This window comes from Streptomyces sp. SolWspMP-5a-2, assembly GCF_900091845.1.
GTDB lineage: Bacteria > Actinomycetota > Actinomycetes > Streptomycetales > Streptomycetaceae > Streptomyces > Streptomyces doudnae.
On sequence record NZ_FMCI01000041.1, the window covers coordinates 1 to 57671 of the forward strand.

Annotated in this window: 38 protein-coding genes and 1 pseudogene (1 of these 39 running past the window's edge); 18 read left to right on the forward strand and 21 right to left on the reverse strand. The window is 74.8% G+C overall.

Annotated elements, in window-relative coordinates; all coding sequences use genetic code 11:
- The coding region (locus GA0115242_RS02740) for a TerD family protein (RefSeq protein WP_141721468.1) at positions 1-569 on the reverse strand (569 nt) is incomplete at its 3' end.
- A 299-nt stretch (positions 570-868) separates the two neighbouring features.
- On the opposite strand from GA0115242_RS02740, the gene GA0115242_RS02745 reads away from it, so the two are divergent.
- The 4 genes from GA0115242_RS02745 (at position 869) to GA0115242_RS02760 (ending at position 5538) form a co-directional block, all read left to right on the forward strand.
- Entirely contained in the window at positions 869-1297 is a 429-nt protein-coding gene (locus GA0115242_RS02745) for a DUF6643 family protein (protein ID WP_093824091.1), read from the forward strand.
- Positions 1298-1342: 45 nt separating this feature from the next.
- Positions 1343-2257 carry an MOSC domain-containing protein gene (locus GA0115242_RS02750; protein WP_093824093.1) on the forward strand — a complete coding sequence of 305 codons (915 nt, stop codon included), beginning with the start codon at positions 1343-1345 and terminating at the stop codon, positions 2255-2257.
- 131 nt (positions 2258-2388) lie between these two features.
- Entirely contained in the window at positions 2389-2994 is a 606-nt protein-coding gene (locus GA0115242_RS02755; RefSeq protein WP_093824095.1) for an Rv1733c family protein, read from the forward strand.
- Between the two features lie 108 nt (positions 2995-3102).
- Complete coding sequence (locus GA0115242_RS02760; protein ID WP_107461333.1) at positions 3103-5538, forward strand: right-handed parallel beta-helix repeat-containing protein; 2436 nt, start codon at positions 3103-3105, stop codon at positions 5536-5538.
- Here the strand turns inward: GA0115242_RS02760 and GA0115242_RS02765 are convergent.
- Positions 5508-8315, reverse strand: a complete 2808-nt coding sequence (locus GA0115242_RS02765; RefSeq protein WP_256089359.1) for a hypothetical protein — start codon at positions 8313-8315, stop codon at positions 5508-5510. The two genes, GA0115242_RS02760 and GA0115242_RS02765, sit on opposite strands and share 31 nt — an antisense overlap.
- Before the next feature lie 286 nt (positions 8316-8601).
- Between GA0115242_RS02765 and GA0115242_RS02770 the strand changes: the two genes are divergently transcribed.
- Both GA0115242_RS02770 and GA0115242_RS02775 read left to right on the forward strand, forming a co-directional pair.
- On the forward strand, positions 8602-9438 hold the full coding sequence (locus tag GA0115242_RS02770; RefSeq protein WP_093824099.1) for a DeoR/GlpR family DNA-binding transcription regulator: 837 nt from the start codon (positions 8602-8604) through the stop codon (positions 9436-9438).
- Positions 9439-9503: 65 nt separating this feature from the next.
- Positions 9504-9983 carry an SRPBCC family protein gene (locus tag GA0115242_RS02775; protein WP_093824101.1) on the forward strand — a complete coding sequence of 160 codons (480 nt, stop codon included), beginning with the start codon at positions 9504-9506 and terminating at the stop codon, positions 9981-9983.
- Positions 9984-10216: 233 nt separating this feature from the next.
- Here GA0115242_RS02775 and GA0115242_RS02780 read toward each other — a convergent pair whose 3' ends face one another.
- Entirely contained in the window at positions 10217-11341 is a 1125-nt protein-coding gene (locus GA0115242_RS02780; RefSeq protein WP_093824103.1) for a PLP-dependent cysteine synthase family protein, read from the reverse strand.
- Positions 11342-11674: 333 nt separating this feature from the next.
- Between GA0115242_RS02780 and GA0115242_RS02785 the strand changes: the two genes are divergently transcribed.
- Together GA0115242_RS02785 and GA0115242_RS02790 are read left to right on the forward strand one after the other, a co-directional pair.
- The gene (locus GA0115242_RS02785) at positions 11675-12001 is read left to right on the forward strand and encodes a hypothetical protein (RefSeq protein ID WP_093824106.1); all 327 of its coding nucleotides are present in this window, start codon (positions 11675-11677) and stop codon (positions 11999-12001) included.
- Positions 12002-12277: 276 nt separating this feature from the next.
- The gene (locus GA0115242_RS02790) at positions 12278-12760 is read left to right on the forward strand and encodes an ATP-binding protein (protein WP_093824108.1); all 483 of its coding nucleotides are present in this window, start codon (positions 12278-12280) and stop codon (positions 12758-12760) included.
- 52 nt (positions 12761-12812) lie between these two features.
- On the opposite strand, the gene GA0115242_RS02795 is transcribed toward GA0115242_RS02790, so the two are convergent.
- Genes GA0115242_RS02795 through GA0115242_RS02805 form a run of 3 tightly spaced genes read right to left on the reverse strand, consistent with a single transcriptional unit; the run spans position 12813 to position 15228 of the window.
- Positions 12813-13268: an RpiB/LacA/LacB family sugar-phosphate isomerase gene (locus tag GA0115242_RS02795; protein WP_093824110.1), complete on the reverse strand. Its 456-nt coding sequence runs from the start codon at positions 13266-13268 to the stop codon at positions 12813-12815.
- A 23-nt stretch (positions 13269-13291) separates the two neighbouring features.
- On the reverse strand, positions 13292-14530 hold the full coding sequence (locus GA0115242_RS02800) for an ROK family protein (RefSeq protein ID WP_093824112.1): 1239 nt from the start codon (positions 14528-14530) through the stop codon (positions 13292-13294).
- The gene (locus GA0115242_RS02805) at positions 14527-15228 is read right to left on the reverse strand and encodes an alpha-ketoglutarate-dependent dioxygenase AlkB family protein (RefSeq protein WP_093824114.1); all 702 of its coding nucleotides are present in this window, start codon (positions 15226-15228) and stop codon (positions 14527-14529) included. Before GA0115242_RS02805 ends, GA0115242_RS02800 begins: the two co-directional genes overlap by 4 nt.
- Before the next feature lie 55 nt (positions 15229-15283).
- Here GA0115242_RS02805 and GA0115242_RS02810 point away from each other — a divergent pair, with 55 nt between their 5' ends.
- Complete coding sequence (locus tag GA0115242_RS02810) at positions 15284-16432, forward strand: methyltransferase (RefSeq protein WP_093824116.1); 1149 nt, start codon at positions 15284-15286, stop codon at positions 16430-16432.
- Between the two features lie 54 nt (positions 16433-16486).
- Here GA0115242_RS02810 and GA0115242_RS02815 read toward each other — a convergent pair whose 3' ends face one another.
- The gene (locus GA0115242_RS02815) at positions 16487-17344 is read right to left on the reverse strand and encodes a class II fructose-bisphosphate aldolase (protein ID WP_093824118.1); all 858 of its coding nucleotides are present in this window, start codon (positions 17342-17344) and stop codon (positions 16487-16489) included.
- Between the two features lie 26 nt (positions 17345-17370).
- Positions 17371-18252 (reverse strand): SIS domain-containing protein, encoded by an 882-nt coding sequence (locus GA0115242_RS02820; protein WP_093824120.1) that lies wholly within the window; start codon positions 18250-18252, stop codon positions 17371-17373.
- A 125-nt stretch (positions 18253-18377) separates the two neighbouring features.
- Here GA0115242_RS02820 and GA0115242_RS02825 point away from each other — a divergent pair, with 125 nt between their 5' ends.
- From GA0115242_RS02825 to GA0115242_RS02840, 4 genes are all read left to right on the forward strand, one after another.
- Positions 18378-19157: a DeoR/GlpR family DNA-binding transcription regulator gene (locus GA0115242_RS02825; RefSeq protein ID WP_093824122.1), complete on the forward strand. Its 780-nt coding sequence runs from the start codon at positions 18378-18380 to the stop codon at positions 19155-19157.
- A gap of 123 nt (positions 19158-19280) precedes the next feature.
- Positions 19281-21119, forward strand: a complete 1839-nt coding sequence (locus tag GA0115242_RS02830; RefSeq protein ID WP_093824124.1) for a glycoside hydrolase family 15 protein — start codon at positions 19281-19283, stop codon at positions 21117-21119.
- Between the two features lie 54 nt (positions 21120-21173).
- Positions 21174-22682, forward strand: coding sequence for an amidohydrolase (locus tag GA0115242_RS02835; RefSeq protein WP_093824126.1), 1509 nt, complete (start codon positions 21174-21176; stop codon positions 22680-22682).
- 196 nt (positions 22683-22878) lie between these two features.
- On the forward strand, positions 22879-24729 hold the full coding sequence (locus GA0115242_RS02840; RefSeq protein ID WP_141721464.1) for an isochorismatase family protein: 1851 nt from the start codon (positions 22879-22881) through the stop codon (positions 24727-24729).
- Positions 24730-24760: 31 nt separating this feature from the next.
- On the opposite strand, the gene GA0115242_RS02845 is transcribed toward GA0115242_RS02840, so the two are convergent.
- Positions 24761-26086: a lysine N(6)-hydroxylase/L-ornithine N(5)-oxygenase family protein gene (locus tag GA0115242_RS02845; protein WP_093824130.1), complete on the reverse strand. Its 1326-nt coding sequence runs from the start codon at positions 26084-26086 to the stop codon at positions 24761-24763.
- A gap of 82 nt (positions 26087-26168) precedes the next feature.
- Here GA0115242_RS02845 and GA0115242_RS02850 point away from each other — a divergent pair, with 82 nt between their 5' ends.
- Positions 26169-27122: a methionyl-tRNA formyltransferase gene (locus GA0115242_RS02850; RefSeq protein WP_093824132.1), complete on the forward strand. Its 954-nt coding sequence runs from the start codon at positions 26169-26171 to the stop codon at positions 27120-27122.
- Between the two features lie 181 nt (positions 27123-27303).
- On the forward strand, positions 27304-28320 hold the full coding sequence (locus tag GA0115242_RS02855; RefSeq protein WP_093824134.1) for an iron-siderophore ABC transporter substrate-binding protein: 1017 nt from the start codon (positions 27304-27306) through the stop codon (positions 28318-28320).
- Between the two features lie 69 nt (positions 28321-28389).
- Here GA0115242_RS02855 and GA0115242_RS02860 read toward each other — a convergent pair whose 3' ends face one another.
- From GA0115242_RS02860 to GA0115242_RS02900, 10 genes and pseudogenes are all read right to left on the reverse strand, one after another.
- The gene (locus tag GA0115242_RS02860) at positions 28390-31545 is read right to left on the reverse strand and encodes a non-ribosomal peptide synthetase (protein ID WP_237548703.1); all 3156 of its coding nucleotides are present in this window, start codon (positions 31543-31545) and stop codon (positions 28390-28392) included.
- A 152-nt stretch (positions 31546-31697) separates the two neighbouring features.
- Positions 31698-31850 (reverse strand): annotated as a pseudogene (locus tag GA0115242_RS41440) (phosphopantetheine-binding protein); the annotation flags it as partial.
- Between the two features lie 172 nt (positions 31851-32022).
- Positions 32023-40020: a non-ribosomal peptide synthetase gene (locus tag GA0115242_RS02865; RefSeq protein WP_093824136.1), complete on the reverse strand. Its 7998-nt coding sequence runs from the start codon at positions 40018-40020 to the stop codon at positions 32023-32025.
- 13 nt (positions 40021-40033) lie between these two features.
- Complete coding sequence (locus tag GA0115242_RS02870) at positions 40034-44521, reverse strand: amino acid adenylation domain-containing protein (RefSeq protein WP_237548710.1); 4488 nt, start codon at positions 44519-44521, stop codon at positions 40034-40036.
- Entirely contained in the window at positions 44518-47685 is a 3168-nt protein-coding gene (locus tag GA0115242_RS02875) for an amino acid adenylation domain-containing protein (protein WP_256089360.1), read from the reverse strand. Before GA0115242_RS02875 ends, GA0115242_RS02870 begins: the two co-directional genes overlap by 4 nt.
- Positions 47682-47900, reverse strand: a complete 219-nt coding sequence (locus GA0115242_RS02880; protein ID WP_093824138.1) for an MbtH family protein — start codon at positions 47898-47900, stop codon at positions 47682-47684. The genes GA0115242_RS02875 and GA0115242_RS02880 overlap by 4 nt, the downstream gene beginning before the upstream one ends.
- Positions 47901-47903: 3 nt before the next feature.
- Positions 47904-48365, reverse strand: a complete 462-nt coding sequence (panD, locus tag GA0115242_RS02885; RefSeq protein WP_093824140.1) for an aspartate 1-decarboxylase — start codon at positions 48363-48365, stop codon at positions 47904-47906.
- 41 nt (positions 48366-48406) lie between these two features.
- Positions 48407-49219 carry an alpha/beta fold hydrolase gene (locus tag GA0115242_RS02890; RefSeq protein WP_093824142.1) on the reverse strand — a complete coding sequence of 271 codons (813 nt, stop codon included), beginning with the start codon at positions 49217-49219 and terminating at the stop codon, positions 48407-48409.
- 27 nt (positions 49220-49246) lie between these two features.
- Positions 49247-50539 (reverse strand): enterobactin transporter EntS, encoded by a 1293-nt coding sequence (gene entS, locus GA0115242_RS02895; protein ID WP_093824144.1) that lies wholly within the window; start codon positions 50537-50539, stop codon positions 49247-49249.
- A 10-nt stretch (positions 50540-50549) separates the two neighbouring features.
- A complete protein-coding gene (locus tag GA0115242_RS02900) occupies positions 50550-51845 on the reverse strand; it encodes a salicylate synthase (RefSeq protein ID WP_237548715.1) in 1296 nt (431 codons plus the stop codon).
- A 299-nt stretch (positions 51846-52144) separates the two neighbouring features.
- Here GA0115242_RS02900 and GA0115242_RS02905 point away from each other — a divergent pair, with 299 nt between their 5' ends.
- Genes GA0115242_RS02905 through GA0115242_RS02915 form a run of 3 tightly spaced genes read left to right on the forward strand, consistent with a single transcriptional unit; the run spans position 52145 to position 55882 of the window.
- Positions 52145-53776 carry a (2,3-dihydroxybenzoyl)adenylate synthase gene (locus tag GA0115242_RS02905; protein ID WP_093824147.1) on the forward strand — a complete coding sequence of 544 codons (1632 nt, stop codon included), beginning with the start codon at positions 52145-52147 and terminating at the stop codon, positions 53774-53776.
- On the forward strand, positions 53766-54824 hold the full coding sequence (locus GA0115242_RS02910) for a FecCD family ABC transporter permease (protein WP_093824149.1): 1059 nt from the start codon (positions 53766-53768) through the stop codon (positions 54822-54824). Before GA0115242_RS02905 ends, GA0115242_RS02910 begins: the two co-directional genes overlap by 11 nt.
- A complete protein-coding gene (locus GA0115242_RS02915) occupies positions 54821-55882 on the forward strand; it encodes a FecCD family ABC transporter permease (RefSeq protein ID WP_093824151.1) in 1062 nt (353 codons plus the stop codon). Before GA0115242_RS02910 ends, GA0115242_RS02915 begins: the two co-directional genes overlap by 4 nt.
- A 6-nt stretch (positions 55883-55888) precedes the next feature.
- Here GA0115242_RS02915 and GA0115242_RS02920 read toward each other — a convergent pair whose 3' ends face one another.
- The gene (locus GA0115242_RS02920; protein ID WP_093824153.1) at positions 55889-56872 is read right to left on the reverse strand and encodes an alpha/beta fold hydrolase; all 984 of its coding nucleotides are present in this window, start codon (positions 56870-56872) and stop codon (positions 55889-55891) included.
- Positions 56873-57042: 170 nt separating this feature from the next.
- A protein-coding gene (locus GA0115242_RS02925) for a GNAT family N-acetyltransferase (protein ID WP_093824154.1) crosses the window boundary here: on the reverse strand, positions 57043-57671 show its 3' portion. Its footprint extends 487 nt past the window's final position; 629 of the gene's 1116 nt are visible here — the last part of the coding sequence; its start codon lies beyond the right edge, outside the window; the stop codon is at positions 57043-57045.

Below are 57671 nucleotides of genomic sequence, written 5' to 3' on the forward strand. Positions count from 1 at the left end.
GCCGGGGCGTTGGTGGCGGCGGGGGGCCAGGAGGCGGGAGTCGCCGTGTGCTGCGGCTCGTCCACCGTGATGCCGTAATCGGTGGCGAGTCCCTCCAGGCCGGTGCTGTAGCCCTGGCCGACGGCACGGAATTTCCAGGCGCCCTGGCGACGGTAGAACTCACCGAGCAGGAAGGCGGTTTCGACCGTGGCGCCCGCGCTGTCGAACCGGGCGACCGCGGCGCCCTGGGCGTCGGTGACCTCGATGTAGAGACCGGGGACGCTGCCGAAGGTCCCGCCGTCGGCCGAGGCCACCAGGACGATCTTCTCGACCGAGGGCTCCACGCGCGCGAGGTCGACGAGGAGGGTGTCGGTGACGGACCCGCCGCCGTCCCGCTTGCCCTCGTGGCGGACCGCGCCCGAGGTGTGGGCGGGCTGGTTGTAGAAGACGAAGTCGCCGTCCGACCGGACCTTCCCGCCCACGAGGAGCAGGGCCGACGCGTCCGCGTCGGGCACCCCGGGACCCGACCGCCAGCCCAGTTCGACGCGGAGCGCCGTCGTCGGCACCGGCGTGTTCTGCCCCTTCGACATGGTCATCGTTCGCCCCCATCACGTGTCACCGCGCCGGGCCGTCTCCCGGCAGCCGTTCGGTTTCTGCCACGTTCCAACCTATTCTCCAGGACGGAGAAGTCCCATGAGGGGCACAGGGAGATCGGCGGCCAACCTCCGGTAACCCGTTGGGAACTCGGCCTTTACACGATCCGAACGTGGCCCCACGCCCCTTTTTGGCAAGTTCGCTCGCATTGGGGATACGCGACTACCCCGATCATGGAAAACAACTCTCTTATCGGTCTCCCCAACCAGCACATCGTGGGCTTAACTTATGTGCCATGACCTCCCCCCGCTCCACTTATGGCGGCGGCTACTACTCCGCCTCCTTCCCGGACACTCCGATCTACGACCGGCTCGTGGCCGAGCGGGGCACCCCGCAGATCGCTCCGATCCGGGTCCCCGCGGCCTACGACATCCCGAGCAGCCACCTGCCCGCGCTGCCGTCGGCCCTGCCCGCGCTCCCCGCGGGACCGTCCCAGCCCGTCTACGGCTACCCCCAGTCGGCCCAGCCCGCCCCGCTCCAGCAGGCCCCGGCGGCGTACATCCCGCAACAGGCCGCGCCGCGTGGGTACCCCGGCCAGCAGCAGCCCCAGCCGCAGCGTCCGATGCCCTCCGGGTACGAGGCGATGCGTCCCGCCGCTCCCCGGCCCGCTCCGGCGCAGTACCAGGACCCGTACAACAACCAGCAGCAGTACCGCGGTTACTGAGCCGCGCCGCCGCGGACCGGCGGGGCGGCCTGGCACGATGACGTCATGGGGACAGCACGGCTGACGTCGATCCACGTCCACCCGGTCAAGTCGCTGCGGGGCCTCGCCCCGCGGGAGGCCGGGGTGGAGCCCTGGGGGCTGGCCGGAGACCGCCGCTGGGCGCTGATCGACGACAAGGGGAGGGTCGTCACACAGCGTCAGTGCCCGCGCCTGGCACGTGCCGCCGCCGCGCTCCTGCCCGGTGACGGCGTCCGGCTGTCCGCCCCCGGCCTGCCCGACGTGGAGGCCCGCGTCCCGGGACGGGGCCCCACCGTCACGGTGCAGATCTTCGGTGACACGGTCACCGCGGTCCCCGCGCGGGAGAGCGCCGCGCACGCCTGGGCCCGCCGCTGGCTCGGCGCCGACGTCCGTCTGGTGCACCTGGACGACCCGGCCGTGCGCAGACCCGTCGACCCCGCCTACGCGCTGCCGGGCGAGACCGTCTCCTTCGCCGACGGATACCCCCTGCTGCTGACCGCCACCGCCTCCCTCGACGCCCTCAACTCCCTTGTCGCGCAGGGCGATCACCCCGGCGAGGGGCCGCTGCCGATGGACCGCTTCCGGCCGAACGTGGTGGTCGGGGGCACCGGCGCCTGGGCCGAGGACGGCTGGGAGCGGCTGGCGATCGGCGAGGTCGTCTTCCGGGTCGCCAAGCGCTGCGGGCGGTGCGTGGTGACCACCACCGACCAGCGCACCGGCGAGCGCGGCCGGGAACCGCTGCGCACCCTGGGCAGGCACCGGTCGATCGGCGGCAGGCTGGTCTTCGGGCAGAACCTGGTGCCGCTGACCCGCGGCACGGTCCGGGTCGGCGATCCGGTGACCGTCCTCGCCGCGGGCACCCCACCGGCACGGAGCACGGACCGGGACAGCGCGCCGGGAGCGGGAACCGGCGCCGGGGTGCGGCGCGTTGGGAAGGGGTGAGGGGGGACGCGCGGGCACACCGGGACGGGTGGGGCCCCGGCCCGGGTGATCTCGCTCTCTCTTTGCGCGCTCGGTACCGTCCCCGGCCGCCTGAGGGGTTATCACGGAGAGCGGAAAGGGGGCGCGAGACGGTGCGAGCGATAGGCGGGCTCCGGCGCTGGCGGCACAACCCGCTGCGCCGTGCGACCGATCTGGCCGAGGCGTGGCTGGCGCTGACGTCCCTGCTGCTGATCCTGCTGGTCGCGCCGGTGATCGGCTCGATCGTCGGCGGGCTGGCCCAGGACACCCTCCAGCGCTCCGTCCGGGACCAGAACAGGACCCGCCACCTGGTGACGGCGACGGTGGTCCGCAAGCTGTCCCGCACCCCGCTGGACACCGACCCCGAGACGTCCTCGACACAGGACCTGCGCAGCCGGGTGATCGCCGACTGGACCGCCCCCGACGGCTCGTTCCACCACGGCCCGGTCCTCGTCGCGGGCCGGTCCGCCGCCCCGGGCGACCGGTTCGCGCTGTGGACGGACGCGCACGGCGCCACCGTGCCCCGACCGCTCGACGCGGCGACCGCCACCACTCACGCCGTCCTGGCCGGCGTCGGGGCGGCGCTGCTGACCGCGGGCGCGGTCGAGGCGGCCAGGCGGCTGCTCCTGTGGCGCATGGTCCGCCGCAGACACGCCCGTTGGGACCAGGAGTGGGAGCAGGCGGGTCCCGACTGGGGCAGGACGGGCGCCGGCAGCTGACGGCTCACGGCTCTGGTCAACCCACCGCCCGCGCGCACGCTACGGTGGACCGGCCGACACGCGTTCGGCATCGACCCGCGTACGACGAGGTGGGGGCAGAGCAGCGCCATGGCACAGGGCACGGTCCAGGTGACGCACACCGGTACATCGCGGTGGCGGCGCCGCACGGGTGAGTACGCGTCGCTCGCCGCCGCCCTGGAGGCCGCGGCCGAGGGGGACGTCCTCACCGTCGCACCCGGCACCTACCGGGAGAACCTCGTCGTGGAGCGGGCGGTGACGCTGCGCGGGCCCGAGGGCGCCCCCGGCTCCGTCCGGATCGCCCCGCCGGACGGCGTGCCGCTGACCGTGCGCGCCTCCGCCGTGGTCCAGGACCTGCACGTGGAGGGACAGGACTCGGCGGCCCCCGCCCTGCTCGTCGAGGAGGGCGCCCCGGAGCTGACGGACGTCCGCGTCGTCACCCGCTCCGCCGCCGGGATCGAGGTGCGCGGCGGCGCCCGGCCGACCGTGCGGCGGTGCACCGTCGACAACCCGGCCGGGGTCGGGATCGCCGTACTGGACGGCGGCGGCGGGGTGTTCGAGGAGTGCGAGGTCGTCGCGGCGGGCCAGTCCGGGGTCGCGGTGCGCGGCGGCGGGCACCCGCGCCTCGACCGCTGCCGCATCCACCACACCTCGGGCGCGGGCCTGACGGCGACCGGCGAGAACTCCGCGCTGGAGGCGGTCGGTTGCGAGATCTACGAGGTGCGGGGCAGCGGGGTGCAGATCACCGCACGCGCCACCGCGCACCTCACGGACTGCGCGGTGCACCGCACCACGGCCGACGGCATCACCCTCGACACCGACGCGGTGCTGACGCTGGCCGACTGCCGCATCCACGACATCCCGGAGAACGCGGTGGACCTGCGTTCCCGCTCGGTCCTCACCCTGACCCGCACCACGGTCAGGCAGTTCGGGCGCAACGGCCTGTCGGTGTGGGACCCGGGCACCCGGGTGGACGCCAACCAGTGCGAGATCTTCGACAGCACCGGCGACTACCCCGCCGTGTGGGTCAGCGACGGCGCGACCGTCGTCCTCGACTCCTGCCGGGTGCACGACGTCCCGGACGCCCTGTTCGTGCTCGACCGCGGCTCCCGGGCGGACGTCGTCGACAGCGATCTCTCGCAGGTGCGCAACACGGCGGTGTCGGTGAGCGACGGCGCGACCGCGCAGCTCGACGACTGCCGGATCAGGGACGCGGCGACCGGCGCCTGGTTCCGCGACCACGGCAGCGGCGGCACCCTCAACAACTGCACGCTGGACGGCACCCAGACCGGCGTGATCGTCACCAAGGGCGCCGACCCGACCATCGAGCGGTGCACGGTCGACTCCCCCGCCGAGGCCGGTTTCTACGTGTCGGCGGGCGGGCGCGGCACCTTCCTGCACTGCCGGGTGACGGGCAGCGGCGGCTACGGCTTCCACGTGATAGACGGCTGCCGGACGACCCTGCGCAGATGCCGCACCGAGCGCTGCTCGCGCGGCGGTTACGAGTTCGCGGACATCGGTCCCGACGCGGCGCCCGGCACCGGCCCCGACGTGGAGGACTGCACCAGCGACGAGAGCGGCGGGGTCCGTCCGCCCGCGCCGGATCCGGTGCCGCAGACCGCCGTCCAGTCCCCCGGGCTGCTGGGCGCGATCCCCGGGCAGCGCACCGCCGAGCAGCCGGTACCGGTCGCCGTCGAGGAGCCCGCGCAGCCCGCGCGCACCTCCACGGCCGTCCTCGGCGAACTCGACGCGCTGGTCGGCCTGGACAGCGTCAAGCGCGAGGTGCGGGCGCTGACCGACATGATCGAGGTGGGCAGGCGGCGCCAGCAGGCGGGCCTCAAGGCGGCCTCCGTCAAACGGCACCTGGTCTTCACCGGCTCCCCCGGCACCGGCAAGACGACGGTGGCGCGGCTCTACGGCGAGATCCTGCGCTCCCTCGGCGTGCTGGAGAAGGGGCACCTCGTCGAGGTGTCCCGGGTCGACCTGGTCGGTGAGCACATCGGCTCGACGGCGATCCGCACCCAGGAGGCGTTCGACCGGGCGCGCGGCGGGGTCCTGTTCATCGACGAGGCGTACGCGCTGTCGCCCGAGGACTCCGGGCGGGACTTCGGCAAGGAGGCCATCGACACCCTGGTGAAGCTGATGGAGGACCACCGGGACGCGGTCGTGGTCATCGTCGCGGGGTACACGGCCGAGATGGAGCGGTTCCTGTCGGTCAACCCCGGTGTGGCGTCCCGTTTCTCACGGACCATCACCTTCAGCGACTACGGCCCGCAGGAGCTGCTGAGGATCGTGGAGCAGCAGGCGGAGGAGAACGAGTACCGTCTGGCGGCCGGTGCGTCGGAGGCGCTCGTGACGTACTTCGCGGACCTCCCGAAGGGCCCGGCGTTCGGCAACGGCCGTACCGCGCGGCAGACGTTCGAGGCGATGGTGGAGCGGCACGCGAGCCGGGTCGCCCAGTTGCCCGAGCCGAGCACCGACGACCTGACGCTGCTCTACGGCGAGGATCTGCCCGAGTCGGTCTGAGCCGGGGCGGGTTCCTCGGGGCGGGGGCCGGGCAGCGCGGGGGCGAGCCGGGCCAGCAGCCGGGCGCGTTCCTCCGCGAACGCCGGGTCGGCCTGGTAGTCGGAGTGGCCGAGGATCGGCGCGGGCAGCGGGTGCGTGGCGGTGCGGCCGTAGGAGAGCGGGTCCTTCAGCGGGGGCCGGTCGACCTCGGGGCCGCAGTCGCCGGGGAGCCTCACCGGGCCGCCGATGGGGTCGGTGAGCCGGTAGAGGTTGCGCCAGCAGTCGACGTCCCGGTGCAGGGCGCCGAGCGCGTCCGGCCCGAAGTGGGCGGGGAACCAGCGGCCGTAGAGGCGTTCGAGCGGGCAGCCGTAGGTGAGCAGGGCGATCCGGGCACGGACCTGCGCGGGCAGTTGCCAGGCCGCGGCGGCGGCGAGGACGCTGCCCTGCGAGTGCCCGGAGAGGACGAGGCGGCCGCCGGTGGCGCGGGTCCAGGTGGCGATCCGCCAGGTCAGGTCGGGGACGGCGCGTTCCGCGTAGCAGGGCGGCGCGAAGGGGTGGGCGGCGCGCGGCCAGAAGGTGCCGACGTCCCAGAGGATGCCGATGGTGCGCCGGGCGGCGGCGTCCTTGTAGGCGCGCCTGCCCCAGGTGACGAACAGTATGAAGCCGAAGCCGATGAGCCAGGACCCGAGCGCCTGGGAGGTCTGGGCGGCGCCGTGCACGAGGGCGACGGTGGGGCGGGCGGCGGCGTCGGGGGTCCGCCCGGTGGTGAAGGCGCCGACCAGGGCGCCCGCGCCGAGCAGCAGGGTGGTCGCGGAGGTGGCGCCGACCAGGAGCGGGGCCCGGTCGGTGAGGGTGGCGATGGCACGGGTGGTGGCGATGCGGTGGGTGCGGGCCGGGTCCTCGGGCTCGCCCGGGTGGTCCAGGGCGACGGTGACGAGTTCGGCGCGGCGCAGGCGCCAGGCACGCCGGGCGAGATGGCCGCAGATCGCGAGGACGACGACGAGCAGGGCCGGGATGATGGACGCCTGCCAGGTGAGCAGGACGGGCGGGCCGGGGATGGAGCTGCCGGTGCCGTCCAGCCAGTCGGAGACGCGCTGGCAGACCCCGCCGGACATCACGCCGCCGAGGGCGCAGGAGAGCATCGCGACGGCGGGCCCGCCGAGGCCGCGCAGGGCGGAGCGGCGGTCGGGCCGGGTGGCGTGCAGCGTGCGGGCGGCCACCGCGAGGGCCACGACCAGCGCGCCCTGGCCGAGCGCGAGGGTGCCGAAGGCGGTGCCGCCGGGGAGCCGCCCGTCCGACTGCCAGCCGGGGCGGGACCATCCGGCGTGCAGGGCGGCGAGGAGCAGCAGGGCGAGCGCGGCCAGCGGCAGCCGCCGCACCAGGTGGGCGTCGAGGTGGCGGTCGAGACGGTTCTCGCTGCGGCCCCTGCGGCACACCACCCCGATCACGACGAGGGCCGCGGCCAGGTGTCCTGCGGCCAGCAGCAGTCCCAGGGTGCCGAGGACGGCGGAGCCGCCGGGGGCGCGGTCGTGGCTGAGGGCGGGGGCGGTGAGCGCGGCGGCGACGGTGAGCAGCCCGGCCGCGGTGTGGGCGGCGCGCAGCCGGGCGACGAGGCGGCGGCCGTACCAGAATCCGGGGCGGTCGAGGGCGGTGTGGTCGGTGTCCTCGTCGGGCTCGGGTCGGCGGTCGAGGGGCTGCTGGGACTCGTAGGCGTTCCAGGTGCGGCGGGAGAGGTACCACAGAAGCCAGGTGAGCGCGGCGGGGACGGTGGCGGCGAGGGCGAGCCTGCGTCCCGGGCTGCTCCACCAGCCGTCGTGCGAGGCGGCCGGGGAGAGGAAGCCCAGCCAGGTGTGCCGGGCGGCGCAGGCGTCGGTGCCCGCGCACTGCCAGGCGGTGAGGTCGAGGGCGACCTCGCAGGCGGCGGCGACCAGCAGCACGGTGAGGGTCAGGCCGGTGAGCCGGACGAGGAGCCCGTAGCAGCGGACGGTGCGGCGGCGGCCACGGGAGGCGGGGCGCATCCAGTGGGCGAGGTTGACGACCATGAACGGCAGCAGGAACAGCCAGAGGGCGCGGGCGCCGTTGCCGGAGGTGAGGTTGCACCAGACGTACGCCTCGGGGACCGCCCGGACGGGCCCGGCGGCACGGCGCCCGGCGGCTCCGTCACCGGTGCCGCGGGTCGGGCGCGCGGGGGTCGGGACGGCGCGCCCGGCACGGTCCGAGACGGCGCCCTCGCCCGGGGCGATGCCCTCGCCCGGGGCGATGCCCTCGCCCGGGGCGATACCGTCGTCCGGGGCGATGCCCTGGTCCGAGACCGTGCCTTTGTGCGGGGCGATGCCCGCGTCCGGCCCGGTGGTCCCGCCGGCCTCCCGGGAGCGGTCGTCCGGAGCGGGGACGATCCCGACCGGCGACGCGTCGCCGCCGTCCGCCGGGGTGCCGATCGGGTCCGGCGACGCGCCGTGCCCGTCCGTTCGGCCGCTCCCGGGAGGCCGGCGCCGCCCGTCCCCGTCCGTCCGGGCGCCCCCGGTGTGGCGGTGTCCGGGGTCCCTCCGGGCGTTGCCCGTGGTACGGCTCTCGGGGTGCCGCGGTCCGTCGTTCCCTGCCGGGGTGCCGCCGGGTACCGGGGGTCCGGGCGTGTCCTCGGCGTCGACGTCCTCCGCGCGCCGGAAGACGGCCGCCGTGTCGTCGCCGGTGATCCGCACCGTGCGGGGGTCGTCGAGCATCTTCTCGGGTGTGGTGCCGCCGACTCCGTGGACCAGGAGTTCCAGGGCGGTGCCGGTGGGTTCGTTGGCCCGTTCCACTGTCCGCGCTTCCGTAGTGGCCTGCCGTCCGTCTGATGCCGTGCGGGCCCAGGATCGCCCCTGGGGCGGGTGCGCACAGCACCCGTCACCGAATCTCCCCGATCCGGGTGACACGGGAGGAACGGGTGGGCCGGGAGTGACGCGGGGTGCCGGTGGTGGGGGGCGCCGGGCCGGTCGTCCCGTGCGAGGATGGGGCGTCCGCGCACTGGGGGCGGGAGAACGCCCTTGTCGGAGTGGGTGCGCCGGGCGTGTCGGACGGCTTGAGGCGAAAGGAACCGGAGCGTACGTGAGTGAGAATCAGAACCTCCTCGCGGAGCAGCGGCGAGCCCTGATCCTGGACGAGGTCCGGCGCAGGGGTGGGGTCCGGGTCAACGAGTTGACGCGGAAGCTCGGTGTCTCGGACATGACGGTCCGCCGCGACCTTGACGCGCTGGCCCGGCAGGGCGTGCTGGAGAAGGTGCACGGCGGCGCGGTCCCGGTCGTCGAGGCGAGCACGCACGAGCCCGGTTTCGAGGCGAAGTCGGGGCTCGAACTGACGGCCAAGGAGGACATCGCGCGGGCGGCGGCCGCACTGGTCGCGCCGGGGAGCGCGATCGCGCTGTCGGGCGGCACGACGACGTTCGCGCTGGCGCACCAGGTGCTGGACGTCCCCGATCTCACCGTCGTCACCAACTCGGTGCGGGTGGCCGACGTGTTCCACGCGGCGCAGCGGGTCGCGGGCCCCCGGCCGGGCGCGGCCACGGTGGTGCTGACCGGCGGGGTGCGGACGCCGTCGGACTCGCTGGTGGGTCCGGTGGCCGACCAGGCGATCGGGACGCTCCACTTCGACACGCTCTTCCTCGGGGTGCACGGCATATCGGTCGAGGCGGGTCTGTCGACGCCGAATCTGGCGGAGGCCGAGACCAACCGGCGGCTGGTGCAGTCGGCACGCCGGGTCGTGGTGGTCGCCGATCACACCAAGTGGGGTGTGGTGGGCCTGAGTTCGTTCGCCGCGCTGGAGCAGGTCGACACCCTGGTGACGGACTCCGGTCTCGCGGAGGACGACCGCGCGGAGATCGCCGAGCATCTGCGGGTGGTGGTGGCGGGCCGCGAGGAGAGCGGGTCCGCCGGGGCAGACAGCTGACGCCCTGTCAGCTAGGGTGTCCCCCGCTTCCCCAACCGCCCTGTCGCGTCAAGGGGGTTCGGCCCATGGTCCACCGACTCCGCCCGGTCGGGATCGACTTCGTCGAGACCGCGCCCGTCCGCCTGGTGTTCGCGCGGGAGATCGCCGCCGCTCCCGGCCCCGTCTTCCACGCGCTCGCCGAGGACGTGCCGGGCTGGCGGTCGTGGTTCGCGGCCGTGACGCTGGCCCGCTCCCTGGACGACGGCGCCCGGCGCGAGATCCGGCTGCGCGGCGGCACCCGGCTGGAGGAGACGGTGCTGACGGCGAAGGCGTCGGAGCTGTACGTGTACCGCGCCGACGCGACCAACATCCCGGGCGCGCGGGCCCTCGTCGAGGAGTGGCGGCTCACCCCGGCGGGCGGGGGCACGCGGGTGCGGTGGACGTTCGCGGCGGCCGGTACGGCGCCGTTCCGGCTGGCGGTGCGGTCGGGGCGGGCGGGCATGGGCCGGGCGTTCCGGCAGGCGGTCACCACCCTGGACGAACGGCTGACCGGGCGGAACGCCTGACCGGAGCGGTCACCCCTCTGGGCGGGTGGCTGACCGGGGCGGTCGGCACCTTGGGTGGCCGGCTGACCGGGGCGGGCCGTTGCTCAGGCGGAGCGACCGACGGGCCCGACGAGCCCCAACGGCCGTCCGCCATCGGCCGTCCGCCGTCCGCCATCGGCCATCCGCCTCCCGCCTCCCGCCTCCCGCCTCCCGCGAGTGCGTCCCCTCCCCGTCCGGTCCTCCCCGCGCGCGGGTCAGGACGGCCAGACGCCCGTCTTCAGGAGGGACTCGATCGCCGCCGCGTAGGGCGCGATGTCCAGGCCCTGGGCGGTGAGCCAGTCGTCCGAGTAGTACTTGTCCAGGTAGCGGTCGCCCGGGTCGCACAGCAGCGTGACGACGCTCCCCTGCCGCCCCTCCGCCACCATCTCGGCGACGATCTTCAGGGCGCTCCACAGCCCGGTGCCGGTGGAGCCGCCCGCCTTGCGGCCGATGGCCCGCTCCAGGGCGCGGACGGCGGCGACGCTCGCCGCGTCGGGCACCTTCATCATGCGGTCGATCGCGCCGGGCACGAAGCTCGGTTCCATGCGCGGCCGTCCGATGCCCTCGATGCGGGAGCCGCTGTCGCAGGTGACGTCCGGGTCGCCGCTGGTCCAGCCTTCGTAGAAACAGGAGTTCTCGGGGTCGGCGACGCAGATGCGGGTGTCGCGCAGGGTGTAGTGGACGTACCGGGCGAGGGTCGCCGAGGTGCCTCCGGTCCCGGCGGTGGCGACGATCCAGGCGGGCTCCGGGAACCGCTCCAACTCCAGCTGGCGGAAGATGGATTCGGCGATGTTGTTGTTGCCGCGCCAGTCCGTGGCCCGCTCCGCGTAGGTGAACTGGTCCATGTAGTGGCCGCCGGTCTCCACCGCGAGGCGGGCGGACTCCTCGTACATGCGCCGTGAGTCGTCCACGAAGTGGCAGCGGCCGCCGTGGAACTCGATCAGGCGGCACTTCTCGCGGCTGGTGGTGCGGGGCATGACGGCGATGAACGGGACGCCGACGAGCTTCGCGAAGTACGCCTCGGAGACGGCCGTCGAGCCGCTGGACGCCTCGATGACGGGGCGGTCCGGCCGGATCCAGCCGTTGCACAGGCCGTAGAGGAACAGCGAGCGGGCCAGCCGGTGCTTGAGGCTGCCGGTGGGGTGGGTCGACTCGTCCTTGAGGTAGAGGTCGATGCCCCACCGCTCGGGCAGCGGGAACCACAGCAGGTGGGTGTCGGCGGAGCGGTTGGCGTCGGCCTGCACCTTGCGGACGGCCTCTTTCAGCCAGTCACGGTAGGCGGTGTCACTGCGGTCGACGTCCAGGGTCGCGCCGGTCCTGGGCTGCTGGGTGGTGCTCACGGCGGTGCTCCTCACGGTGGCTGCCGACAGCGTCCCGCGCGGCCGACAGCTCGATGATAGGCACCACTCGCACGCTTCTCACCTGCATAAACACACCTTTGGGGGGCTCAAAGGGGCGCCTGGGCGCAGGGCCGGGCACGGCAGGGGACACGGGTCGGCCGCCGTGCCCCCGCCCGATGAGTGTGCGCGGCGGGCGCGTACTGGTGCGCGGGGCCGGGGAGGGGGAGACTGCACACCGGACGGTGACGCACACTGGATCACACAACGAGCCGTACCGCGGCCCGCAGGGATCGGGCCGGGGGCGGCGGCGGAGCGCGCGAGGGGGCGGAGTACATGGCTGAGCCTGAGTTCACGGCGACGGGTGTGCGCATAGAGCAGCGGCTGCGGTCGCTGACCCGGGCCGGGCAGGTACGGATCAACGACGGCAGGCTGGAGCTGCTCACCAGCTACGGCAGCGAGATCGACAGCGCGCCGGTGCAGGCGGTGCGGGCGTCGAAGCCCTGGTTCGCGTCCGACGGCCGGGCGCTCGCGGACCTCAACGGCAAGCGGTACCTGCTGACCCTGGGCGACCACGATCCGGCCCCCGGGCAGCCGGGTCCGCCCGCCGCGGGACGGTTCATCGAGGCCGTGCGCAGGGCCGCGGGGCGCCGCCGGGGCTGACCGGCGCCGGCCGTGCGCGCGAGGTGACCGGAGGGGCGCGAGTTGCGCGAGCGCGCCCCCTGCGTCACGCTGATCTCACGTAACTCTGGGTCCACCGGCGATCACGCTGCGAACCAGCCCGCCGGGCAACAAGCGGGCGGCCATGGCCAGAGCCTCCTGCCGCATCCGCACTCCGTGTACCTCCGGATCTCTGAAGTCGTTCTCCGGATCGCATCAAGTCGGGGAGTCGCAGCCGTGAGTCACTCAAGCAGACACTGCGCGGTACAGCTTCAAGCCATGCCGCCGCGGATCGGTCAGGTCCGCAGAATCGTATCGGCCCAGTTGCGCTACTGGCATCTGGATCCCCTCATCGACCGCGCCGCGCTCGGCGTCACCGAGCTGCTGACCAACGTCCACCGGCACGCGGCGCCGGACAAGTCGTGCACCGTGGAGATCGAGCTGATGCTGGGCAGGCTCACCGTCTCCGTGCGCGACCACGACCCCCGTCTCCCCGAGATGCGGGACGTGGACCCGTCCGCCACCAGCGGGCGCGGGCTCGCCATGGTGGCCGCCGTCAGCGAGAGCTGGGGCGTGCGCCCGGACGGCCCGTCGGGCAAGGTCGTCTGGTTCACGCTGCCGACCTCGGCGCCGATGGCCCCGCCCGCCCGCGCCGTGCGGCGGCGCGCCGAGACACCGGCCCACCGGTTCGCGGACCTCGACCACGCGCTCGACGGGCGCAGGTCAGGACATGCTCCCGCCCGGTCGGCCGTTGCCGGCTGACCGGGCGGTGACGTCCTTCCTGGCCGGGGCGTGACGGCGGCCGCGGCGGGGTTCAGCCGGTGGCGCGCGCTTCGTCCGCGCGGCGGATGCGTGCCACGTTCGCCACCGTGGAGTCCTTCTGGCTGGGTTCGCCCTCGAACCAGGCGTCGAGGATCTCGGTCAGCAGCGCCTCGGACGTCAGCCGCAGACTGAGCGCCAGCACGTTCGCGTCGTTCCAGCGACGGGCGCCGCCCGCCGTGTACGCGTCCGTGCACAGGGCCGCCCGCACCCCGGGGACCTTGTTGGCGGCGATCGAGGCGCCGGTGCCGGTCCAGCAGCACACGACCGCCTGGTCGGCGCGGCCCTCGGCGACGTCCCGGGCCGCCGTCTGCGTGCAGACGGCCCACGCGGGGTCGTCGCCGGGCAGCAGCGCGCCGTAGGCGGTGACGTCGTGGCCCCGCTCGCGCAACGCGTCGACGAGCGCGCGGGCCACGGTTTTGTCCATGTCGGAAGAGACGGAGATCCGCATGGCACCGAGCCTACCCGGCGGGCTCAGGCCAGCGCCTCCAGCGGGTCGTCGAGCACCGGCTGCCACGCCAACTCGGCAGCTCCGACAAGGCTGTTGTGGTCGAGGGTGCAGGCGACGAGCGGGACGCCGCCGCTCTGCCCCCAGAGGCTTCTCTCCGCGACGACCGCGCGCAGCCGCTCGGGGTCGGCCTCCAGGAGAGTGCGGTGCAGACCGCCGAGGATGATGCGGTCGGGGTTGAGGATGTTGACGAGTCCGGCGAGGCCCAGGCCGAGCCGGTCGATGAGGGTCTCGGCGGCGGCGCGCACGCGGGCGTCGTCGTACTGGTCGCGGATCAGCTCCTGGGCGTGCCGGAGCAGGGACATCTCGGGGCCGGGCGCCCGGCCCGCCGCGGTGAGCAGGGCCAGCGGGTCGGTCTCGACGTCCAGACAGCCGCGGCTGCCGCAGTGGCAGGGGCGCCCCTCGGGGTTGACGGCGAGGTGTCCGACCTCCAGGGCCAGCCCCGAACTCCCCGTGTGCAGACGGCCGTCCAGCACCAGCGCGCCGCCGACGCCGCGGTGTCCGGTGGCCACGCAGAGCAGGTCGCGGGCGCCCCGGCCCGCGCCGTGCCGGTGTTCGGCGAGCGCCATCAGGTTGATGTCGTTGGCGGCGAAGGCGGGTCCGGTGATGCCCGCCGCGCGGACGCACTCGGCGAAGACGCGCCGCACCGGAGCGCCCGCCGCCCAGGCGAGGTGCAGCGGGTTGAGGGCGAGGCCGTCCGGTTCGGCGACCGCCGACGGCACGGCGAGCCCGGCGCCGACACAGCGCAGGCCGGTGGCGCGCAGCAGTTCGGCGCCGGTCTCCACGACGGAGCCGAGGACCTTCGCCGGGTCGGCGTCGACGGTCTCGCAGCCCGGGGCGGTCGCGACGATCCGGCCGCCGAGGCCGACCAGCGCGGCCCGGAAGCCGTCGGCGTGCACCTGGGCGGCGAGGGCGACGGGGCCGTCGTCGGCGATGGAGAGCCGGTGCGAGGGTCTGCCCTGGGAACCGGCGGCGGCGCCGGGGCGGGCGTCGACCCGGATCAGCCCGAGCGCCTCCAGTTCGGCGGCGACCGCGCCCGCCGTCGCCCGGGTCACGCCGAGTTCGGCGGTGAGCACGGCGCGGGTGGGCGCACGTCCGGTGTGCACCAGCTCCAGCGCGGGTCCGAGCGCGCCGCGCCCCCGGTCCAACCGCGTTCTGGAAGTGGTCCCGTCCCCCGCCGTCCGGGGGTGCGCGTTGCCGGTCATGAGGGCGAGTCTCCCATGATCCGTGCGGCGGGCGGCCACTCCCCGGGCCCCAGGCCGCTGACCCGCAGGGTGACGTTGAGGCGTCCGGCCAGGCCGAGTTGCGGGGGCGCGGTGCCCTGGAGGACGCGGGGGACGCCGTGGTGCGCGAGGCGGGCGGGGCCGCCGAAGACGAACAGGTCGCCGCTGCGCAGTTCGACGTCGGTGTAGGGCCTGGCGCGGGTCGCGGTGTTGCCGAAGCGGAAGACGCAGGTGTCGCCGAGGCTGAGGGAGACCACGGGCGCCGTCGAGCGTTCGTCGGCGTCGCGGTGCATGCCCATGCGGGCGTCGCCGTCGTAGAAGTTGATCAGCGCGATGTCGTAGGCGGGGAGCGGGTCGGCGGGCGGGCCGAGCGCGTCGGCGACCGCCCGCCGGGCGAGCGCGTCGAGCCACGTGGGGAACGGTTTGACGGGGGTCCGGTCACCGTCGGTGGCGGTGCGGGCGTAGCCGTAGGGGTACCAGTGCCAGCCGAGGCAGACCTGCCGGGCGGTCATCGTGCCGCCGCCCGGGGTGCGCACGGTGCGCAAGCCGGCCGGTGGGCGGGCCCACTCGCGGCAGGCGGCGAGGAGTTCCCGCTGCCGCGCCTCGTCCAGCCAGTCCGGGACGTGGACCGCGCCCGGCGCGACCTGCGCGCGGTCCCGGGGAAACAGCTCGGCGTCCATCACTCCATCCTGCCCGAACGGTCCTGAGCTGGGGCTCCGCTAGCCTTGACGCACGATGAACGACCGTATGACGACGCCATGGGGCGAGGAGCCGGGTCTGACCCGCTTCCCCGAGGACCCGCGTGACCGGCTGCGCGCCTGGGACGCCTCCGACGAGTACCTGCTCGGCCACCTCGCGGACGGTGAGGTTCCGCTGACCGGGACGGTCGTGGTGGTCGGGGACCGCTGGGGCGCCCTGGTCACCGCGCTGGCCGCGCACGAGCCGGTGCAGATCACCGATTCCCATCTCACCCAGGAGGCGACCCGGGCGAACCTGGCGCGGGCCGGGGTGCCGGCCGGCACGGTGCGGCTGCTGACCACGCAGGACGAGCCGCCCGAGCGGGTGGACGTGCTGCTGGTGCGGGTGCCCAAGAGCCTGGCGCTGCTGGAGGACCAGCTGCGGCGGCTGGCGCCCGCGGTGCACGCGGGCACGGTGGTCGTCGGCGCCGGGATGGTGAAGGAGATCCACACCTCGACGCTGCGCCTCTTCGAGCGGATCATCGGCCCGACCCGCACCTCCCTCGCGGTGCGCAAGGCGCGGCTGATCTTCTGCACGCCGGACCCGGAGCTGGCGCGGGCGGCGAGCCCCTGGCCGTACCGGTACGCGCTGCCGGACGGGATCGGGCCGGTCTCCGGGCATCCGGTCGTCAACCACGCCGGGGTGTTCTGCGCCGACCGTCTCGACGTCGGCACCCGGTTCTTCCTGCGCCACCTGCCGACCGGCCGGACCGGCCGCCGGTTCGTGGACCTGGGCTGCGGCAACGGTGTGGTCGGTACGGCGGTGGCGCTGGCCGACCCGTCGGCCGAGGTGCTGTTCGTCGACGAGTCGTTCCAGGCGGTGGCGTCGGCGGAGGCCACGTACCGGGCCAACGGGGTGCCGGGGCACGCGGAGTTCCGGGTCGGGGACGGGCTGACGGGGGTGCCGGACGGCACGGTCGACGTCGTCCTGAACAACCCGCCGTTCCACTCGCACCAGGCCACCACGGACGCGACGGCGTGGCGGATGTTCACCGGGGCGCGGCGGGTGCTGCGGCCCGGGGGCGAGCTGTGGGTGGTCGGCAACCGGCACCTGGGCTACCACCTGAAGCTGCGCACCCTCTTCGGCCGGTGCGAACTCGTCGCCGGGGACCGGAAGTTCGTGGTGCTGAAGGCGGTCAAGCGGTAGCCGTCCGGGCGACGGCGGCTCAGGCGGTGGCCGTTCGGGCGGTGGCGGGTGCCGTCACGTCGCGGCGCGGAGCAGGTCGGTGATGCGCCGTGCCGTCTCCGTCATCGCCTCCCGTCCGGCGCCTAGGTAGCCGCGCGGGTCGACGGCGTCCGGGCGGTCGGCGAGGAGGTCGCGGACGGCGGCGGTCATCGCCACGTTGAGGGCGGTGCCGACGTTGACCTTGGTGATCCCGCCGCCGACGGCCGCGGTGAGTTCGTCGTCGGGGACACCCGAGGAGCCGTGCAGGACGAGGGGGACGTCCAGGGCGGCGGCCAGGCGTGCGATCAGGTCGTGGTCGAGGGCGGCGGTGCGGGTGGTCATGGCGTGGCTGCTGCCGACGGCGACCGCGAGGGCGTCCACCCCGGACTCCGCGACGAACTCCCGTGCCTCGTCGGGGTCGGTGCGGGCGCCGGGCGTGTGGGCGTCCAGGGCGGGCTGGCCGTCCTTGCCGCCGACCTGCCCCAACTCGGCCTCGATCCACAGGCCGTGGGCGTGCGCCCAGTCGGCGGCGGCGCGGGTCGCGGCGAGGTTGTCGGCGTAGGGCAGGTGTGCGGCGTCGTACATGACGGAGCTGAACCCGGCCTCGGGGGCGCGGCGCAGCAGGTCGTCGCTCTGGACGTGGTCCAGGTGCAACGCGACCTCGACGGCGGCCTGTTCGGCGACGGCGGTGGCGGCGCGGGCGAGCGGCAGGAGCCGTCCGCGGTGGAACTTGACGGCGTTCTCGCTGACTTGCAGGACGACCGGCGCTCCGGCGGCCTCGGCGCCCGCGACGACGGCCTCGACGTGTTCGAGCGTGATGACGTTGAAGGCGGGGACCGCGACGCGGCCGGCTGCGGCGCGGGCGACCAGGTCGCCGGTGGTGGCGAGGGGCACGGCTGTCTCCTTTCCGGGGCGGCGGGTCAGGGGGCGAGGATCACCGAGCGGGTGAGGTGGCGGGGCCGGTCGGGGTCGAGGCCCTTGGCGGCGGCGACGGCGACGGCGAGGCGCTGGGCGCGGACGAGTTCGGCGAGCGGGTCGAGGCCGGAGGGCACCCACAGCGCGCCGGTGGCGGCGACCTGGGCGGCGAGTCCCTCGGGGGCGTCGCCGAACATCCAGGTCGCGGTGCCGGTGGTGGAGATGCTGATGGGGCCGTGGCGGTACTCCATCGCCGGGTAGGTCTCGGTCCAGGCGAGCGCCGCCTCGCGCATCTTGAGACCGGCCTCGTTGGCGAGGCCCACGGTCCAGCCCGCGCCGAGGAAGGAGAACTGGGCGCACTCGACGAGGCCGTCGGGCAGCGGGGTGCCGAGGGCGGTGCGGGCGTCGGCGACGACGGCGTCCGTGTGCAGTCCGAGGTGGGCGCGGAGCAGGGTGAGCGCGGTGGTGGCGAACCGGGTCTGGACGACGGAGCGTTCGTCGGCGAAGTCGAGGACGACGAGGTCGTCGGCGGCGTCCATGACGGGGGTGTGCGGGTCGGCGGTGACCGCGGTGGTGCGGGTGCCGCCCTTCAGCCCGGCGAGCAGGTCGAGGACCTCGGTGGTGGTGCCGGAGCGGGTGAGGGCCACGACCCGGTCGTAGGCGCGGGAGCGCGGGAACTCGGAGGCGGCGAAGGCGTCCGTCTCGCCCTGGCCCGACGCCTCGCGCAGGGCGGCGGCCGACTGCGCCATGAAGTACGAGGTGCCGCAGCCGACGATCGCGACCCGCTCCCCCGGTGCCGGGAGCGCCGCGCGGTGGTCCGCGGCCAGCTCGGCGGCGCGGGTCCAGCACTCGGGCTGGCTGATGAGTTCGTCCTCGACATGGGTCATGGCGTGCCCCTCCCTGAAGGATGCTTGTTCTTGCAAGATACAGCCCTCTTTCGAGCAGAATCAAACATCCAGGTGAAGAGTGGGTGCGCTAGGGTCGCCGGGAGGGCGAGGATCGGAGGGTGCGGATGTCGCGTGACGCCCGCTGGAACACGCTGCTGGAGCTGCTCGTGGAGCGCGGCCGGCTGGACGTCGAGGAGGCGGCCGCCGAGCTGGGGGTCTCCGCCGCGACCATCCGCCGCGACCTCGACCAGCTCGCCGAGCAGCAGATGCTGGTGCGCACCCGGGGCGGCGCCGTGGTGCACGGGGTGTCCTACGAGCTGCCGCTGCGCTACAAGACCGCCCGGCACGCCTCCGAGAAGCAGCGGATCGCCAAGGCCGTCGCGGACCTCGTGGTCCCCGGCGAGACCGTCGGGCTGACCGGCGGCACCACCACCACGGAGGTGGCGCGGGCCCTGGCCACCCGCGGTGACCTGGGCTCCGGCGCCCCGGCGCTGACCGTCGTCACCAACGCGCTCAACATCGCGAACGAGCTGGCGGTGCGGCCCCAGTTCAAGATCGTGGTGACCGGCGGGGTGGCGCGTGCGCAGTCCTACGAGCTGATCGGCCCGCTCGCCGACGGGGTCCTCGGGCAGATCACCCTCGATGTCGCCGTTCTCGGGGTGGTCGCCTTCGACCTGCTGGACGGGGCCACCGCGCACGACGAGACGGAGGCCGCGATCAACCGGCTGCTCTGCGAGCGGGCCGAACGGGTGATCGTCGCGGCCGACTCCAGCAAGCTGGGGCAGCGCGCCTTCGCCCGGATCTGCGCGGCCGAGACCGTCGGCACCCTCGTCACGGACACCGCGGCGCCCCCGGAGACGGTGCGGCGCTTCGAGGAGGCCGGGATCACCGTCGTCGCGGTCTGAGAACGCGCCCGACGCGGGCCCGCGTCCCGCACGGCCCTGGCGGGGCGGGTGCCGCGCGGCAGGCGGGAACGGCCGGAGTGGCTCTAGGCTGGAGCCGGACGCGGGTCGGCCAGGGAGGCTGCGATGAGCGTGAACGGCGGTGACCGGGACGTCTCGGGGCCGGGCCCGCGCTATCTGCCGATCTCCGACCACGGGCTGATCGGCGACCTGCGCAGCGTGGCCCTGGTCGGCATGGACGGCACCATCGACTGGTACTGCGGCTCGGCCTTCGACGCGCCCAGCGTCTTCGCGGCGATCCTGGACGCGGAGCGCGGCGGCGCCTTCGAGCTGGCGGCCGCGGTGCCCGCCCGCACCAAGCAGTTCTACTTCCCCGACACCAACGTCCTGATCACCAGGTTCTTCACCGAGGACGGCGTCGGCGAGATCCAGGACTTCATGCCCGTCGGCGGCGAGGCCGCGGAGAGCGAGCGGCACCGGCTGATCCGGCGGGTGGTGTGCGTGCGCGGCACGATCCCGTTCCGGGCCCGGGTCGCCCCGCGCTTCGACTACGGCGCCCGCCCGCACACCGTGCGGATGACGGCGGACGCGGCGGTCTTCGACGCGGACGGGCTGGCCCTCTCGCTCACCGCGACGGTGCCGCTCACCGCCGAAGGCCCGGACGTACGGGCCGACTTCAAGCTCGCGGGCGGCGAGTCGGCGGTCTTCGCGCTGGACCAGGTCGGCGCGGACATGGCGCTGCGCGGCTGTCCGCGGGCCGAGGCCGAGGCGCAGTTCGCGACCACCGTCGCCTACTGGCGGCGCTGGCTGTCGGCGTCCAAGTACCGGGGCCGCTGGCGGGAGATGGTGCACCGCTCCGCGCTCACCCTCAAGCTGCTCACCTACGCGCCCACCGGGGCGATCGTGGCCGCGCCGACCACCAGCCTGCCCGAGCAGATCGGCGGCGAGCGCAACTGGGACTACCGGTACGTGTGGGTGCGGGACGCGGCGTTCTGCGTCTACGCCCTGCTGCGGCTCGGATTCACCGGCGAGGCCGCGGAGTTCATGAAGTTCGTGACCCGGCACATCAGCCCGGGTGACGGCAAGCCGTCCGGCCCGTTGCAGATCATGTACGGCATCGACGGCCGCACCGACCTGCCCGAGCGCGAACTCGGCCACCTGGAGGGGTACCAGGGCTCGGCCCCGGTGCGCATCGGCAACGACGCGGCCGAACAGCTCCAACTGGACATCTACGGCGCCCTGATCGACTCGATCTACCTCTACGACAAGTGGGCCGAGCCGATCTCCAGCGACCAGTGGGACGACGTCTGCGCGCTGGTCGACTGGGTGTGCGCGCACTGGGACCAGCCGGACGAGGGCATCTGGGAGACCCGGGGCGGGCGCAAGAACTTCCTGTACTCGCGGCTGATGTGCTGGGTGGCGATCGAGCGGGCGATCAGGATGGCCAACCGGCGCGGTCTGCCCGCCGATCTGCCCCGGTGGAGCGGCTGCCGGGACGCGATCTACCGGCGGATCATGACGCGCGGCTGGTCGGCGTCCCGGCAGGCCTTCGTGCAGTACGAGGGCGGCGACGTCCTCGACGCGTCGGTGCTGATGATGCCGCTGACCAAGTTCGTGGCGCCCACCGACCCCAAGTGGCTCTCCACCCTCGACGCGCTCACCGAGGAGCTGGTCTCCGACTCGCTGGTCTACCGCTACGACCCGGTGGCGAGCCCGGACGGGCTGCGCGGCGACGAAGGGACCTTCTCCATCTGCTCGTTCTGGTACGTCGAGGCGATGGTGCACTCCGGCCGGGTCGACGAGGCGCGGCTCGCCTTCGAGAAGATGCTCACCTACGCCAACCATCTCGGCCTGTACGCCGAGGAGATCAGCCACACCGGTGAGCAACAGGGCAACTTCCCCCAGGCGTTCACGCATCTGGGGCTGATCAGCGCCGCCTTCAACCTGGATCGGGCGCTGGGCTGAGCCGTCGGCCGCGTAGCCTCGCACGAGGTTCACGACCTCACGACTGGAGCCGCCATGACGAGCCTCGACGGCATGCCCTCCCCCGCGGCCGGCGCCCGCCCCGCCCCCCTCACCCTCTCCCGGGTCCGGCTGGGCCCGGGAGGGCCGCTGGTCGCGCTGCGGATCGCGGACGGCCGGATAGCCGCCGTCGCGCGCGACGGCGACCTGGGCGGGCCGGTGCACGACCTGGCGGGGCGCACGGTGCTGCCGGGGCTGTGGGACGCGCATGTGCACATGGCGCAGTGGGCCGGGAACCGGCGGCGGGTGGACCTGTCCGGGCTGGACTCGGCGCGTGCGGTGGCGGGGGCGCTGCGTCCGCACGCCGCCGACCGCTCCTCGGGCGAGGTGCTGGTGGGGCAGGGGTTCCGGGACGGGCTGTGGCCCGACGTGCCGGACAAGGCGCTGCTCGACGCGGTGTGCCCCGACCGGCCGGTCGCGCTGATCAGCGCCGATCTGCACGCGGTCTGGCTGAACTCGGCGGGGCTCGCGCTGGTCGGGCGGGCCGGGCACCCGACCGGGCTGCTGCGCGAGCACGAGTGCTTCGAGGTGATGCGGGCGCTGCCCGAGGTGCCCGCCGACGTCCTGGACGGCTGGGTGGCCGAGGCGGCCCGGGACGCGGCGGCGCGCGGGGTGACCGGCGTCATCGACTTCCACTTCTCCGACAATCTGGCCGACTGGAGCCGCCGCGCCGCGTCCGCGCCGCTGGACCTGCGGGTGCGGGCCGCCGTCTACCCGTCGCGGCTCGACGCGGCCGTGGAGCGCGGGCTGCGCAGCGGTGACGTGCTGCCCGGCACCGGCGGGCTGGTGCGGGTGGGCCCGCTCAAGCTGTTCACGGACGGGTCCCTCAACACCCGCACCGCCCTGTGCTGCGACCCCTACCCGGGTCTTGAGGACACCGCCGGGGCGTACGGCGTCGAGGAGACGTCGTTCGAGGAGCTGGTGCGGCTGATGCGGCGGGCCGCCGCGCACGGCATCGAACCGGCGGTGCACGCGATCGGGGACCGCGCGAACACCGTCGCGCTGGACGCGTTCGAGGCGGTGCGCTGCCGGGGCCGGATCGAGCACGCCCAGTTGCTGAGCGCCGGGGACGTGCCCCGGTTCGCCGCGCTGGGGGTGACGGCCGGGGTGCAGCCCGCCCACGCCACCGACGACCGCGACGTGGCGGACCGGCACTGGGCGGGGCGGACCGGGCGGGCCTTCGCCTACGGCGACCTGCTGGCGGCGGGCGCCGCGCTGGAGTTCGGGTCGGACGCGCCGGTCGCGCCGCTCGACCCGTGGGTGGCCGTGGCGGCGGCGGTGCACAGGACCGGCGACGCCCGGCCCGCGTGGCATCCGGAGCAGCGGGTGCCGCTGCGGGCGGCGCTGGCGGCGTCGGCCCGGGGGCGGTCGCTGATCCGGGTCGGCGATCCGGCGGACCTGGTGGTCGTGGACGTCGATCCGCTGGACGCCGACCCGGGGACGCTGCGCGCGATGCCGGTCCACGCGACGCTGCTGGGCGGGCGCTGGACCCACGGTCCGGGCTGACGGCGCGCGGCGAGGCCCATCTCACGTTTCCCGCGCGGAACTCCCGTTTCGACGGAGGCGACAAGCGCGCTTAGGTGAGGCTAACCTAAGCAGCACGCCCGACCGGGAGGCCGTGCCGTGGACGAGTCGTGCCACTCGCCACCCCGCGCCACCGGCCCCCGCGCTCCCCGGGCCACGACCGCGAGGGGACCGAACTGTGAGCACCGACGCATCCCGGCACACCACGCTCGACGGCCTGTTCCGTGCGCGCGCCGAGTCGCACCCCGAACGGGTCGCGCTCGTCGACGCCGCCGGGGAACGCGCCGAGTGGACCTGGGGCGAGCTGGCCGGGCGGGTCGAGGACCGCGCCGCCGAACTGGCCGACCTGCGGATCGGCGAGGGCCACCGGGTGGTCGTCGCGCTGCCCGGCTCGGCCGCGCTGGTCGCGGAGGTCCTGGCGCTCGGGCGGATCGGCGCGGTGCCGGTCGTCGTGCCCCCGTCCGTGCCCGAGCCGACGGCCCGCGCGGTGCGCCGCTTCACCGGCTCCGCCGCACCGTACGACGACGGCCTCGCCCTGCTCCAGTACGCGGGCGACGAGGTGGGAGCCCCCCGCCTGGTGCCGCTCGACCACCCGGCGCTGGCCCGCGCGGTACGGGAGCGGGCAGGCGTCCTCGGCGCCGGGGAGGACACCGTCCACCTCGTCGTCCGCCCCGAACTGACCGTCGGGGTACCGGGGTTGCTGGACTGGCTGGCGGTGCTGTGCGCGGGCGGACGGCTGGTCACGGGCGCCGGGGACGACCCGGACGACGCGTTCCGGCTCGTCACGGCCGAGCGGGTGACGCACACCGCGCTCACCGCGCCGCTCACCGACCGGTGGACCACCGCCGCGGCCGTCACCGCCTGGGACCTGACCGGGCTGCGGACCCTGGTGGTCAGCGGCGGCGCCCTCGCCGAGCCGGTGGCGCGCCGGGTGCTGCCCGCGCTCGGCTGCTCGCTGCGGCAGGTCTTCGGCACCGCCGAGGGACTCGTCGCCCGCACCTGGCAGGAGGACGGCACGGAGGCGGCCCTCACCGGGCGGGCCCGCGCCGCCTCCGAGGGCCACGAGCTGCGCGTCGTCGACCACCGGGACCGGGACGTACCGCCGGGCGCCGAGGGGCAGTTGCTCAGCCGGGGCCCCGACACGGTGCGCGGCTACTGGCGCTCCCCCGAGCACGACACCCGCCACTTCACGACCGACGGCTTCCACCGCACCGGGGCGATCGCCCGGACGACGGAGACGGGCCTGCTGGTCGTCGTGCGGGGGCCGGAACCGGCGAGCGGACGGGCCAGAGCCGCCCGGACGGTCCACCGACTCCCCGCCCCGCGCAGCCGGCCGACCCGACCGCACCGTCCAGAAGGGCAGACCGAGATGACGCCTCCGATGTTCCCGTACGTCATGCCCACGCCCACGATGCTGCCCGCCGACCGGACGGGCTGGACCCTCGACCCGGCCCGCGCCGCCCTGGTGGTCCTCAACCTCCAGAACCGGTTCGTCCGCACCCTGGAGCGCGAGGCCGCGCCTGCCGCCGAACTCCTCGCCAACACAGCCCGGTTGATCGACGGCGCGCGGGCCGCAGGGGTGCCGGTCATCCACTCGGTCCCGGCCGGGGTGCGCCGGGCCACCGGACGCGGCCCGGTGCCGTACGCCCGGCTCGTGGCACCCGTCGCGGGCGCCGACGCCGAGGCGTTCGTGGACCGCGTGGAGCCGCGGGCCGGTGACACCGTGCTCACCGCCCGCAAGTACAGCGCGTTCGCCAGGACCCGGCTGGACGGCCGGTTACGCGAACTGGAGCGCGACCAGGTGGTGATCCTCGGGCTCTACGCCCGCGCCGGTGTCCTGATGACGGCCGGCGACGCCTGGGCGCAGGACCTGGAGGCGTTCGTGGTCGCCGACGCGGTGGCCGACCTCTGCGCGGGCCACCACGAGTTCGCGCTGGAGTGGGTGGCGGACACCTGCGGCGCGGTGACCGCGACGGACCGGGTGGCGGCGGCGTTCGACGCCGGCCACCCGGCGGCCGAGGCCGTCTGAGGGGCCGCCACCCGGTCAGCGGGGCGCGTGGTCAGGCGGCGGCCACGCGCCGCGACACCAGGGACCGGTGGATCTCGCCCGCCCGGATCGCGGTGGTCGACAGCAGCGACGAGGTCAGCCCGTGGGTGTGCTCGGTGCTGCCCTGGAGGTAGATCCCCGCGGTGACGTCGGGCGCCGTCTCCACCCGGTGGTCGCGGCTGACCCGCAGCGCGTCGCCGTCGTCGCGCAGGCACACCTTGGCGGCCTCGCCCAGCAGGGTGCCGAGGTCACGCGGCCGGTAGCCGGTGGCGTGCACCAGCACGTCGGCGTTCAGGACCTGTTGGTCGCCGGTCGGCAGGAACTCGACGGCGATGTCGAGCGAGCCGTCGGGCCGGGTCAGGACGTCCCTGATGCGGGAGACGTTGAGGAAGCGCAGCCGTTCGCGGCCCGCGACCTTCTCCTGGTAGGCGGTGGCGTACAGCGCCTCGATCAGCTCCATGTCGACGACCGAGTAGTTCGTGGAGCGGTGGTAGTCGAAGAGGGACTGCTTCACCTCGGAGGGCGCCCCGAAGTAGACGTCCACCGCCTCCGGGTCGAAGATCCGGTTGGCGAACGGGCTGTCGTCCGCGGGGGTGTAGCCGTATTTGGCGAAGACCGCGCAGACCTCCGCGTCCGGGAAGGACCGGTGCAGGTAGTCGACCGTCTCGGCGGCGCTCTGCCCGGCGCCCAGGACCACCGCGCGGCGCACCGGCGCGCCGGAGGCGGTGAGTTCGGCGACCCGTGGCAGTAACTGGCTGTTGTGCCAGACCCGTTCGGTCAGTTCGACGCCGGGCGGCACATGCGGTTCCAGGCCGACGGCGACGCTGATGTCCCGGGCCCGGTAGGTCACCGTCCGGCCGGGCCGTCCGGGGTCGCGGCAGACGACGTCGAAGTGGGCGATGGCGCCGGACTCGTCGCGCACCGGGTCGATGGCGGTGACGACGTGCTCGTAGGCGGTGAGATGGCGGACCCGCTCCGCGGCCCACTCGAAGTACTCGTGGAACTCGACCCGCAGCGGGAACAGCGTCTTCTGGTTCAGGAAGTCGATCAGCCGCCCGCGTTCGCGCAGGAAGCACAGGAAGCTGTAGTCGCTGGACGGGTCGCGCAGGGTCACGAGGTCTTTCAGGAACGACACCTGCATGGTGGCGTCGTCGATCAGCATGCCCCGGTGCCAGCCGAAGCCCGACTGGCGTTCGAGGAAGAGGGCGTTGAGTCGTTCGTCCGGTGGAAGCCGCGCGTTCTGTTCGTCGATCGCGATGGCCAGCGCCAGATTTGACGGTCCGAAACCGATTCCGAGGACGTCATAGGTGGTGTCAGTTCCCTTGAGCGGTGACTTCACCGTGGCATCGCCTCCCTCAGGCAGGCACATGTTAGATAAGGTTAGCCTTACCTTGCAATGGACAGCCGGAGGGGAGAACCGCATGCGCGTCGCCATGTTCGGCTACCAGACCTGGGGTCACCGCACGCTCCAGGCCCTGCTGGACTCGGACCACGAGGTCGTCCTCGTGGTCACGCACCCCAGGAGCGACCACGCCTACGAGAAGATCTGGGACGACAGCGTCGCCGAGCTGGCCGAGAAGAACGACGTTCCCGTCCTGCTCCGCAACCGTCCCGACGACCCCGAACTCCTGGACGCGCTGCGGGAGTCGGCGCCCGACATCATCGTCGCCAACAACTGGCGCACCTGGCTGCCGCCGGAGCTGTTCGACCTGCCACCGCACGGCACCCTGAACATCCACGACTCGCTGCTGCCGTCCTACGCGGGCTTCTCGCCGATCATCTGGGCGCTCATCAACGGCGAGACGCGGGTCGGCGTGACGGCCCACCGGATGAACCCGCAGCTCGACGCCGGTGACGTGCTGGTGCAGCGCTCGGTGCCGGTCGGTCCGGCCGACACCGCGACCGACCTGTTCCACCGCACCGTCGACCTCATCGCGCCGATCGTGCGCGAGTCGCTGGACCTGATCGCCTCGGGCCGGGACGCCGGGCAGTGGGTGCCGCAGGACCGGGCACGGGCCAGCTTCTTCCACAAGCGGTCCCTGGAGGACAGCCGGATCGACTGGAGCTGGCCGGCCGAGCGGCTGGAGCGGCTGGTGCGGGCCCAGTCGGACCCGTACCCGAACGCGTACGCCTTCCACCGGGGCGAGCGGCTGCGGATCGTGGCGGCCGGGGTCTCCGAGGGGCTCTACGGCGGGACACCGGGCCGGATCTTCATCCGGGAGGGCGACGGCGTGGTCGTCGTGGCGGGCCCCGAGGCGCACACCGGGACCGGCCGCGGACTGCTGGTCAGGCGGGTGCGCACCGAGGACGGCACCGAGCTGGCCGCCACGGAGTACTTCCGGACGATGGGCGGCTACCTCACCTCCCGCCCCTGAGCGGAGCCACGGCCGGGCGCCCCCGCGACGGGGGCGCCCAACTCGCGTGCAAAGAACCAGAGCTGACGTGTCGTCATTACGCGGCGGAAGCCCCGGAAACATTGCTAAGGCAAGCCTAACCTTGCTTTACTGTCGGCCACACGCTTCCTCCCCGTACCTGGCGACAAAGGGATGCACTGCCATGTCGAGACCGCTCCGCACCACCCTCCTCACCGTCACCCTGGTCGCCGGGCTGGCCGCCTGCGGTTCGGTCAAGGACGACTCCGACGGCGGCTCGTCCACCGGGTCCGCGACGCCCGGCGCCTCCTCCGCGTTCCCGGTGACGGTCACCCACAAGTTCGGGGACACGAAGCTCACTTCGGCGCCGAAGCGGGTCGTCGTGGTCGGCAACGGCGGCACCGACGACGTCGACGCGCTCTACGCCCTCGGCGTCACCCCGATCGCCGTCACCAAGGACTCCCTCAGCTCCGACGGGATCTACCCCTGGCTGAAGGACCGGATCGACACCTCGAAGACGAAGCTGATCGACACGCTCAACGGCATCGACTTCGAGCAGATCGCCGCCCTCCAGCCCGATCTGATCCTCGCCACCTCGGACTTCACCCTCGACAAGGACTACAAGAAGCTCTCCGCCGTCGCGCCGACCATCGGCTACGCCACCGCCTGGGGTCAGCAGTCCTGGCAGGAGCACGTCCAGGTGGTCGGCAAGGCCCTCGGCAGGCAGGCGCAGGCCGAGAAGCTGGTGAAGGAGACCGAGGACGGCATCGCCGCCGTCCGCGAGAAGCACCCCGGGCTGGACGGCAGGACCTACAGCCTCTCCATCGGGAACACCCCGGCGAAGATCTACACCATCGCCTCCGAGAAGGACTTCGCCGCCCGGCTGATGAGCGAACTCGGCCTGGGCCTGACCCCGTCGGTCAAGAACATCAAGACCGTCAACGGCAGCCCGACCGGCGAGCTCTCCTTCGAGCAGCTCGACCGGCTCGACGCGGACCTGGTGGTCATCGCCTTCACCACCAAGGACCTCCAGAAGGCGTTCGAGGCCAGCACGCTGGTCAAGAACATGGCGGCGGTGAAGAAGGACCGCTACGTCGTCACCGACGTGGAGACCATCAGCCAGCTGCGCAGCCCCTCCGTGCTCGGCATCCCCTGGGCGCTGCGGAACCTGGAGCCCGGCTTCGCCAAGCTCGGCGACTGACTCCCCCACGGGACACCGGCGGGCGGCGGGGCGCGTGACGCGCCCCGCCGCCCGTGTGCGGTCGCCCGCTCAGCCGCCGAGCGCCGAGTCGACCTCCTCGGCCGACATGCCCTCGATCTCCAGGTGGATCGCGGCGACCTGTTCGAGCCTGCCCGGCGTCTCCTCCTCGGCCGCCAGCCGCTTGGCCATGCCGCCCGCGGTGAGCGTCGCGAACAGGGCCCGCACGGTCACCTCGGAGGTGTCCAGCGCCTCCCGCAGCCGTCCGACGATGACGGTGGCGAGCACCGAGTCGCCGCCCAGCGCGAAGAACCCGTCGTCGAGCCCGACCCGGTCCACGCCGAGCACCCCGGCCCAGGTCCCGGCCACCACCCGCTCCAGCGCCGAACCGGGCAGCCGCAGATCCGCCTCCTCGGGGGCCCGCGCCTCCCAGAGCGCGGCGACCGCGCGGCGGTCCAGCTTGCCGTTGGACGTCAGCGGCAGCTCCCGCACCACCACGACCCGGGAGGGCACCATGTGCGGCGGCAGCACCGACCGCGCCCACTCCCGCAGTTCGTCCTCTTCGACGCCTTCGGCGGCGACCGCGACGGCGAGTTGGACGCCCTGCGCCCGGGTGAGCCCGGCCACCGCCCGCCGCACCGCCGGGTGCCCGGCGAGCGCCGCCTCCACCTCGCCCAACTCGATCCGGAAACCGCGCAGTTTGACCTGGTGGTCGCGGCGGCCGAGGAATTCGAGGGTGCCGTCGGGCCAGTACCTGGCCAGGTCTCCGGTCCGGTACCAGCGCACCCCGGCCGCCTCGGTGAACCTCTCGGCGGTGCGCGCCGGATCGCCCCGGTAGCCGAGCGCCACTCCCGCGCCGCCGATCCACAGCTCCCCCGGCACCCAGTCCGGACAGTCCCGTTCGTGCCCGTCGACCACCCGGCAGCGCACGCCCCGCAGCGGGGTGCCGTAGGGCACCGCGCGCCAGTGCGCGGGCACCCGCGCGTCCGTCACCTCGCAGACCGTGGAGTGGATCGCGGTCTCCGTGGTGCCGCCGAGCCCGACGAAGCGGCAGCCGGGCGCCCGCTCGGCGAGCCGCCCCGGCAGGTCGGTGCCCACCCAGTCGCCGCCCAGCAGCACCAGGCGCAGCGGGGCGAGGTCCCCGGGCCCGGTGACCAGGAGCAGCATGTCGAGCAGCGGGGGCGCGCAGTTGAGGACCGTCACCCGGTGGGCGCGCACGAGATCGGCCCACTGGCCCGCCTCCCGCCGGTCGGCCTCGTCGACGAGCACGACGGCGCCGCCCGCGCCCAGCAGCCCGAAGACGTCGTACACGGAGAGGTCGAAGTCGAGGGCGGAGACGGCCAGGCAGCGGTCGTCGGCGCCGACGCGGTAGCGCTCGTCGAGGTCGTCGACGGTGTTCACCGCCGCCCGGTGGGGCACCTCGACGCCCTTGGGCTCGCCGGTGGAGCCGGAGGTGAACAGCACGTAGGCGGGCTGCTCCGGGTCGACCGGCAGGGGCGCGGGGAGCGGTTCGGCGCGTACCGCGTCGGCGACGGGCAGGGTGTCGACGCCGTCGAGCGGGCGGCCGTCGGTCAGCGCCAGCCCGAACCCCGCGGTGCGGCGGATGCGGTCGCGGCGGGCGTCCGGCTGGTCGACGCCGAGCGGGACGTAGGCGGCGCCCGCCGCGAGCACGCCCAGGACGGCCACGATCTGGTCGGGGCCCTTGGGCAGGGTGACCGCGACGGTGTCGCCCGGCCGGACGCCGCGGGCCGCGAGCGCGCCGGCCGTGCGCAGCGCCCGGTCCGCCAACTCGCCGTAGCTGAGGGCGCCTTCGTCGCCCCAGAGCAGGGCGGGCGCGTCGGGCCCGGTGCGCGCGTGGGCGAAGAAGCCCTCGTGCAGGAGGCGTCCGGGGCGTGGGTCGCCGGTCGCGTTGACGCGGGCGCGGACCTCCGTCTGCGCCGTCGGCAGCAGCGCGGGGACGGGCCGCTCCCAGACGGTGTCGTCGGTGCCGAGGCGGGTGACGAGGCCGTGGAAGGCGTCGAACATGGCGTCGACGAGCCCGTCGGGGAACGCGTCCTCGCGGACGTCCCAGTTGACGAGGAGACCGCCGTCGACCTCGGTGACCTGGGCGTCGAGCAGGACCTGCGGGCCCTGCGAGACGATCCAGGCCGGGGTGCCGAAGGAGCGGGTGACGCCGGTGTCGAACAGCTCGCCCAGGTTGAGGGCGCTGGTGAACACGACGGGTGCCAGCACCTGTTCGCCGTGGAAGCGGGTCAGGTCGCGCAGCACCTCGACGCCCGAGTAGTCGGCGTGGGCCGCGTCGGTGTGCATCCGGTCCTGGAGCCGTCTGGCGTGCTCGGTGAAGGTCCCCCGGCCGCCGAGGTCGACATCGAGCAGCACGGAGCTGGTGAAGTCGCCGACGAGCAGGTCGACATCGGGGTGCGAGCCCCTGCGGTCGAACATGGGCACGTTGAGCAGGAACCGCTGCTGTCCGCTCCAGGCGGCGAGCACCTCGGAGAAGGCGGTCGCGACGGCCATGGCGGGGGTGAGGCCGTGCCGGTGGGCGCGGTCGGCCAGGCGCCGCTTCTCCTCGGGCGGCAGCCAGTGGTGGCGCCGGGTGACCCGGGTGGGGTCGGCGCGTTCGGCCTCCGGGACGAGCGGGAGCGCGGGCGCCGCGGGCAGCTCGGGCACCCGTTCGGCCCACCAGTCCCGCGACTGCTCCCGGCTCAGCCGCCGCACCTCGCGCCGTTCGGCGAGGTACTCCGGGTAGCTGGTGCGGATCTCGGGCAGCGGGGTCCCGGGGCTGAGGTAGAGCGCGGCGAGGTCGGAGAGGAGCACCCGGTAGCTGAGCGCGTCGGCGGCGAGCATGTCGACGTCGACGTGCAGCCGGGTGGCGCCGCCGGGCAGCAGGGAGAGCTGGACCGAGGAGACCTCGCCCGCGGCGACGTCGAGCCGGGCGTGCGAGGCGGCCTGCCTGATCTCCTCCAGGCGGGCCTCGGCCGTCTCCTGGTCGAGGTCGCGCAGGTCGTGGACGACCGTGCCGGGGCGGGCGGGCTCGGGCAGGATCTGCTGGCGGCCGTCGTCGGTGAAGCGGGCGCGGAGCATGCCGTGCCGGGCGGCGAGGGCGCGGACGGCGGTGTCGAGACGGGCCGGGTCGACGTCCGTGCCGTCGAACTCGACGTACAGGTGGGCGGCGACGGAGCCCAGGGTGGTGTCGTCGCCGCGGCCGATCCAGTAGGCGTGCTGCATGACGGCGAGCGGGAACGGCTCGCCGGGCTCGGCGGGGGCCGGGGCGGGGCGGGCGGCGGGGCGGGCGCGGGTCCGGCCGCCTCCAGGAGGGCCCGCCAGGCGCGCAGGGTGGGCTCCTTGGCGAGTTCGGCGAAGCTGACGCGGACGCCCTGCTTGCGCCAGCCGCCCGCGATCCGCATCAGGGTGATCGAGTCGAGGCCCCAGGCAATGAGGCTGTCGTCGGCGCTCGGCGGGGTGTCGTCAGGACGCAGCGCGTCGGTGACCGAGCGCAGGAGTTCGTCCGGGGTCGGGGGGTGCTGCGTCACCGGTTCCTCCGCTGCCAGGGGTGGGGTCCGTCGGGGGATGTCATCTCGGGTGTCCCTCGGAAGTCTCGGGAGTCTCAAGGGGGTTCGAAGGGCTCGGGGATCTGGGGCCAGAAATGTCAGGGGATGTCAGGGGTCCGGGCGGTCCCGGGGGATCCCGGGGCCCCCGGGTGTCTCAGGGGTTGTTCTCCGCGACGCCCTCGCGGTCTGCGTCCGCGCGGCTGACGGCGTCGTCGAAGCCGCCGTCACCGAAGTCGTCGTCCTCGAACGCGTCGTTCTCGAAGTCGTCGTTCTCGAAGTCGTCGATGTCCTCCTGGGTCAGGTCGACCAGGGGGAGGTCGGAGGGGGTGAGTCCGGCGTCCGGGGTGGTGCCGGCGTGCCGGGCGAGGCCGCGCAGGGCCCGTTCCCACAGGGCGAGCAGCCGGTCGGCCTCGGCGGGCACGAGGAACGCCGAGGGCCAACCGGCGAGCAGGTGCAGCCGGGTGGCGTCCGCCGTGCCGACGGCCACCGCGTTGATCTCCAGGCCGAACCCGGCGGGCCGGTCACCGTCCGGCGGGACGCGCAACACCGGTGCCTCCGGGGCGAGTTCCCACGGCTCCTCGGCGGAGTCCGAGGCGGCGAAGCGGCCCAGGTAGTTGAAGCCGATCTGGGGCTGGGGCAGCTTCTCCAGGGCGGGCGCGGTGCCGGGGTTGAGGTGGCGCAGCAGGCCGTAGCCGAGGCCCTGGCCGGGTACCGCGCGCAGTTGCTCCTTGACGCGCTTGAGGGCGAGGCCCGCGGCGGGGCCGCCGTCGAGCGCGTCGTCGAGGTCGAGGGGGCCCGGGTCGATGCCGACGGGGTGGAAGGTGGTGAACCAGCCGACGGTGGTGGACAGGTCGACGCCGTCGCCGCCGACGGCGTCCTCGACGCGGCCGTGGCCCTCCACGCCGACGAGCAACGCCCGTCCCGGCTCGGCCCGTTCCGCGCGCCAGGCGGCGACGGCGAGCGCGAGGCCGGTGAGCAGGACGTCCGGCGCGGCGGCGCGGTAGGCGGCGGGGAGGGTGGTGAGCAGGGCGGTGGTGACGTCCTCGGGGAGGACGAGGGTGCGCTCGCGCACGGTGGCCGCCGGGCCGAGCTGTCGGTCGAGGAGCGGTGGCGCGGACTCCAACGCCGCGACCCAGTGCGGGAGTTCGGCGACGCGTTCGGGCCGGACGGCCTCTTCGGCGAGCAGCCGGCTCCAGGTGCGGAAGGAGGTGCCGGTGCGGCGGGGCGCGGCGGGCAGGCCGTCCCGGGTGCGCTGCCAGGCGTCGGCCAGGTCGGTGCCGATGATCCGCCAGGAGACACCGTCGACGACGAGGTGGTGGGCGACCAGGAGCAGCCGTCCGGGCCGGTCGTCGGCGGGTTCGCACCAGACGGCGGCGAGCATCCGTCCGGCGCGCGGGTCGAGGTGGGCGGCGGTCTCGGCGAGCAGGGCGTCGACGTCGGTCCCGGTCGCCCGGGTGAGCGGGAGGTCGGCCGGGGCGTCGCCCTCCGCCGGTACCTCCAGGCGGCCCTCGCCGGTCAGCCGGGCGCGCAGCACGGGGTGGCGGTCGACGACGGCGGCGAGCACGGTGCGGAGCGTGTCGTGGGTGAGGCCGGGCGGGGTGACCAGCAGGACCGCCTGGGCGAGGCCGTCCCAGGTGCCGTCCTGACCGGCCGTCCAGCGCATCACCGGGGTGAGGTCGAGGGGGCCGGTGGGGTCGTCGGCGGGGCCGGGCGCGGAGGGCTCGGGGGTGGCCGCGGCGGCGGCGAGGCCCGCCGGGGTGGGGGTCTGGAAGATCTGCCGCGGGCTGAGCGCGAGTCCTTCCTTCCTGGCCAGGGTGACCAGGCGGATGGAGACGATGCTGTCGCCGCCGAGTGCGAAGAAGTTCGCGTCGACGTCGACGTCGGTGAGGCCGAGGACGGTGGCGAACAGGTCGGTCAGGCGCCGTTCGCGCTCGTTCGCGGGGGCCCGGGTGGCGGGGGCGCCGCCGGTCGCGGGCTCGGGCCGGGGCAGGTTCCTGCGGTCGACCTTGCCGGACGGCATGAGCGGGAAGGCGTCCAGGACGGTGAGGGTGAGCGGGACCATGTGTTCGGGGACGCGTTCGCGCAGCCAGTCGCGGACGTCGGCCGGGGCCGGGGGGTCGCCCGCGGCGACGAGGTAGCCGGCGAGCTGTTTGGGGCCGGGCGTGTCCTGCCTGACCACCACGACGGACCGCCTGACCCGCGGGTGCTGTTCGAGGACGGCCTCGATCTCCTCCAGTTCGATCCGCATGCCGCGGATCTTGACCTGGTTGTCGGCGCGGCCGAGGAACTCCAGGGTGCCGTCGCGCTGCCAGCTGACCAGGTCGCCGGTGCGGTAGAGGCGTTCGCCGGGCGGTCCGAAGGGGTCGGCCACCCAGTGGTCGGCGGTGCGGCGCGGATCGTTGACGTAGCCGCGGCCGAGGTAGACGCCTGCGGCGTACAGCTCGCCGGGCACGCCGACCGGGGTCGGGCGCAGGCGTTCGTCGAGGACGTAGAGGCGGGTGTTGGTGTTGGGGCGGCCGATGGAGACGGCGCTGCGGATCGCCCCGGTGCGGTAGACGACGTGGCTGACGCCGATGGTCGCCTCGGCGGGTCCGTAGCCGTGGTACATGACGGCGGGGCTGACGGCGCGGAAGCGGGCGAAGAGTTCGGGGGTGAGGACCTCGCCGCCGCACCACACGTGCCGCAGCGAGCGGGCCCGGTGGGCGAAGCCGTCCTGTTCCAGGAGCAGGTCGAGCATCGAGGAGACGAGGTAGGTGAAGGTGACCCGGTGGCGTTCGACGGTGTCGAGGAGGTAGTCGACGTCCCGTTCGCCGCCGGGTTCGGCGACGATCACCCGGCCGCCGTGCACCAGCGGCAGGAAGATCTCGTTGATGGAGATGTCGAAGCCGAGCGGCGCCTTGAACAGCGCGGCGTCGTCGCTGCCGAAGCCGAGCAGGCCGCGCTGCCACAGCAGGCGGTGGGCGATGGCCCGGTGGCGGATCATCGCGCCCTTCGGGACGCCGGTGGAGCCCGAGGTGTGGATGACGTAGGCGAGTCCTTCCGGGTCGACCTCGACGCCGAGGTTCCCGGCCCGCGGGACCGGGCCGCCGAGGTCGACGGGGACGACCGGCGGCGCGTCGTCGCCGAGGACCCGCTCGTCGCCGGGGCGGCCGAGGACGGCGCTGAGCGCGGCGCCCCGGCACACCTCGGCGATCCGGCGGGCGGGCCAGCCGGGTTCCAGCGGGACGAAGGCACCGCCCGCCTTGAGGACGGCGAGCAGCGCGACGACCATCTCCACGGACCGTTCGAGATGGATGCCGACCCGGTGCTCGGGTCCGACGCCGAGGGCGGTGAGCCGCCGGGCGAGGGCGTTGGCGCGGGCGTTCAGCTCCGCGTAGGTGAGGGATCGTCCGCCCGGGGTGCCGTGTTCGACGGCGGGCAGCCGCGGGGTCGTCGCGGCCTGCTCCTCGAAGAGGGCGGTGAGGGTGGTGACGGGCATGGGGTGGGCGGTGTCGTTCCACTCCCCCAGCAGGGTGCGCCGTTCGGCGGGGGTGAGGAGGTCGGTGTCGGCGACCGGCCGGTCGGGGTGCCGGGCGAGGTCGGTGACCAGCCGGACGAACCGGTCGGCCAGGTCCCGCGCGGTGTCGTGGTCGTAGAGGTCGAGGCTGTGCACCAGGGCGCCGCTGATCCCGTCGCGGTCGCCGTGTTCGAAGAGGTGCAGGGCGAGGTCGGTCTTGGCGGTGTGGAAGGGCACCCGGCGCTCGTTGAGGACCAGGCCGGCGAAGTCCCGTTCCGCCGCGGGGGCCTGCTGGTGGGCGATCATCACCTGGAAGAGGGGGTGGCGTCCCGTCGAGCGGGTCGGGGCGAGCGCGTCGACCAACTGCTCGAAGGGAAGCTGCTGGTGGGCGTAGGCGTCGAGGTCGGTCTCCCGGACCCGGGCCAGCAGCTCGCGGAAGGTCGGGGCGCCGGAGACGTCGGTGCGCAGCACCAGCGTGTTGACGAACAGGCCGATCAGTGCGTCGAGTTGGGGGTCCTCGCGCCCGGCGACCGGGGTGCCGAGCGGGATGTCGTCGCCCGCGCCGAGGCGGGCGAGGAGGACGGCGAGGGCGGACTGGAGCGCCATGAAGACGGTTCCGCCCGCCTCGGCGGCCAGGTCGGCGAGGGCCGCGTGGACGTCCGGGCCGAGGGCGAGGTCGACGGCCCCGGCCCGGTGCCCGGCGACGGCGGGGCGCGGCCGGTCGACGGGCAGTTGCAGTTCCTCGGGCAGTCCCGCCAGCGCGGCCGTCCAGTAGGCGAGTTGGGCCTCGCGGTCGTGGGGTTCGCGGCGCTGCCAGAGGGTGTGGTCGGCGTACTGCACGGGCAGCGGGGCCCAGTCGGGCGCGGTGCCGTCCCGGCGGGCGAGGTAGGCCGTCTCCAGGTCGGCGAGGAGCGGTGCGGCCGACCAGCCGTCGCTGGCGATGTGGTGCATGAGCAGCAGCAGGACGTGCTCGTCGGGCGCGAGGGCGTAGAGGGTGGCGCGGACCGGGATCTCGGTGTCCAGCGCGAAGGGGCGGGCGCAGGCCGCGGCGAGGAGGGTGTCGAGCCGGTCGGGCGCGGCGGTCACCGTGGTGAAGGGCACGGGGGCCAGGCCGGCGGGGAGCACGGACTGCCGGGGCGTGCCGTCGTCGTCGGGGAAGACGGTGCGCAGCGCCTCGTGGCGGGCCACCACGTCGTCGAGCGCCGCGTGCAGGGCCGCCGGGTCGAGGGGTCCGGTCAGGCGCAGGGCGGTGGGCAGGTTGTAGGTGGGGCTCGGGCCCTCCATGCGGTGCAGGAACCAGAGCCTGGCCTGGGCGGAGGAGAGCGGCAGCGGGTCGGGGCGCTCGGCCGGTGCGAGGGCGGGGCGCCGGTCGGCGGGGGTGCTGAGCAGCGGGGCGAGGGCGGCGGCGGTCGGGGTGTCGAAGACGGCGCGCAGCGGGATCTCGGCGCCGAGTTCGGTGCGGACCCGGGCGACCAGGCGGGTGGCGAGGACGGAGTGGCCGCCGAGTGCGAAGAACTCGTCGTGGACGCCGATGGACGGCAGTCCGAGCAGGTCGGCGATGAGCGCGCAGAGGCGGGCCTCGGCGTCGGTGCGGGGCGCGGTCGCGGTGGTGAGGCCCGCGAGGTCGGGCGCGGGCAGGGCGGCGCGGTCGAGTTTGCCGTTGGGGGTGAGCGGGAGCGCGTCCAGGACGACCACGGCGGTCGGCAGGAGCTGCTCGGGGAGGGTGGCCCTGAGGTCCTGGCGCACCTGGAGCGGGGCCAGTGCGGCGCCGGGGCGCGGGACGACGTACGCCACCAGAGCGGCTTCTCCGGACGGGTCCTGACGTACCGTCACGGCGCCCTGGGAGACGCCGGGCAGGGCGGCGGTGGCGGCCTCGGCCTCGGCGGGTTCCACCCGGACGCCGCGGATCTTGACCTGGTCGTCGGTGCGGCCGAGGAACTCCAGCGCTCCGTCCGCGGTCCAGCGGGCCAGGTCGCCGGTGCGGTAGAGGCGGGTGCCGGGCGGGCCGTAGGGGTCGGCGACGAAGCGGGCGGCGGTCAGGGCGGGGCGGGCGAGGTAGCCGCGGGCGAGCTGGACGCCCGCCAGGTACAGCTCGCCCGGGGTGCCGGGCGGGACGGGGTGCAGGGACGCGTCGAGGACGAGGGTGCGGGTGTTCCACACCGGGCGGCCGACGGGGACGGAGCCGCCCGCCGAGCTGGTGCCCTCCGCGCAGGACCAGGCGGTGACGTCGACCGTGGCCTCGGTGGGTCCGTACAGGTTGTGCAGGCGGGTGCCCGGCAGCAGGGCGAGGCAGCGGTCGGCGAGGTCGGTCGGCAGGGCCTCGCCGCTGCACACCACCCGGTCGAGGATGCCGCGGACGCCTTCCACGGCCGGGTCGTCGAGGAAGACGCGGAGCATGGAGGGGACGAAGTGGGCGGTGGTGACGTGCTGTTCGCGGGTCAGCGCGGCGAGGTGGGCCGGGTCGCGGTGGCCGCCGGGCCGGGCGAGCACCAGGGCGGCGCCGGTGATCAGCGGCCAGAAGAACTCCCAGACGGAGACGTCGAAACCGGCCGGCGTCTTCTGCAGCACCCGTTCGCCGGGGCCGAGCCGGTAGGTGTCCTGCATCCACAGCAGCCGGTTGACGACGGCCCGGTGGTCGACGACCGCGCCCTTGGGGCGGCCGGTGGAGCCGGACGTGTAGATGACGTAGGCGGGGTGGCGCGGGTCGAGGGGGCGCGGCCGGTCGGCGTCGGTGAGTTCGGCGCCGGACAGGGCGGCGGTCCGCTCGCGGGTGTGCGGGTCGTCGAGGAGCAGGGCGGGTGCCGGGTGGGCGGGCAGCGCGCCGGTGGTGGTGACGACGAGGGCGGGAGCCGCGTCCTCGATCATGAAGGTGAGGCGGTCGGCGGGGTATCCGGTGTCCAGCGGCAGGTAGGCGGCGCCCGCCTTGAGGACGGCGAGGAGCGTCACCACCAGGTCGGGGCCGCGGTCGAGGGCGACGCCGACCACGCTCTCCGGGCCGACGCCGCGGCCGGTCAGCAGACGGGCGAGCCGGTTGGCGCGGGCGTGCAGTTCCGCGTGGTCGAGCCGGGTGCCGTCGGCGACGAGGGCGAGCGCGTCGGGGGTGAGGCGGGCCTGCCGGTCGAGGAGGCCGGTGAGGGTGGCGGCGGGGACCGGGTGCGCGGTGTCGTTCCACTCGGCCAGCACCCGGCGCCGCTCAGGACCGGTCATCAACGCCAGCCGGGAGACCGGGCGTTCGGGGTCGGCGAGGGCGTCCGCGAGAAGGGTCTCCAGATGGCCGAGGAGGCGGTCCACGGTGTCGGCGGTGAACAGTCCCGCGCGGTGGGTGGCCTCGATGCGCAGGCGGCCCCCGGTGAGGAACGCCTCCAGGGAGAGGTCGAACTGGGTCGTGTCGTTGTGGACGGTCTCCCACTCGGCGCTCACCCCGGGCAGCCGGGGCCCTTCGAGGCCCTGGGTGAGGAAGAGGAGCATGACGTCGAAGTAGACGGCGCGGCCCGGGTGCCGTTCCGGCTTCAGCAGCTCCACCAGCCGGTCGAACGGCATGTCCTGGTGGGCGTACCCGTCGGTGCACGTCCGGCGGACCCGCTCGACGAGTTCGCCGAAGCCGGGGTCGCCCGCGAGGTCGGCGCGGAGGGCGAGGGTGTTGCCGAAGTTGCCGATCAGCTGTTCGAGGCCGGGCAGGTCGCGGCTCATGACGGCCGAGCCGATCGGCACGTCGGTGGCGCCCGTGGTGCGGTGCAGCAGGGCGGCGAGGCCCGCGAGGAGGACCATGAAGGGGGTGGCGCCGGTGGCGCGGGCGAAGGCGGTGAGCCGGTCGGTGACCTCGGGCGCGAAGGTGCGGAAGCGCCGGTCGCCGATCGGGACGGGGTGGGCCGCGCGGGGCGCGTCGGTGGGCAGGGCGAGCGGGCGGGGCGGCGGGACGAGGGCCGTGCGCCAGTGGGCGAGGTGGTCGGCGAGCCGTTCGTCGGTCCAGGCGTCGCGCTGCCAGTGGGCGAAGTCGGCGTACTGCAGGGGCAGCGGCGCGAGATCGGCGGGGGTGCCGGTGGCGGCGGCCCGGTAGAGGGCGCTCAGGTCGGCGGAGAGGGCGTTGAACGTGCCGCCGTCCCACGCGATGTGATGCACCGTCAGGACGAGGGTGTGGTCGTCGTCGGCGCGGCGGATCAGCAGGGTGCGCAGCGGGTGGTCGGCGGCGAGGTCGAAGGGGGTCGCGGAGGCGGCCCTGGCGAGCGCGTCGGCCCGTTCGTCCCGGGCGCCGGGGGCGAGCCCGCCGAGGTCGGCGGTGGTGAACTCCAGTACGGCGGTGGGGTCGACGACCTGTTCGGGGGTGCCGTCGGCGGTGACGGGGAAGCGGGTGCGCAGCACCTCGTGCCGGTCGAGGAGGCCCTCGAACGCGGTGCGCAGGGCGGCCGGGTCCAGCGGGCCGCGCAGCCGGACGGCGAGGCACACGTTGTAGGCGGGGCTGTCCGGGTCGAGCTGCTGGAGCAGCCACATCCGCGACTGGGCGTACGACAGCGGCAGCGGTCCGGCGTCGGCGGGGCGGCGCGGGACGCGTTCGGCGCGGGCGCCGGTCCCGGCCAGGCCCGCCGTCTCCAGTCGGCGGCGCAGCAGTTCGCGCTTGCGGGCGGCGAGGTCGCCGGGGGCGGCGTCGGTGCGGGTCACAGGGCTCCGCCTTTCAGCAGCGGTTCGAGTGCGGCCGTCCAGAGTCCGGCCAGGAGCTGGATCTCGTCCTCGGTGAAGAGGCGCTCCGGCCACTGCCAGCAGAGGGAGAGTTCGCCGTCGGTGAGCACGGCGTCGACGACCAGCGGGTAGGGGCGGGCGTGCCGGGGTCGGCGCCGCTGCCCATCGCGCCGGTCTCGGGCGCGCTGGTGAAGACGGCGCTGTCCCGGCGCTCGCCCAGGGTCATCCGGCCGAGGTAGTTGAACTCGATCTGGGGTTCGGGGAGTTCGGCGAGGACGGCGGCCGTCTCCGGGTTGAGGTGGCGCAGCAGTCCGTGGCCGACGCCCTTGTCGGGCAGCGCGGCGAGCTGGTCGGAGATCCGGCGGACCCGGTCCTCGGGGGGTCCGTCGCCGGGGTCGAGGCGGACCGGGAAGACGCTGGTGAACCAGCCGAGGGTGGCGGACAGGTCGGCGCCCGGCAGGAGTTGCTCCTCCCGGCCGTGTCCTTCGAGGGCGATGAGGACGGAGGCGTCGGGCCCCGGGCGGCCGAGGGCGCGCCGCCAGTCGGGGACGGCGACGGCGAGGGCGGTGAGCAGGGTCTCCTGGACGGGGCCGGTGAGGTCGGCGGGGTGGGTCGTCCAGTGGCGGCGGACGGTGTCGCGGGTGTCGGTGGACGGGTCGAGCCGGTGGGCGCCGAGGACCGGTTCCGGACGGTCGGACATCCGCCGCCAGAAGGGGAGTTCGGCGGTGCGGCGGGGCGCGGTGGCCTCCGCGCGCAGTCCCTCGGCCCACTCCTTGAAGGAGGTGCCGGGCGGGGAGAGCGCGGTCCCCTCCCAGGCGGCGGCGAGGTCGGCGACCAGGACGCCCCAGGACGCGGCGTCGGTGACGAGGTGGTGCAGGACCACCAGGAGCCGTCCCTCGCGGTCCGCGCCGCCGTCGAACCAGAGGAACCGGGCGACGGCCCCGGTGGCCGGGTCCAGTTCGGCGACCAGGTCGTCGAACGCGTCGGGCACCAGGGTGCCCATGGCGGTGTGGTCGAGCGTCCCGGCGTCGATCCGCCGCACCTGGTCGGCGGCGCGGGCGGAGCCCGGGGGCGCGGCGCGCAGCCGCCAGGTCCCGTCGCCGTCCCGGGTGAGGGTGGCGCGCAGCAGGTCGTGCCGGTCGAGGACGGCCTGGACGGTGCGGTGCAGCCCGTCGAGGTCGAGGCCGGGCGGTGTCCGCAGGAACCGTGCCTGGCTGAGTCCGCGCAGCGGGCCACCGCGCCCGGTGAGCCAGGCGAGCATCGGTGTCAGGGGTATCTCGCCGGTCCCGGCGTCCGGGTCGGCGGCGGCGCGGGGTGTCGCGGGCCGGGCTAGGGCGGCCAGGGCGGCGACCGTCGGATGGTCGAAGACGTCGCGCGGGGAGAGGGCGAGGCCCGCCGCGCGGGCCTGGGCGACCAGCCGCATGGAGACGATGCTGTCGCCGCCGAGGGCGAAGAAGCTGTCGTGGACGCCGAGCGATTCCAGGCCGAGGACCTGGGCGAAGAGGACGGCGAGCCGTTCCTCGTCCGGGCCGCGCGGGGGCTGGGCCGCGGGGCCCGCGGTGTGCGCGGGGGGCGGCAGCGCGGCGGTGTCGAGCTTCCCGTTGAGGGTGAGCGGGAAGCCGTCGACGGTGACGAAGGCCGACGGGACCATGTAGTCGGGCAGGACGGCGGCGACGTCCCGGCGCAGCAGGTCGGCCGTCCCGGCAGCGTCCGGCGCGTCCGCTGCCGTCACCAGGTAGGCGACCAGCCGCCGGACGCCGGGCGCGTCCTCGCGGACGACGACGGCGGCGCGGTCGACCAGGGGGTGGTCGAGGAGGACGGTCTCGATCTCGCCGGGTTCGACGCGGTAGCCGCGGATCTTCACCTGGTCGTCGACGCGGCCCAGGCACTCGACCAGGCCGCCGCCGGTCCACCGGGCGATGTCGCCGGTGCGGTACATGCGGGCGCCGGGCCGGTCGGCGAACGGGTCGGCGACGAAGCGGTCGGCGGTGGCGCCGGGGCGGCCGAGGTAGCCGCGGGCGAGTCCGGCGCCCGCGATGTACAGCTCGCCGTCGACGCCGACCGGGACCGGGTTGAGGTGTCCGTCGAGGACGTAGAGGGTGGCGCCGCCGACCGGGCGGCCGATGGCGGGACGGTCGCCGAGCGCGAGGTCGCAGTCGGCGGAGTCGACGGTGCACTCGGTGGGGCCGTACAGGTTGTGCGCGCTGAGCCCGTCGGTGGCGCGCAGGGTGCGCCACAGGTCGGGCGGCACGGCTTCGCCGCCGACCCCGAGGACCTTCAACTCGGCCTGCCAGTCGTCTCCTTGGGCGACGAGCTCGCCGAGCAGGGACGGGGACAGCTCGATGAACTCGATGGCGTGCTCGGCGAGGAAGGCGCGCAGGGCGGCGGGGTCGCGGCGCACATCCTCGGGCACCAGGTGCAGTTCGTGTCCGGCGAACATCCACAGCATCGGCTGCCAGGAGGCGTCGAAGGCGGTCGGCCAGGCGTGCCCGATCCGCAGCGCCCGTCCGCCGACGGCCGCCGCGGCGGGGGTGTGCAGGGCGGCGTGGTGGGCGGTGAAGAGGTTGACGATGGCGCGCTGCGGGACGAGGACGGCCTTGGGGCGGCCGGTGGAGCCAGAGGTGTAGATGACGTAGGCCGGGTGTTCGGGGTGCACGGGCGCGAGCCGGTCGGCGTCGGTGAGGTCGCGCGGGTCGGCCGCGGCGGCGCGCTCGCGCACGGCCGGGTCGTCGAGCCGCAGCAGCGGGACGCCGACCAGGGTGTCGTCGTCGGGCGCGGTCGCGTCGACGGCGATCAGGGCGACCGGGCGGGCGTCGGCGAGCATCCCGGCGATCCGCTCGCCCGGCCAGGCGGGGTCCAGGGGCAGGTAGGCGGCGCCCGCCTTCTGCACGGCGAGCAGCGCGGTGAGCGTGTCGGGCACGGGCGGCAGGGACAGCGCGACGATCTTTTCGGGTCCCGCGCCCAGGCCGACGAGGAGGCGGGCCAGCCGGTTGGCGCGGGCGTTCAGTTCGGCGAAGGTCAGCCGCTCCCCCGCCCCGACGACCGCGACGGCGTCCGGGGTGGCGGCGGTCTGCGCCTGGAGGATCTCGGGCAGGGTGGCGGGACCGGCGGGCAGCCGCGGTCCGGCGCCGAGCGCGAGGAGACGGGCGCGTTCGTCGGGGGCGAGGACGTCGAGGGCGGCCAGCGGCAGCGCGGGATCGGCGACGACGGCGCGCAGTACGCGCTCGAACCGGTCGGCGAGTTCCGTCACGGCGGGCCGGTCGAAACAGTCGGGCCTGAACTCCAGGACGACGCCGAGGCGTTGCTCGGCGAGGACCGCCAGGGTCAGCGGGTAGTGGGTGGCCCCCGACCCCTCGACGCCGGTGATGCGCAGCCCGGCGCGGGCCTCGGCCTCGGCGACGGACGCCTCGTCGATCGGGTAGTTCTCGAAGACGAGCAGGGTGTCGAAGAGGTCGCCCGCGCCCGCCAGCCGCTGGATCTCGGTCAGCCCCAGGTGCTGATGCTCCATCAGGTCGGCCTGTTCGCCCTGGAGTCGGCGCAGGTAGGCGGCGGCCGGTTCGGCGGGCGGTACGGCGACCCGGACCGGCACGGTGTTGATGAACAGGCCGATCATGGTGTCGGCACCGGCGAGTTCGGCGGGCCGCCCGGCGACGGTGGCGCCGAACACCACGTCGTCGCGGCCGGTGAGGCGGGCGAGCAGCAGCGCCCACAGGCCCTGCACCACGGTGTTGACGGTGACGCCCAGGGCGCGGGCCAGCTCCCTCACCCGGTCGGTGAGTTCCTCGGAGAGGCGCAGGGTGTGCAGTTCGGGGCGGACCGGGACGGGTCCGGGGGCGGTCGGCGCGAGCAGGGTGGGCGCGGCACCGGCGAGGGCCCGGCGCCAGGCGAGGCCCGAGGCGTCCCGGTCGCGGGAGGCGAGCCAGGCGAGGAAGTCGCGGTACGGGCGGACGGGGGGCGGCGGGACGGCCTCGGCGGGGGTGCGCAGAGCGGCGTAGAGCTGGAGGAGTTCACGCACCAGCAGCGGCACCGACCAGCCGTCCAGCAGGAGGTGGTGGTTGGTGAGGATCAGCTGGTGCCGGCCGGCGCCGCGGTCGACGAGGGTGAGACGCAGCAGCGGCGGGTCGGTGAGGTCGAAGCGGGCGGTGGCGTCGGCGGCGGCCAGGGCGTCGGCGGCCGCGTCGTCGGCGGCCTCGGCCTGCTTCCAGTCGACGGGGACCTGCTTGAGGACGACCTGGACCGGTTCGTCGAGGTCCTCGTGGAGGAAGGCGCCGCGCAGGGTGGCGTGCCGGGCGAGCAGTTCCTCGGCGGCGGCGCGCAGCAGCGCGGGGCGCAGCGGCCCCTCGATCTCCACCACGGTCTGCATGGTGTAGATGTCCTGGGCGCCCTCGTCGAACAGGGCGTGGAAGAGCAGCCCCTGCTGGAGCGGGGAGAGCGGCAGTACGTCCTCGACCAGGGAACCGTCGTCCCCGGGCTCCTTGCTCATCGGCTCCTCCACCTCGCCTTGACGTTGTCGAGCTGCGCCGCGCTGAGCGTCACGAGCGGCGCGGCGGTCGCGGTGAACTCCGCCTCCGCGGGCCCCGGTCCGTCCGGCAGGGCGGCGGCGAGACCTTCGGGGGTGCGGAGGGTGAACACGTCCCGTGGGGTGAGGGCGAGTCCCGCCCTGCGGGCCCGGTCGGCGAGCCGGACGGAGACGATGCTGTCGCCGCCGAGTTCGAAGAAGTCGTCGTGGACGCCGACCTGTTCGAGGCCGAGCACCTCACCGAAGAGGCCGCACAGCACCTTCTCCCGCGCGGTGCGCGGCGGGGCGTGGCCGCGCGCGGCGGTGAAGTCCGGTGCGGGCAGGGCGCGTCGGTCGAGTTTGCCGCTCGGGGTGAGCGGCAGGGCGTCCAGCGGGACGACGGCGGAGGGCACCAGGGGCGCGGGCAGCCGCTCGGCGAGGGCGCGCCGCAGGGCGAGGGCGTCGAGGGCGGCGCCGGGTTCGGGGACGAGGTAGACGACGAGCCGGGCCGGGCCGGGGCCGTCGGCGCGGGCGACGGCGGCTGCCTGCCCGACGCCGGGCAGGGCGCGGGCCGCCGCCTCGACCTCGCCCGGCTCCACCCGCACGCCCCGGATCTTGACCTGGTCGTCGGCCCGCCCGAGGAACTCGACGGTGCCGTCGGCCCGTTGCCTGGCCAGGTCGCCGGTGCGGTAGAGGCGGGCGCCGGGCGGTCCGAAGGGGTCGGCGACGAACCGTTCGGCGGTGCGCGCGGGTCGGCCGAGGTAGCCGCGGGCCAGGCCGTCGCCCGCGAGGTACAGCTCGCCGGTCGCGCCGACGGGCGCGGGGGCGAGGAACGGGTCGAGGACGTGGACCCGGGTGCCGGTGACGGGGTGGCCGAGCGCGGGGGTGCCGTCCCAGGTGTGGGCGAGGCTGTCCCCGGCGGCCTCGGAGCAGCCGTAGAGGTTGACCAGCCGGGCGCCCGGCCAGCGCCGGGTGATCGCCTCGGCGAGCGCACCGGGCAGGGCCTCGCCGCTGGAGATCCAGGTGCGGACGGTGGCGAAGGCGTCCGGCGGGGCCGATTCGAGGAGGCTCGCGTAGAGGCTGGGGACGGCGGTGAGCACGGTGGCGCCGTGGGCGTCGGCGAGGGCGGCGAGCGCGCGCGGGTCGCCGGTGGCCTCGTCGTCGGCGAGGACGAGGGTGTCGCCGTTGACGAGCGCGCCGAGGATCTCGGTGAGTCCGTCGATGAAGCTGACCGGGCTCTTGGCGAGCCGGACGCCCGGTGTGCCGTCGGTCAGGAGCGCGCGGCCCCACAGGAGCCGGTTGGCGAGGGCGCGCTGGGTGCCGAGGACGCCCTTGGGGCGGCCGGTGGAGCCGGAGGTGAAGATCAGGTAGGCGGGGTTGTCGGGGGAGAGCGGGGGGCGCGGTCCGCGGCGGGCGGCGGACGCGTCCGGCGGGCACACGGTCTGCGGGTCGATGCCCGACTCCCGTGCGGTGGCGGGCGAGCAGATCACCAGGCGGGGGTCGGCGTCCCCGAGCATGAGGGCGATGCGCTCGGCCGGGTAGCCGGGGTCGACGGGGAGGCAGGCGGCGCCCGACTTGAGGACGGCGACCAGCGCCACGACCAGGTCGGGGGTGCGCGGCAGGGCGACGGCGACGACGGTCTCGGGGCCCGCTCCGCGTGCGGTAAGCGCGGCGGCCAACCGGTCGGCGCGGGCGTCGAGTTCGGCGTAGGTGAGGGTGGTGTCGCCGTGCCGGACGGCGGGGGCGCCGGGGGTGCGGGCGGCCTGTTCCTCGACGAGGGCGCGGACGGCGGGGTGGGAGGCCGCGCGGGTCGCGGGCGGGGTGTCGGACCGCCGCGGGGTGCCGAGCCGGGCGACCGGGCGCTCCGGGTGCCGGACGAAGTCGTCGATCAGCGCGTCGAGTTGCCGGGCGACGGAGGTGGCGGCCGCGGTGTCGACGACGCCCGGCCGGTGGCTCAGGGTGAGGGTGAGGCGCGGGCCGGGCAGGGCGGTGAGGGCCAGCGGGTAGTGGGTGGCGTCCCGGACAGAGACGTCCGTCATGCGGAGGCCGTCGAGGGCACGGGCGATGCCGTCGTCGTCGATGGGATAGCTCTCGAAGACGAGCAGGGTGTCGAAGAGGACGCCGTGTCCGGCGGCGCGCTGGATGTCGGCGAGGCCGAGGTGCCGGTGGTCGAGGAGCGCGGACTGTTCGCCCTGGACGCGGGTGAGCAGGTCGGCGAGGGGTTCCCCGGGGCGCAGCCGGACCCGGACCGGGAGGGTGTTGATGAACAGGCCGACCATGGACTCGATGCCGGGCAGGTCGGCGTCGCGGCCGGAGACGGTGGCGCCGAGGACGACGTCGGTGCGGCCGGTGAGGCGGCCGAGCAGGATCGCCCAGAGGCCCTGCAGGACGCTGCTCACGGTCAGTCCGCGGGCGCGGGCGGCGGCGGTGAGGGCGGCCGTGGTCTCCTCGGTCAGCCGGGTCACGAGGCGTTCGGGGCGGCCCGCGGGCAGGTCGCGGGCGGCGGGCGCGACCAGCGACGGGCCGTCGAGGCCGGTCAGCGCGTCGGCCCAGGCGCGCAGCGCCGCGTCCCGGTCCTGCCGAGCGAGCCAGGCCAGGTAGTCGCGGTAGGGACGCACCCGGGGCAGTGCGGTGAGGTCGCCGCCCGAGGTGTAGAGCTGGAACAGCTCGCGCACCAGGATCGGCGCCGACCAGCCGTCCCAGAGCAGGTGGTGCGAGGAGAGCAGCAGCCGGTGGTCCCGGGCGCCGAAGGCGACCAGGTGGAAGCGGAGCAGGGGCGGCCTGGCCAGGTCGAACGGCGTGCCGAGGTCGGCGGCGAGCAGCCGCTCGAAGGCGTCCTCGCGCTCCGGACGCGGTAAGGCGCTCAGGTCGCTGGTCCGCCAGGGGGTGCGGACCTCGGTGCGCACCACCTGGACGGGTCGGCCCGAGCGCTGGGTGCGGAACGCGGCGCGCAGGTTGGCGTGCCGGGCGACCAGTGCCTCGGCCGCGGCCCGCATCCGGTCGGCGTCCAGCGGCCCTTCGAGGCGGGCGACGAGCTGGCCGGTGTAGACGTCGGGGGCCCGGTCGTCGTAGCGGGCGTGGAAGACCATGCCCTCCTGGGTCGGCGACAGCGGCAGGACGTCCGCCACCGCCGGGCGGGCCGCCGTCACTCCCCGGTCCTGCGCATCGCCTCGGCGAGGCCGCGCGGTCGCATGTCCGTCCAGTTCGCCTCGATGTGGTCGAGGCAGGCGGCCCGGGTGCCGGGCCCGTGGACGGTGTCCCAGCCCGCCGGGACGGGGGCGAAGTCGGGCCACAGCGAGTACTGGCCCTCGTCGTTGACCAGGACGCGGAAGACGCCGTTCTCGTCGTCGAAGGGGTTGGCCATGGCTCAGTTCCTCTCCTGGTGCGGCGGGTTCGGGGTGGCGCCCGGCGCGGTCGCGGTGAGGGCGCCGGAGAGCTGGTGGGGCTCGCCCGGCACCGGTGCGGCCGGGTCGGTGCCGAGGGCGACGACGCGGTTGGCCTGGTCGACGTGCACGACGCGGGGCCGGTGGGCGGCGCGTTCGGCGTCGTCGAGGGCGGCGAAGGACATGACGATGACGAGGTGTCCCGGGTGGACGAGGTGGGCGGCGGCTCCGTTGACGCCGATGACGCCGCTGCCGCGTTCGCCGGTGATGGCGTAGGTGCTCAGCCGGGCGCCGTTGTCGATGTCGACGACCTGGACCATCTCGCCCTCGACGATGTCGGCGGCCTCCATGAGGTCCTGGTCGATCGTCAGGGACCCCACGTAGTGCAGGTCGGCCTGGGTCACGGTGGCTCGGTGGATCTTGCCGTTGAGCAGGGTGCGCTGCACGAGTACCCCCTGGGTAGATACTTAGGTGAGGCTAACCTAAGTCACTCTGGCGTGGTGTGGAAGAACTCCAGGAGGGTCCGGTTCACTTCGTCCGGACGTTCCAGGTATCCGTAGTGCCCGCAGTCCGCGATCTCCCGGTAGACGGCGGTGGGGATCGCGTCGGCCACCTCGCGGGACAGCCGCGGCGGCAGCGTGACGTCGTCGGCGAAACCGATCACCAGACAGGGCCTGTCGATCGCCCCGTAGGCGGCCAACCGGCCGTCCGGCACCGCCAGTTCGAGCTGCGCCCGGACCCCGGGACCGGTCGGCGAGGGCGCGAACTCGAACAGCTCGAGCCAGTCCTGGGCGCGCTGTTCGTCGTGGAGCGTGGCCGGGGAGAGGTTCTCCAGCGCCCGCACCCAGGCCGCGAAGCCGGGCGGCAGCTTCACCCCGCTGTCGTACAGGGCGCGTTCGGCCGCCGAGACCGCGCCGCGGACCGGATCGGTGCGCCCGCGGGTGGCCATCAGGACGCCCTGGACGACCAGTTCGGGACGCGCCAGCATCAACTCCTGGACGACGTAAGCCCCCATGGAGACGCCGACGAACCGGCAGGGGCCCAGGCCCAGGTGCGCGACGAGCCCGGCGGTGTCGGCCACCAGGTCGTCGATCGTGAAGCCGCCGGCGCACTCGTCGGTGGGCGGGACGCCCCGGTTGTCGAAGGTGACGACCCGGTGTCCGGCCGCCACCAGGTCCGGCACCTGGTGGAGGTGCCAGGCCCGGCCGCCCGCGCCCTGGCCCATCACCAGGACCACGGGATCACCGTCGCCCCGGTCCTCGTAGTGCAGCCGGATTCCGTTGACGAGCGCGCTCGGCACGGGCCCCTCCCTCCCCGATTCCGTCGGTCAGTCGGCGGTCTTGGACGGCTCCGCGGGCGCGTCGGCGTCCGGCTGCCCCGCCGGTGGCCCGTGCAGGGTGGCCCGGCGCAGTCCCGGCACGGCGACCGCGACGGCCGCGACCCCGGCCAGGCAGACCGCGCCGCCCAGCACCACGGCACCGGCCGAGGAGCCGAGGGCGCGGGCGACCAGGCCCGCCTCCAGGTTGCCGACGGAGGGTCCCGCGGTGGCCTGGGCGAGCCAGAGGGAGCCGACCCGGCCCTGGAGCCGGTCGGGCGTGTAGTGCTGGAGCAGCGCCCTGCGCAGGATCTCCGACGCGGTGTCGCCGAGGCCCGCCAGGGCCAGGAAGGCCAGGGCAAGCCAGAGATCGGGGCTGAGCCCGAAACAGGTGATGGCCACGCCCCAGACCGCGACCGCGCCGATCAGGGCCCGCCCGGTGTGGTGCACCCGGCCGGTCCAGCCGCTGGCCAGCGCGCCGAAGAAGGAGCCGACGGCGGGCGCGGTGTAGAGCAGCCCGACGGTGGACGGGCCGCCGCCGAAGTGCTCGGTTCCCAGCTCGGGGAAGAGGGCGTACGGCATCGCGAAGACCACCGCGCACACGTCGATCAGCAGCAGCCCGGCGACCACCTGGTTGGTGCGCAGGAACCGCAGCCCCTCCGCCATGGCCTTCAGCGGATGCTGCCCCTCGGCCCCCGCCACCGGGGGCATCTTGGGCAGCGGCGCGAGCAGCGCGAGGCCGACGACGTAGATCGCGGCGTCGATCGCGAAGCACCAGGCGAGCCCGGGGCCCGCCGCGATCACCCCGGCGAGCGAGGGGCCCACCATGCCGCCGAGCTGGGCGGTCAGGGTGAGCAGCGCGCCCGCGGCGGCGAGCTGGCCGGGCGCCACCAGGGTGGGCGTGGCGGCCATCATCGCCGGGCCGCCGAGCCCGCTGGTGCCGCCCGCCAGGACGGCCGCCACGAACACGAACCACTCCTTGGGGTCGGGCAGGGCCGCGTTCACCGCGAGCCCGGTGACCACAACCGCCGTCACCGACCGGGTGACCAGCACCACCCGGCGCCGGTCCACCCGGTCGGCCAGCAGCCCGCCGGTGACCAGCCCGACCAGCAGCGACATGCCGAGCACCGCGCTCATCAGGCCGACCTGGACGGACGACCCGGTCAGCTCGTAGATCTGCAGGCTCGCCGCCACCGAGGTGAGGTGGGTGCCCAGCATGGAGATCGCCTGGGTGGCGAAGACCAGCCGGAAGTCCCTGCCCGACCGCAGCGGGGTGACGTCGACGACCACTTCTCCCAACCGCACGCCGACCCCCCTAGTCCCGGTCGGCGGGCGCGGCGGGCGTCACCGGCTGCGCCGGGACCACGTACGGGGCGACGCTGCGCAGTTTCTCGCAGGTCTCCTCCAGCTCCCGGGCGGGTGTGGACCCGGCGAGGATGCCGGCGCCCGCGCGCAGCCAGGTGCGGCCGTCCTCCTCGAAGACGCTGCGCAGCACCAGTGCGGCGTCCAGCGCCCCGTCGCTCTCCACCTGGAGGACCGCGCCGCTGTAGATGCCGCGGTGCCCCTCCTCCAGCCGGGTGATGCAGTCGTAGGCGGGGAGTTTGGGGATGCCGGAGGCGGTGACGGCGGGGAAGACGGCGCGCAGCGCGTCCCAGGCGGTGGCGTCGTCGGCCAGCAGGCCGTGCACGCTGGAGCCCAGGTGCTGCACGCTGCCGCGCTGGCGCACGCTCAGCAGGTCGCGCACCGAGACCGAGCCCGGCCTGCACACGGTCGCCATCTCCTCCTCGGCGAGTTTGACGGACAGCACGTGTTCGGAGATCTCCTTGGGATCGGCGAGGAGTTCGGCGCGCAGCCGCTCGTCCTCGGCGCCGCCGAAGCCGCGGGCGCGGGTCCCGGCGAGGGGCTGGGTGACGACCTCGCCGTCCGCGCTCACCTCGGCGACGGTCTCGGGGCTGAACCCGGCGACCCGGCGCCCGGCGAGGTGCAGCAGGAAGGAGCGGGCGGGGGTGTTGTGGGTGCGGCCGTGGACGTAGGTGGCGACGAAGTCGACGGGGAACGGCACGGGGACCGGCCTGGAGAGGATGACCTTCTGCAGGTCGGTGCCGGACCTGATCTCCTCGACGGCGCGGGCCACCATCTCCGGGTAGCGCCCGGAGGGGTCGGCGACCTCGATCGGCCGGGGGTCGACGGGGGTGCGGGTGACGGGTTTGGCCAGCAGCTCCAGGACCGCGTCGAGCGTCTCCTGGTCGGCGCTGCGCACCTCGGCGGTCTCCTGACGGAACCTCACCTCGGTGTGCGGGACGACGAGATGGAGCAGATCGGCGTCCCCGGCGCGCTCGGGGTGGTCGGTGTGCAGATGGGAGAACTCGAAGGCCATCCAGCCGTAGGCGGTCCAGCCCTCGGCGGGCGCCTTGGCCAGTTCCTCCCCCACCTGGCGGAGGGGGTGCGGCCCGAGCGGGGCCGCGGTCTCTTCGGCGAGCCATCTGCGCCGGACGCCCGAGCGCCCGGCGACGACCTCGCCCAGCGCTCCTCCGGCGAAGCGGAAGTCGCCCTCTCGTTCGTAGACGACGTACTGGTCGAATAAGCCCGACTCCGCCAGTCTCGCGGCCAACAGGAGCGGTTCTCCCGGCAGTTCCGTCTCCGCGCTCCGATAACGCAGCAACGAACAACCTCCCTGGACTTAGGTTAACCTAACCTAATCGGGACTGACCCTAGCTCCGAGACGGGGGCCCGTCCAGGGCCGGTCTGGATCACATCCGGCGCCGGCCACCGCCCCGGCCTCCGGGCCGGGGTGCCGACACCCGCGATCACCTGCGCGATCGCAAGCGACGGCGGGTCCGGCACGGCCCCGGGCTTGACCGTGATCACAGATTAGGCAAGCCTTTCCTAAACCACAGGCGGGAGTTGGGCATGCTCGACGGGTGGGTTCCCTGGCCGGAGCCGTTCGCACGGCGCTATCGCGACGCCGGGTACTGGGAGGGGCGGCCCCTCGACCGGCTGCTGCGGGACCGGGCACGGACCGACCCGGACCGGATCGCGCTGGTCGGCGCGGACGGCGCGCGCTGGACGTACGCCGCACTGGACGCGCGCGCCGACCGCACGGCCGCCGGACTGCACCGGCTCGGCATCGCAGCGGGCGACCGGGTCGTCGTCCAACTCCCCAACACCGACGCCTTCGTGGTGCTGTTCTTCGCGCTGCTGCGGGCCGGGGCCGTACCGGTCCTGACGCTGCCCGCGCACCGCGAGAGCGAGATCACCCACGTCGCCGAGATGGCGGGCGCCGTCGCCTACGCCGTCCCCGACCTCCTCGACGGCTACGACCACCGCGCCCTCGCGCGCACCGTCCGCGCGGCGGTTCCCTCGCTCGCGCACGTCCTGGTCGCGGGCGAGGCCGCCGAGTTCACCGCGCTCGACGACCTCGACGCCGAACCGCTCGAACTGCCCGCGCCCGACCCCGGGGACGTGGCGCTGCTGCTGCTCTCCGGCGGCACCACGGGCAAGCCCAAGCTCATCCCGCGCACGCACGACGACTACACCTACAACGCCCGTGCCAGCGCCGGGATCTGCGGCTTCGACCAGGACACCGTCTATCTGGTGGTGCTGCCGACCGCGCACAACTTCGCCCTCGCCTGCCCGGGGCTGCTCGGCACCCTGCTGGTCGGCGGCACCGTCGTCCTCTCCCCCACCCCCAGCCCGGAGGACGCCTTCGCGCTGATCGAACGCGAGAAGGTCACCGCGACCGCCGTCGTCCCGCCGATCGCCCTGCTGTGGCTGGACGCCGTGGAGTGGGAGGACGCCGACCTGTCCTCGCTCGCGCTGCTCCAGGTCGGCGGCTCCAAGCTGGGCGCCGAACCGGCCGCCCGCGTCGCGCCCGCCCTCGGCTGCACCCTCCAGCAGGTCTTCGGCATGGCCGAGGGCCTCCTCAACTACACGCGCCTCGACGACGGTCACGACCTCGTCACCGGCACCCAGGGCCGCCCGCTCAGCCCGGACGACGAGATCCGGGTCGTCGACGAGGACGGCCACGACGTCCCGCCCGGCGAGCGGGGCGAACTGCTCACCCGCGGCCCGTACACCCTGCGCGGCTACTACCGGGCGCCGGAGCACAACGCCCGCACCTTCAGCGACGACGGCTTCTACCGCACCGGCGACCTGGTGCGGGTGCTGCCCTCGGGGCACCTCGTCGTCGAGGGCCGGGCCAAGGACCAGATCAACCGGGGCGGCGACAAGATCTCCGCCGAGGAGCTGGAGAACCACATCCTGGCCCACCCCGCCGTGCACGACGCGGCCGTGGTCGGCATGCCCGACGCGGCGATGGGCGAACGCACCTGCGCCTACCTCGTCCCGCGCGGCCCGCAGCCGCCCACCCAGCGGGAGTTGGCCGGATTCCTCGCCGGGCGCGGAGTGGCGGGGTACAAACTCCCCGACCGGGTCGAGGTGGTGGAGGTGTTCCCCCGCACCTCGGTCGGCAAGATAGACAAGAAGGAGCTCGGACGCAGGATCGCCGAGCGGCTGCGCGCGGAGGACGGCGGTGTCAACTGAGGTCGCCACGGCGGCGGACGACGCGAAGGGCACGGACCGGGGGCCGCGCCGCCGGACCTCGACCCGGACCCTCGCGGTGCTCGGCGCGCTGCTGCTGCTCTGCGCGGCGGTCGCGCTCAGCCTCGCCGTCGGCTCCCGCTCGCTCTCCCTGCCGACCGTGCTGCACGCGCTGCTGCACGACGACGGCTCCACGGCGGGCTCGGTGATCTGGGACGTGCGGGTGCCGCGCACCCTCGCCGGGATCGCCGCGGGCGCCGCCCTCGGCGTCGCGGGCGCCCTCATCCAGGCCCTCACCCGCAACCCGCTCGCCGACCCGGGGCTGCTCGGCGTCAACGCCGGGGCGGCCACCGGCGTCGTGCTGTCCCTCACCGTCCTCGGCGTCACCAGCCTCTGGGCGTCGGTGTGGTTCGCGATGGCCGGGGCGGTGATCGCGGGGCTCCTCGCCCACTCGCTGGCCTCCGGCGGACGCGGCGGCGCCACCCCGGAACGGCTCGCGCTCGGCGGCGCGGTGGTCGCCGCCGTCTTCACCGGCGTGAGCCAGACCCTGATGCTGCTGGACGCGCAGGTCCTGGACCAACTGCGGTTCTGGAGCGTGGGATCGCTGGCCCGCGCCGACAGCGCCACCCTCACCGCGGTCGGCCCGTTCATCGGCGCGGGGCTGCTGCTGGCGCTCGTGCTGGTCCGGCCGCTGAACGCGCTCGCCCTCGGCGACGACGCCGCCCGCGCCCTCGGCGCCCACCTGGACCGCACCCGCTTCCTCGGCCTGGTCGCCGTCACCCTGCTGTGCGGGGCCGCCACCTCGGCGGTCGGCCCGCTGGTCTTCGTCGGGCTCGCGGTGCCGCACATGGCGCGGATGATCGCCGGGGCCGACCAGCGCTGGACCCTGCCGCTCTCCCTGCTGCTGGCCCCCTCGCTGCTGCTGTTCGCGGACGTCCTCGGCCGGGTCGTGGTCCGCCCCGACGAACTCGACGCGGGCGTGGTCACGGCGGTCGTCGGCGCCCCCGTCTTCATCGCCCTGGTCCGCCACCGCCGGACGGTGGCCTCATGACCTCCGGTACAGGCGTACCCGCGCGCACCCGGGTGGTCCGCAGCCCCTCGCGGCGGCTCTCGGTACGGATCGACGTGCGGACGCTGACCGTCTGCCTCACGGTGCTCGCCGCCACCGTCGGCGTCGGCGTACTCGCCCTGGGCACAGGGGAGTTCACCATCTCCCCGGCCGACGTGGTGCGCACCCTGCTCGGCAACGGCAGCGCGCGCACCGACTTCGTCGTCAACGAGCTGCGGCTGCCCCGGCTGCTCACCGGCATCCTGGTCGGTGCCGCGCTCGGGCTGAGCGGGGCGCTGTTCCAGAGCCTGTCGCGCAACCCGCTGGGCAGCCCGGACATCGTCGGCTTCACCTACGGCTCCGCCACCGGGGGTCTGCTGGTGGTGCTGGTCCTCGGCGGCACCAGCGGGCAGATCGCCTTCGGCGCGGTCGCCGGCGGGCTCGCCACCGCGTTCCTGGTGTACCTCCTGGCGTGGCGGCACGGTGTGCACGGCTACCGGCTGGTGCTGGTCGGCATCGGGGTCAGCGCCCTGCTCCAGGGCGTCAACGCCTACCTGCTGGCGCGGGCCCGTTTCACCCAGGCGGCGCAGGCGATGGTCTGGCTCAACGGCAGCCTCAACGGCCGCGACTGGGGCGACGTCCGGCCCGCCGCGGTCGGACTCCTCGTGGTGCTGCCGCTGGTGGCACCGGTGGCGAGCCGCCTGCGCGTCCTGGAGATGGGCGACGACGTGGCGGGCGGGCTCGGGGTCTCCGTGCAGCGCACCCGCCTGGTGATCCTCGTCCTGGCCACGGCCGCGTGCGCGGTGGCGACGGCCGCCGCGGGCCCGGTCCCGTTCGTGGCGCTCATCGCCCCGCAACTGGCCCGCCGCCTCACCCGCGCCCCAGGACCCAACCTCGCGGCCGCCACCTGCGCGGGCGCCCTCCTGGTGGTCACCGCCGACTTCGCCTCCCAACGCGTCCACGAGACGGCCCAGTTGCCGGTGGGCGTGGTGACGGCGGTGGTCGGCGGCGTCTACCTCGGGGTGCTGCTGCGCCGTCAGCGCAAGGCGGGCCGGGTCTGACCCGGATCAGCCGCCGAGGGAGCCGAGCCAGTCGATCAGGAGGCGGTTGGTCTCCTCGGGGCGCTCCTGCTGGAGCCAGTGGCCGCAGCCGTCCAGGAGGTGCGAGGCGGTGAGACCGGGCAGGGTCTCGGGGTACGCCGCGATCGCGTCGGCGAGCCAGGTGGTGGAGGCGTCCCGGTTCCCGCCGATGAACAGCGACGGCTGGCGGACCGGGGCGCCGTGGTGGTCGGCGAGGTCCGCCCAGTCCCGGTCCATGTTCCGGTAGCGGTTGAGCGCGCCGGTCATGCCGCTGCGCTCGAACTCGCCCGCGTAGACGTCGAGTTCGGCCTCGGAGAGCCAGTGCGGCAGCCGTTCGCGGGGGAACCGCTCACGGAGGGTGCCGCCGGGGCTGACGAAGTGCGGGTCGGGGGCGCCCTGTTCGGGCATGGTGTCGGCGGACAGGGCCGCGTAGAAGCCGCCGAGCCAGCCCCGGACATCGGGCTCGATCTCCGCCTCGGCGCGGCCGGGACGCTGGAAGTAGGAGACGTAGAACTCCTCAGGACCGCCCATCGCCGCGAACACCTCGCTGGGCTTCGGGCCGCCGGGCGGGGTGTAGGGCACGCTGAGCAGGCCGACCGCGCTGAAGACGTCGGGGCGCAGCAGCGCGGAGGTCGCGGCGACGGTCGCGCCCCAGTCGTGGCCGACGATCACCGCGGACCGCTCCCCGAGCGCCTCGACGACGGCGACGTTGTCCGCCACCAGGTCGCGCAGCCGGTAGGCGTCCACCGCGTCGGGCTTGGAGGACCGTCCGTAGCCGCGCACGTCGAGGGCGGCCGCGCGGTATCCGGCGGCGGCGAGGGCGGGGAGCTGCGCGCGCCAGGAGTACCAGGACTCGGGGAATCCGTGCACGAGCAGCACGAGCGGTCCCTCGCCCTGCTCGACGAGGTGGGTGCGGCCGGCCGGGGAGGGCACCAGCCGGTGGGTGCGGTCGGCGTCCGATGGCTGCGGCATGGTTCCTCCGGGGGCGTGGGCGCGGTCGCGCGCGGCCGGGATCTGCGGTCGGGCGGCCCCGGTCACGCGGACCGGGGCCGCGACCGATCATCCGGCGCGGGCCGCGCAGGACACGACATCCGTTGCCGTTCCGGCAAAAAGACCCCCGGGAGTGGGGCCGTCCGGGCAGGTCAGGGCGTCCGGACGGCCCGGCCGCCGGTGCCGGGCCGACGCGAGGTGCGCAGGGCGCCGACCGTCCTGAGCAGACGGTCGGCGGGTTCCCGGAGCCCGGGGTGGGCGTTGACCGTGTTGCGCAGGCCGCGCACCGGACGGCGCCACATCCGGTGCGCGGCGGAGACGGGGTGCGGGCGGCTGACGAAGCCCTCGCCGACCCGCAGCTCACGGGTCTTGAGCCAGTCCTTGTACTCCTTGTCGCCGCGCCCGAGGTCCAGCAGCGTCACCCCGCTCCGGCTCGCCGCCTCGGCGGTCCGCAGGTGCATCATCAGGCCGGGCGAGTAGTAGTGCAGGTCGGGGTCGTAGGCGGTGAACCAGGCGGCGAGGACCGTGCGCGAGCGGGGCCCGAAGTGGGCGGCGACCGGCCGGTCCCCCGCGTACAGCACGGACAGGACGCCGGTGAAGTGCTCCTCGCGGACGTCGAAGAGGTGGTCGACCAGGTCGACTATCCAGGGCCGGGCGAACCGGTCCATGCGGCCGGTCCTGCGGTACTGGGCGGACTTCCAGCGCATCAGGGTGCGCAGCAGCCGCGGGTCCCGCTCGTCGAAGACGAACCGGAACGGGCCGATGTCGCGCCCGAGGCGGC

Bases quoted from the DNA above. Each gene is read 5' to 3' on its own strand.
- GA0115242_RS02880 (WP_093824138.1), bottom strand. From the start codon at position 47,900: ATGGCCAACCCCTTCGACGACGAGAACGGCGTCTTCCGCGTCCTGGTC.
- GA0115242_RS02785 (WP_093824106.1), top strand. From the start codon at position 11,675: ATGGCTGAGCCTGAGTTCACGGCGACGGGTGTGCGCATAGAGCAGCGG.
- GA0115242_RS02775 (WP_093824101.1), top strand. From the start codon at position 9,504: ATGGTCCACCGACTCCGCCCGGTCGGGATCGACTTCGTCGAGACCGCG.
- GA0115242_RS02905 (WP_093824147.1), top strand. From the start codon at position 52,145: ATGCTCGACGGGTGGGTTCCCTGGCCGGAGCCGTTCGCACGGCGCTAT.
- GA0115242_RS02920 (WP_093824153.1), bottom strand. From the start codon at position 56,872: ATGCCGCAGCCATCGGACGCCGACCGCACCCACCGGCTGGTGCCCTCC.
- GA0115242_RS02830 (WP_093824124.1), top strand. From the start codon at position 19,281: ATGAGCGTGAACGGCGGTGACCGGGACGTCTCGGGGCCGGGCCCGCGC.
- GA0115242_RS02795 (WP_093824110.1), bottom strand. From the start codon at position 13,268: ATGCGGATCTCCGTCTCTTCCGACATGGACAAAACCGTGGCCCGCGCG.
- GA0115242_RS02810 (WP_093824116.1), top strand. From the start codon at position 15,284: ATGAACGACCGTATGACGACGCCATGGGGCGAGGAGCCGGGTCTGACC.
- GA0115242_RS02860 (WP_237548703.1), bottom strand. From the start codon at position 31,545: ATGCAGCACGCCTACTGGATCGGCCGCGGCGACGACACCACCCTGGGC.
- GA0115242_RS02915 (WP_093824151.1), top strand. From the start codon at position 54,821: ATGACCTCCGGTACAGGCGTACCCGCGCGCACCCGGGTGGTCCGCAGC.
- GA0115242_RS02800 (WP_093824112.1), bottom strand. From the start codon at position 14,530: ATGACCGGCAACGCGCACCCCCGGACGGCGGGGGACGGGACCACTTCC.
- GA0115242_RS02835 (WP_093824126.1), top strand. From the start codon at position 21,174: ATGACGAGCCTCGACGGCATGCCCTCCCCCGCGGCCGGCGCCCGCCCC.
- GA0115242_RS02760 (WP_107461333.1), top strand. From the start codon at position 3,103: ATGGCACAGGGCACGGTCCAGGTGACGCACACCGGTACATCGCGGTGG.
- GA0115242_RS02790 (WP_093824108.1), top strand. From the start codon at position 12,278: ATGCCGCCGCGGATCGGTCAGGTCCGCAGAATCGTATCGGCCCAGTTG.
- GA0115242_RS02820 (WP_093824120.1), bottom strand. From the start codon at position 18,252: ATGACCCATGTCGAGGACGAACTCATCAGCCAGCCCGAGTGCTGGACC.
- GA0115242_RS02825 (WP_093824122.1), top strand. From the start codon at position 18,378: ATGTCGCGTGACGCCCGCTGGAACACGCTGCTGGAGCTGCTCGTGGAG.
- GA0115242_RS02745 (WP_093824091.1), top strand. From the start codon at position 869: ATGACCTCCCCCCGCTCCACTTATGGCGGCGGCTACTACTCCGCCTCC.
- GA0115242_RS02750 (WP_093824093.1), top strand. From the start codon at position 1,343: ATGGGGACAGCACGGCTGACGTCGATCCACGTCCACCCGGTCAAGTCG.
- GA0115242_RS02805 (WP_093824114.1), bottom strand. From the start codon at position 15,228: ATGGACGCCGAGCTGTTTCCCCGGGACCGCGCGCAGGTCGCGCCGGGC.
- GA0115242_RS02855 (WP_093824134.1), top strand. From the start codon at position 27,304: ATGTCGAGACCGCTCCGCACCACCCTCCTCACCGTCACCCTGGTCGCC.
- GA0115242_RS02870 (WP_237548710.1), bottom strand. From the start codon at position 44,521: ATGAGCAAGGAGCCCGGGGACGACGGTTCCCTGGTCGAGGACGTACTG.
- GA0115242_RS02850 (WP_093824132.1), top strand. From the start codon at position 26,169: ATGCGCGTCGCCATGTTCGGCTACCAGACCTGGGGTCACCGCACGCTC.